Source organism: Veillonella magna, assembly GCF_959600285.1.
Classification (GTDB): domain Bacteria; phylum Bacillota; class Negativicutes; order Veillonellales; family Veillonellaceae; genus Veillonella_A; species Veillonella_A magna.
This window is the reverse complement of sequence record NZ_CAUGKU010000003.1, coordinates 115,344-171,174: the sequence shown is the minus strand read 5'-3', so window position 1 is coordinate 171,174 and position 55,831 is coordinate 115,344. Positions and strand designations below refer to the sequence as shown.

Below are 55,831 nucleotides of genomic sequence, written 5' to 3'. Positions count from 1 at the left end.
ATTTCTTACGAAATGATTACCTTTACATTGTTCAGTTTTCAAAGATCCGCTGTCGTTTCGGTATTACCTTGCGACTTTGTTATTATAACAAGTAATCAACATCTTGTCAACTACTTTTTTAATCTTTTTGTTTTCTGTTTCAGCAGAAAACATACTCAACCTCAGTCACATTTGCGTCTCCGTCAAACGACTTGCTTATTATATGCTATCCCTCCTCACTCTGTCAACACCTTTTTATAATTTATTCTGGTTCTTTTATTTTATCTTCATTTTCCCTATATTACCAACCTTAATCTTCTGCATTCTTTTATTTTTAATTTAAACATTTATATTTACTTCTTATTATTCGTTGTAATTTTTATTTCCTACAAGTTTTGACTTTTTCATGACTATCTTCTGATATAGTATGTTTTAACTTACCTATTGTTTAATGGCATTATTTACGGAGGTGTTTTATGAACATAGCCATTTCTTTACTCGTCATAGCCTGGGTTGGCACCCTTGTGTTTAAACAGTATAAAGCACAAGCAGTTCTCTTTCTGGGCGGAATCACTTTGCTTGTTATTGCACACATAGCCGGCTACGGTACTATCCTGCCACCTAAACAAGCAACCGGTAATTTCTTTTTCGATATTTTTGAACTCATCAGAGATCTCTTTAGCAATCGCGCTGCCAAACTAGGTCTCAACATTATGGCCGTTGCGGGTTTTGCGCGCTACATGGATCACATCGGGGCATCACGCGCACTTGTTCACTTAGCCATTCGTCCGTTACGCGGTCTCAAATCTCCCTACATTGTCCTCAGCGCTTGTTGGGTAGTGGGCATGATTATCGGATTGGCTATTAACAGTGCCTCCGGTCTTGCCATGTTGCTCATGGTTACCATGTATCCGGTACTCATTGCTTTAGGTGTCAGTAAATTATCGGCTACGGCTGCCATCGCCACTACATTGTGTCTTGATTGGAGCCCCAGCGATACCGGCACCATCTTTGCCGCTGAGCTTGCCGGTCTTGACCCCGTTACGTATTGGCATTCATTCCAAGTACCTGTAGCCCTCTGCGTCTTCCCGGTAGTAGCCGTACTTCATTATTTCACGCAAAAGTATTTCGATAAAAGAGACGGACACATTGTTCGCCCCGGCGAAGAGGTTATCGTCAACGAAGACAAGATGACTAACAGCGAATTAAAACATGAAGCCCCGCCTTACTACGCATTACTTCCCTTAATTCCGTTGGCTCTCATTCTTTCCTTCTCTAATTTATGGATTTCCTGGATAAAAATGAACATTATTGTCGCCATGTTCATCGGCACCGTAGTCGGCATGATTTTCCAGTACATTCGTACTCGCGACGGTCGCCAAACATTAGAAGATTTGCAAGTATATTTTGATGGCATGGGACGACAAATGGCAAATGTAGTCACTCTCATCGTAGCAGGCGAAACATTTGCCAAAGGTCTTATGGCCACCGGCACTATTTCCGCCCTCATCGAATGGGCCAAAACGTCCGGATTCGGCGGCATCGGAATTACCCTTGTAATGGTATCTATTATCGGCGTGTCTTCCGTCGTTATGGGGTCCGGCAACGCCCCCTTCTTCGCTTTTGCCCATTTGGTACCGACAATTTCCGTTTCTACCGGCGTTCCCACGGTACTCATGATTCTACCTATGCATTTTATCGCCAGCGCCGCTCGTGCTATCTCGCCGATTACTGCCGTTATCGTCGTATCTGCGGGTATGGCCGGAATTTCACCGTTCGATTTAGTAAAGCGAACGGCGATTCCTATGCTAGGTGCGTGCATCACACTTACCGTGGCTAACTTCATTCTTTTCTTATAGACCATTCGTTTACCATTTGTCTGCTAACTACATACTTCCTATGGACAACATGGTTCTCACAAAATGAATACAATGCAAAAACACCGCAATCTCAATCCCCGAGATTGCGGTGTTTTAAATCAGAATGCAAAGTATACGAGATATAAATAAATATGTGCTATCAACACACTAAAAAGCATTAACGGAAAACCTAATTTCAAGTATTCCATAAAAGTGAATCGCAATCCATGTAAGGATCCGATACTGGCAACTACCAAGTTTGGTGTAGCCCCTATCATGGTACCGTTGCCACCATAGCAGGCGCCCAATGCCAATGCCCACCACACGGCTTCCATCGGCATTCCCGTCAAATGTCCCATTTCCTGTAGCATCGGAATCATTGTAGCTACAAACGGAATGTTATCGACAAAGGCCGAAGCAATCGCCGACAACCACAGAACCCAAAATACCGTAGCTTCTAAATCACCGCCGGTAACGCTAATAACTTTTTCAGCCAAGAATGTCATAACACCGCTGGCTTTCAAACCACCTACGACAACAAAAAGCCCCATGAAGAAAAAGATCGTCGTCCATTCAACCAAATGCAATACTTCGCGAGGTTTAATGTCGGCAATAACCATGAGCAACACGGCTCCGCCGATGGCAATCGTCGCCGTTTCAAGACCCAACCAATGATGTGCAATAAAGCAACCGATAGTCAAAGCCAAAACAAACAATGATTTCTTCAGCAGCACCGGATCTTCGATGGCATCCTGGTAAGAAATACTCATGATCGCATCTTTGGTTTCCGGATGCGGCTCTAAATCGCGGCGATAAAGGAAAATCAAAATAGGAATAATCAGCAATGTTGCTACAGCGCACACAGGAGCCAAATAAATAAAGAAGTCATTAAACGTAAGACCTGTGGCACTACCTATCATAACATTCGGAGGATTCCCTACTAAAAGCCCGGTACCGCCTACATTGGATACCAAAATTTCCGTCATCAAAAACGGAAACGCATTAACCTTCAATTTATCTGCCAACGTCAAAGTTACCGGCGCAATCAAAAGAACGGCGGTTACACAGTCAAACAGCGCCGATCCTATGGCGGTAATTACCGAAAGCAAAAACAATAGTCGCCACGGGCTCCCCTTTGTAACATGTGCTGCCCAAAGTGCACCAGCTTGAAAGAGACCGGACTTACTGGTAATAGCAACGATAAGCATCATCCCTACCAAAAGCCCCAATGTATTAAAATCAATATCTTCTTTGATTGCCGTTGCCTGTGATACAAACCCAAATCCAATCATGATAACGGCACCGCCCAAAGAGACAAGCATGCGCGAATACTTATCCCATACAATCAAGCCATATGTCACCAAGAATATGGCTATGGACGCATAAAAGGCCATACTATGTTCCATTCTACTGCCCCCTTAAATACATACACCTCGTTCTTCTTTGTATTCACCGACATCCATCGTCGGGATGATTTGATTTACTTTTAATTATACTCTTTATTCGCCAAGAAAAAAACTACAGAAAATAAAAAAGCCTACAAGCAATTACTTGTTAGGCAACCGTTGCTTGTAGGTTATATAAAAAAAATCACTAAACCATACGGTTTAGTGTTACCCTCAATGGTGACTCACCCGCGATTCGAACGCGGGACACCCTGATTAAAAGTCAGGTGCTCTGCCAACTGAGCTAGTGAGTCAGATTAATATTGGCAGGGGCGGCTGGGATCGAACCAGCGCATAATGGAGTCAAAGTCCATTGCCTTACCACTTGGCGACGCCCCTAAAGGGGTTGTGGGGTGAGTAGTGGGGATCGAACCCACGCGTAACGGAGCCACAATCCGCCGTGTTAACCGCTTCACCATACCCACCACCGTGGCCGTTACAAGAGCACCGCTCCGTAACGAAGATAAGTATATCATCATTAGAGAGCGGTGTCAACAGATTTTATTAAATTATTTTTTCAGTAAATATTCTTTTACAAAATTCGGCAGTGCAAAGGCAGCTGTCTGAATTTTTTCATTATAGTACTTCGTCGTAAATGTACGTTCACGATTCGGTACAAACGTCAACGGATCATAGGTTTTAGTCCCCATAGTAAAGCAATGCATGCCTGTTGGATAAATTGGAATATACGCTGTGTATAAACGCGCCATAGCAAACTGATCACGCACATACCCAAATACCTTTTCCACCAACGGCTTATGCATAACCGGCGATTCCGTTTGTTGTACAAAAAGACCGTCTGCTTTTAGCGCCTTATGCACATTAGCATAGAATTCCTTCGTAAATAGTCCTTCGCCGGGGCCGATAGGGTCGGAGCAATCGACAATGATAACATCGTATTCATTATCGGCCTGTGCCATAAAGCCGATACCGTCACCGATCTTTACGGTCAACTTCGGATCCTGACGAATCATAGCGTCGGCGATGGTCGGTAAATACTGTTTTGCCAACTCTACTACCTTGCCGTCAATTTCTACCATAGTCACTTTTTCCACACAGTCGTGACGTACACATTCCCGGGCTACGCCACCGTCGCCGCCGCCGATAATCAGCACGTTTTTCGGATTCGGATGAAGGAACAACGGCACGTGGGACATCATTTCATGATATACGAATTCCTCTTTTTCAGATGTTTGAAATACGCCGTCCAACACAAGCATATTGCCGTATTCCAAACTGTGAGCTACCTCAATTTTTTGGAACTGGGACTCACCCGAAAAAAGCACCTTGTCAACTTCGGCGCTTAACCGTAAATGTGCTGACTGATTTTCTGTAATCCACTGTGACATGTAACAATTCCTCCTCATGTACCTAACCGATATGCTGTACGTACGCAAATCCCCCACCGAGCATGGTATCCTTCAGCCATCGCTTCAACGAAAAGATACGCTCGATTTCTTCGTCATACACCATACAACGTATATCATCATTATTCTTCATCAGTTTTACAATCGGCACCCAATGCCACGTAGACAACTCACGCTCTCTACCGCGATGACGGTTCAAAAAAGCAATCGGCGAATCTGCCTGCAGGCCTTGTTCAATAAAATCTACTACTGCTTCCAAGGAAGGTTTGCAGCTAGCAAAGGGATATACGCTAAGCATCGGCACCTTGTATGGTAACTTATGCTCTTCAATATACGCCGTAAGACCATTGGACAACCAATGTGTTTTGTACAAACCGCCGCCGAAGCGCGGACGTACGTAGTTCCAAATTGTTTCCATCCGACGCAACGCTTCCTCACCGTCTTTACTGTTTGTCAAATCCAAATAATGATCCCGAAACTCTGCATAGCTAATAAGCTGAGTTGCCGTCGTAGGACCGCAACCGGCCAACTGTTGCCAATCATCGCGGTACCATTCCTGGTTATATCCGTACGAAAAGCGACCGTCCTTTTTAACTTGCAACCATTCCGGATGTTTAATCGAAAAAACTTCCATTTCTCTCCTTTATTTCGCAGGATTAGTCTTCTACTACCTCCAAGGTGTTCATATGCTCGCCTTGATAGATAGCATCCACTACGTCCATACCCTCAATAACCTGACCAAATACGGTATGAACTCCATCCAAATGCGGCTGTGGTTCATACACGATGAAAAATTGGCTACCGCCTGTATTAGGACCACGGTGAGCCATGGATAACGCACCGCGCACATGTTTGTGCGGATTGCCGATGAGTTCATCCTTAATGGTGTATCCCGGACCACCGGTACCGTTGCCGATAGGACAACCGCCCTGTGCTACAAAGCCAGGAATAACACGATGGAACGTAAGTCCGTCGTAAAAACCTTCTTTGATCAACTTTTCAAAATTAGCTACCGTACCCGGTGCTTCTTTGTCAAATAACTCAATAACGATATCACCTTTATCCATGTGAATAATTGCTTTTTTCATGGTTAATCAACCTCCAAAAATGTTCTGATTACAAAGCTCGCCATCATAAGCCCCGATACGGATGGCACAAAAGCGCAAGATCCGGGGCTGCGCGAGTCATCATCGCGATGTGGCGTCATAGGCGTCTCTTCCGAAAAAATAACCGTTTGCCGCTTAATACCGCGCTTTCTTAATTCTCGCCGCATTACCTTGGCCAACGGACAGGTATGTGTTTTACTGATATCCGTAATGCGCAATAGTTCCGGATGCATCTTGTTGCCCGTCCCCATTGAGGATATGCAGGGAATGCCCAAGCGCTGACACGTTTCGATGATAGATAGCTTTGCCGACACCATATCGATAGCATCAATAACATAATCCACCTTCAGCGAAGCAATAAAATCTTTATGCGCTTCGCCATTATACACCATATCGTAGGTTTCCACGACTATATCGGAACGAATGGATTGGATGCGCTCCTTAGCCACATCAACCTTACGACGACCTATGGTATCCTTTGTAGCAATAAGCTGCCGGTTCAAATTACTGATACTCACCGCATCACCGTCGACGATGACTATACGACCAATGCCGGAACGCACCAACGCTTCCATGGCAAAGCCGCCGACGCCGCCGACGCCAAAGAGAAGCACCGACTTACTTGCCAAGGTTTCTATGTTTTCTTTTCCCACCAGCCATTCCAGCCGCGTTAACATATGTTCCATCTGATGAATGCCCCTTACTTAGCGGGAAGAATTTCTACCCAGTACCCATCCGGGTCAGCTATAAAATAAATGCCCATGGCCGGATTTTCATAAACAATACAACCCATTTCTTCATGCTTTTTATGCGCTGCTTCAAAATCATCTACATAAAAGGCAATGTGAAATTCATTGTCCCCCAAATTGTACGGTTCTTTGCGATCTCGCAGCCATGTCAATTCCAACTGATGCGGGCTGTCCGGTCCGTCGAGATAAATAATTTTAAACGAGCCGTCTTCCGGTTCGATGTGACGACCTTCCGTAAGACCTACCGCTTCTTTATAAAAGGCTAAACTCTTTTCTATATCGAAGACATTAATATTATTATGGGCAAAGACAAATTTCATTGCTCTTCCTCCTTCACTCATCACCATTCTATTGTGCATACGCCCGCCACATCGTGGCGACACATATCCAAATAGGCACGCTCTTATAGTATCATATTTTTCGATATATGACTATACGTACCCTAGTTTTCTATAGTTAGGACGAAGCCTTATCACCGGAAAAATAAGCGCGGCTCCCCTTCGCGGTTCGTTCCACCACCAGATGCCGAGGGATTCTGCTCTGCAATTCTCCCACATGCGAAATAATTCCTACCAAGCGTCCCGAAGACTGCAAGCTAACCAATGCTTCCATAGCAATCTCCAACGTATCTGCATCTAATGTGCCAAAGCCTTCGTCAATAAACATCGTGTCCAAGTGAATGCCGCCGGCATAGGATTGTATGCAATCTGCCAGCCCCATCGCCAATGATAACGATGCCAAGAACGTCTCGCCGCCGGATAGCGTATTGGCCGGTCGAGCAGCCCCGGTGTATGCATCAAACACGGCTAAGTCCAGTCCTTTATGACCGCGACCGCTATTATCGAATGCGGCCCGTTGCAATGTGTAACGCCCGCGACTGAGCTTGCGCAAACGAAGATTGGCCGCGCTGACCACCTCTTCTAAAATCGCCCCCAACACATAACGTTCGAAGGTAACGCCTTTTAATCCTGCGGAAGCACCGCTTGCCATTTGTGATAAACCGTATACAAACTCGCGCTCCTCCGCTCCGGCTTCGTCTTCCTTATGCAACGCAGTTAATCGATCTACCGCCTGTTGTATGCGCTTAGCCTCGGCAGCATAGGTAGCCGCTTCCTGTTCCGCTCGTGTCCAACCGTCTCTGGCCTGCCTCTCTTCTTCAGCCGACACGACTACCGCCGTTTCAGGCAAAGAGTTAAGCGCTGCCAAGGTTTCACTGCGCACGCCTTCATTGCGATGCCACTGTCGATCATACTCATCTATGGCTTGTAAAAGCTCCGTTTTCTTCTCTTTTGCTGCCGCTAAGCGCTCTTCCCACTCCGGCAATGTCGACAACTCCTGAAGATACATTTCTATATCAGCTTTCGCTTGCGCCAAGCGTTGCTGCAAAGATCCCTCACGCCGCTTAGTCTCCGTGCGTTTAACCGTTAATGCACTGTCTTCCCTGCTGAGCCTTACACGTTCATTCGCCAAAGAGCTTTGCCGTCTTTTATATTCATCACAGTACACTTCGTATTCATCGATTTGCCGGTTCCATGCAACTACATCATCAATGGCCAGCTCACGCCAACGCGCTTCATCTTCCTCTTTGGCTTGCGCGAGAGCGTTGCTTTCCCATGTATGTGTTGTCCGCATCGTTTCCAGTCGCTGTTGTTTCGTCGCTTGCGCTTCGCGCAGCGTAAACACTTGATGCTGCAGACGATCCAGCTCAGCGGCGAGCGCATGAATCTCTTGTCGTATCTCCGCTGCACATCCGGCGATGCATTGTGCGTAATCGAGTATCTCCGCCACATCCGTCGTATCATTTGTCGGCGCATCATCGCTTAGCCACGCACCAATACGTTCGCGCACTGCCGTTACTGCCCGATGCTCTTCCGCATCAGGCCGCGCTTTCATATAGCTATCCAGGGTTGTTTGCAAAGAAGTCACTATGCGTATTATCCCTTCATACCGCCGGACTTCTTCCGTTTGCCACGCCTGCTGACGTTCTTCGGCAGAGGATAGCTTGCCTCGCAAAGAAGCCGTTGCTCCGTTAGCGGTCACATAATCCTTACGGGCTCTTGCTTCGTCGTCCGGTCGAACCTCTTCTCCGGGAACGGCAGGATTCGGATGATGACAGGAACCACACACCGGACAGGGGCTACCAGGCGCCAGCCCCACAGCCAAGGCGGCCGCCTGCTGTGCTTGCAAAGCCAACTCCTTCTCATGCCAAATTTGTTTATAATACGCTTCCGCTGTCACCGCTTCATCGTACTGCTGCTGCAGCTGTGTCAACTGCGCCGCACCGTCAGTACTGTGTTCAACAAGTGTTGACCACTCCTCTACTTTATTTCGCAGCTCCTCGGCAGCACCGAGGATATCTATGATTTCCGTAAGATAGGCATGCGTCGCCTTCGTATCCGCTTCTTCCTTGGTTGCCGTCGCCAGCGTTTTCCTATTCGTTTCCAGCTCTGCTGCAAAGGTCCGTATCCGATCCGAATCCTCTTCCAGTTGCGCCGCTTTATCGCAATGCTCCCGGCGCCGCGCTTCCAACGATTTAATTTCTTCCCGTATAGCCTCTGCGCCTACTACGATGCGGTGTGCCTGCTCATACCGTTCCGCCTGCTCGGCTAACCGTTCTTCCTCTGCCGACAAATGCTGTTGCTTCTCGGCCAGCGCAGTCGCCTCCGCTTCCATCTGCGTTATAGATTGCTTAACTTCATCTGCTTCTTGCAAAACAGCATCCCGTTCACGAACGGCCTTGTACCACGCTTCATAGGAAGGCAGCAATTCAATCAGTGCTTTGCGTTGGCGCTGCTCCTCACGGTGCGCCGCCAAACCTTCTCTTAGCTTATCGGCCGTTTCCAGCGCCTGCTGCAACTCATCCCGTTTCACCGTAAGTGCACGGCCTTCGCTTACAGTTTGCCAATACTGCTTAGCTGCCTCTCCGGATGTTAGCGCATCCTTTGCAGCCGACTCTGCTTGCGTTGCTTTTTGTACGGCCTCTTGTAAATTCTTTACTTCCAAACTATCCAAAATGAATTGCTGCGCTTGCACTCGTTCCTTGGCCTGTTCATACAATCTATCGTAGTCTTGCTTGAGCAGTTCCTGCAACCTTGTATATATTTCTGTTCGAAACAGGCTATGCAGCAGCTCTTCGCGCTCAGAAGTAGGTGCCACCAGAAGCCGCCGGAAATCGCCTTGCGGCAATAAGACTACCTGCAAAAATTGATCGGCCCGAAAACCGATAATCGACTGCACCCGTTCTTTTATCTCCTGTGCCCTTGTTGTTACTTCCTGCCAAGCACCATTCTGTTTACTGTACAGAACGGCTTGTGCCGGCAACTCACGCAAACCGCTGCCGCGCTTCTTTTTCACCCATTGCTTGGGACTGCGTTCCAAACGATATTCCTTATCCCCGATGGCAAAGGTAAATTCTACTTGCGTAAGTATATCCGCACCTGCATAATCACTGCGCATATCACTGCCGTCGCGCAAACCGCCGCTGGTCTGACCGAACAACGCATACACCATGGCATCCAATATGGTCGTTTTCCCCGCACCGGTCGGTCCGGTAATCAAAAACAAACTGTCTCCTTGTAAGTCTTCAAAGCATATATTCACCGTATCACAAAACGGGCCGAAGGCTGTCATGCGTAATTGTATCGGTTTCATAGCTCCTCCTTATTGATGCGATCCCACAGCGCATCAATGTATTGTGCTTCCTTTGCCGTCAACGCTTCCCCTCTGGCGGCGACGGCAAACTGTCCGAACAAATCCCGTTCCGACAAATGATAAAAGTTAGGTGTCATGTCTTCATCGGACTCATTCACCGCCATACGTCCCGTAAGCTCTAATGTCATCACCTGAGGAATCACCGATCGCAATCGGGCCAGACCATCAATAACAGGTGCCGTATCCGTTAAGCGCACCATCACATAATCATCGCCGCAACGCTGATGCAATGCTTCATCATTCATAATATCCGTAAAGGCCCCTTCCACAATGCGTACATCACGGCGCGCCTCCACGGGAATTTGTTCTATAGTGGCTCCTCCCTTTTCATCAATATCCACCAAGGTAAAGCTTTTGCGCTGCGCCGCTTCATCAAAAGAATATTTTAACAAGGAGCCGCTGTACCGAATAACCTCGGACCCTGCTCGCTGCGGACGATGTAAATGCCCCAGTGCCGTATAACTAAATCCGGAAAACGCCTGTGCCGCCACTGCGTAGCTACCGCCGATGATAAGCGGACGCTCCGATTCACTTTCCGCACTGCCGCTGACAAATGCATGGGCCATGGCTACCGAACGCATTCCCTTCGGCACCTGTCCTCGCACGTAGTCTCCCCATAATCGATACACTTCATCATAGCTATGCTGTCCGTGAGTTGTCATGTCCGACGAATTCGCTTCATCGGCGAACAAATAATTGGCAATCGACTTGGGTTCACTAAAGGGCATGGGACAAAAGGCAATCTCACCGTATGCGTCATTGACTATAACAGGTCCTTGTAAATGCCGCAGCGTCCCCCATACGTAAAGCCCCGACGGAGCCCACAGCGTATGTCCCACCTCTAGCCGAGCACCGCTGTCATGGTTCCCGCCGATGACAAACATAGGAATCCGTTTATCACTGGCAACGCGTGTCACTACGCTGTCCCACAGCTCCACTGCCTCTACCGGCGGAACGGCGCGATCGTACACATCACCGGCAATCACTACTGCATCCACACGAGCTTCTTTGAGCAGCGGCAAAAATTGATGCTCCAACACATAGGCTTGGTCCTCGGTCAAGTAGTTTGCATAAAATATGCGCCCCAAGTGCCAATCTGCCGTGTGCAAAATACGCATTTATTCCTTCACCTCGTTTGCGTAAATCTCTTTCAGCATGGCAATCTCCTTGGCATACCCGTCAAGCTCATTCGGCGTTTCCAAGTAAAAGGGCAAATGCCGAAGTTTCGGATGCGTAATCACCGCACCTAACGCTTCGATGCCAATATGCCCTTCACCGATTTTCTCGTGACGATCCTTGTGTGCGCCGCGCGGGTTTTTCGAATCATTGAAATGAATGGCATGAATGCGATCGAGTCCGATGATTGAATCAAATTCAGCCAGCACTCCATCCAGATTATCAATGATATCATAGCCGCCTTCGTGAATATGGCAGGTATCCATGCAAACGCCTACGTATTCTTTTAACTTTACGCCATCAATGATGCGGGCAATCTCCTCGAAGGTGCGTCCCACTTCCGTTCCCTTACCGGCCATTGTTTCTAAGAGCACCATCGTTTTCATTCCCGGGAAGAGTACTTCATTTAACATATCCACGATATATGAAATCCCTTGATCCATCCCTTGCTTGACATGGCTGCCGGGATGAAAATTATATAATTGATGCGGCAAATATTCCAATCGTTCCAAATCCTCACGCATGGACTGCCGCGCAAATTCACGCAAGCCTTCATCTTTAGCACAGCCGTTTAACGTATACGGTGCGTGACCTAAAATCTTTCCGAAATGATGTTCCTCCATAAACTTCGCCAACGCCTTCATATCCGCTTCGTCAAAAGCCCGTGCCTTACCGCCTCGGGGATTGCGCGTAAAATATTGAAACGTGTTGGCTCCGATTGAAAGGGCTTCCTTGCCCATGTGCAAATAGCCTTTGCTGATTGATAGATGACATCCTATTGTTAACATATGTTCCTCCTTACTAAAAAAGAGCCTTACGGCTCTTTTTTAATGCGACTCCCGGCGCAAGCAATCGGGACAAATCCCTTCAAATGCTAACTGTTGTCCGGTTACGCGGTATTCACTCAATCGTTCTACATCCGCCTGAATCTTTTCGACATCGATGCCATCCAAATCCTCGACGCGATTACACTGGGTGCAACGCAAATGCGGATGATTATGGGTATCCCAGTCATATCGACTGCAATCGTCCCCCATATCCAACACCTTGACAAGACCGATGCGTTCGAAAATCTCCATCGTTTTATACACTGTTGCCAAGCTCATGGTCGGATATTCCTTGCGCAAATTTTGATAAATCATTTCCGCTGTGGGGTGATCGTTTTGCCCGTATAATACGTTGTAAATGGCAATACGCTGAGGAGTTACTTTAAATCCTTCAGAACGTAGTTTTTGTGCTATATCCATACTTTCATTCCTCTCTCCACTCGGATATCTGTCCCAGCAGCTACTTAGCCGACTGTAATAGCTTACATCGCAAACTATTATTTGTTACTATTCATATTATACTACATCTGTAGCAAATAACAAACAATAACAATTATTATTTGAGTAATTATAGCAAATGAAGGAGGAAAAATCAATTATAGCTAAGCAGTCATGTAGGTCGGGGTATGTTTTTCTTCATCAATCTGTAATCGACAAGGGCATGAGTAAATACGTAATAACCATCGCCTCCTTTCTTTGATGGTTTTCTTTCCTACTGTTTAGTTTAGTTTTGTTTTGTTTAGTTTAAGAATGGTATCGGCGTGCGTATCGGTTTGCGTACCGTTGTGCGTATCGCTGTGCGTCTCTCTCGTGTATCACTGTGGGTCTCTCTCGCGTATCGCTTCTGTATCGCTAGGTACGTCACCAACTACATGACTTAATACAATATCCGATAAATTTCTATCATGACTTTCTTATTTTTACGGTTCCAAAAAAATAAAAAGAGCGCTCTCGCCTCTCAGTCTCCATCCAATGTCATTCATTAACACAATCTGACATTGGATGCAGCTGCCAAGACAAGGAGCGCCCTCGTTTAATTTGTCCTATATGTTCTACACAGAATTGCAGATTTTATGTTGTTAGTTAATCTTTAAAGTACGGCTTGAAAGAACTATTCGCTCTACTTTCCTTACCTTCGCGCTGACCATCACGGCGATCCCGTCCACTGCGTGCATTGCGACTACCTCGACGATCACGACCATCGCGGCGATCCCGTCCGCCTTTATCGAACTTGCGACGATCACCGGATCGATAGGAACGTCCGTCACGACGGCGACCGTCTTTACCGAAACGACGTGGTTTGCGTACGCGAAGCGGTGCTTCTTCGGTAATAGTTACCGGTGTCGTATCCGGCTCCTTCGTCAACAGCTTAATCGCTGCAGACACTAACGTAACCGAATCAATATCGGCCAAAAGCTCTTCCGCACTGCTGCGATACATCTTTAAGGTTTCTTCGTTGTCCGACATGGAAATCAAGCTTTCCACGGCCAAGCGCTGCTGCCCTTCCAATACTTCTCCTAAGGACGGCGCTTTGCGACGAGTAATCTTACGCTTTGTCAATCGCTCGATGGCATGGAGGTGTTCCATTTCACGAGGAATTACAAAGGTTGTTGCCTTACCGGCTTTACCGGCACGGCCCGTACGACCTACGCGGTGAACATAGCTTTCCGGATCCTGTGGCAAGTCATAGTTATATACATGCGTAACACCGCTGATATCAAGACCGCGCGCTGCTACGTCCGTAGCCACCAAAATATCGATAGTCCCTTCGCGGAATTGACGAATTACACTATCGCGCTTCTGCTGCGATAAATCACCGTGAATCCCTTCCGCCATGTAACCGCGCTTCTTTAATCCTTCCGTCACTTCGTCTACACGACGTTTCGTGCGACCGAAGACGATGGCCAAATCCGGTGCATGCATATCAAGCAAGCGGCATAATACATCGAACTTCTGTCGATCCTGCACTTCGATGTAATACTGATCGATCAGATCCATCGTCACCTGCGTCGGCTTCATACGAATCAAACGGGGTTCCTTCAAATAGGTTTCCGCCAAATTCTGAATGGCTTTCGGCATGGTAGCAGAGAACAATAATGTTTGTCGTTCGTCCGGCACGGCACTCAAAATTTTATTAATATCATCGACGAAACCCATGTTGAGCATTTCATCGGCTTCATCAAGTACGACCATCTTCACCGCATCAAAGCTGATAGATCCACGATCCATGTGATCCATCAATCGTCCCGGAGTAGCTACGATAATCTGCGGATTTTTTCTGAGGCTGCGGAACTGGCGGGTAATATCCTGTCCACCATAAATCGGCAACGCTTGGATGTCCGTATGCTGCGCCATTTTATTCAGCTCTTCCGCTACCTGAATGGCCAACTCCCGCGTCGGGGAAAGAACCAATACTTGTACGGCACGCTGTGCCGGATCTACCTTTTCCAGCGCCGGAATCCCGAACGCTGCCGTTTTACCGGTACCGGTCTGCGCTTGCCCAATCATGTCGAGGCCTTCCATAGCTACCGGAATCGCTTCCTGCTGAATCGGCGTCGGTTCTTCAAACCCCATATCATTCAAAGCCCGTAAAATAGGCTCACTAATTTTTAATTCTTCAAAACGTTCTAACATTGACTATATGCATCCTCCTAGCATGTTACGAATATTCTCTGTATTTTTCTCCAGCATATTCGTTAATTATATCACACTTTATCTGCGATAGATACTTTTATTTCTTTTTTGACCGCACGATACGAATATCGTTGTCGCCGAAGACAAAGCCTTTATCACGGTGCTGTCTTCCATCCCGCTGCCGCCTGTTCTTATGTTGTCCGTTGCGGTTTCTTTGTCCTTGCCCTCTGTCCGGACGCTTATTCTTACGTTGTCCGTCGGTACCGGCCATACGAGAATCCTGTTTTTTCTCGCGCCCGCTTCGATTGTCTTCGTCATTCATCTCGCCCCGTCGTTTTTTCAAGGCATTAATAGAAAGTCCGATACGATTGCGCTCGGCTTCCACCGAAATAATCTCCGCTTCGATAATATCGCCTACTGCCAATACATCCGACGGATGTTGATTGCGCCGACAAAATTCACTGCGGTGAAGCAATCCGTTTACCTTAAGTCCAAAATCCACAAAGGCACCGAAATCCACCACATTATGAACCGTCCCCTTCACCACGGTCCCCACTTTGATGTCATCAAGGCTTAATACATGTTTGCGCATAAGCGGCGCCGGTAAATCTTCGCGAGGATCCCGTCCCGGCTTAGCCAACGCCTCTAAAATATCGCGCACCGTAGGCACGCCGGCATCAAGTTCATTCGCCATAGCTGCCGCATCTACCGTAGCCACCTTAGCTTTAATTTGTTCCAGAATCTCTTTATTGTGCATATCCTCCGGCGTAAATCCCAGAAGGTGAATCATCTTTTCCGCCAAGCTATAGGATTCCGGGTGAACCGGCGTATTATCCAGTGCATTTGCGCTGCGCTGAATACGCAAAAAGCCGGCGCACTGCGTAAAGGCTGCCGGGCCCAACCGACTGACTTTCAGTAGCTCCTTACGTGATGTGAAGGGGCCGTTTTCCTTGCGATACGTTACGATGTTATTGGCCACTGTACCGGTAATGCCGGAAATATGTCGCAAAATCGCCGGCGATGCCGTATTAAGCTCCACGCCTACATGATTGACTACGGTTTCCACTACTTGATCCAATGCTTCGCCCAACCGCTTCTGATTGACATCATGCTGATACTGACCGACGCCGATGGACTTCGGATCAATCTTTACCGATTCCGCCAACGGATCCTGCACGCGACGAGCAATCGACACAGCGCCGCGAATGGATACATCAAGATCCGGCAATTCTTCAATGGCCAATTTAGATGCCGAGTACACCGAAGCCCCCGCTTCATTGGTAATGATGTAATGACAATCGTCCAACTGTTCTTCGGCTAACATTTGAGAAACAAATTGTTCCGTTTCATAAGAAGCGGTACCGTTGCCGATGGAAATCAAAGTGACATGCCATTTACGAATCAAATTCGACAAGGCTTGCCGCGCAATATCCCGCTGCTTATCGCTCATTGTCAAATAGTAAACCCCTTGATCCAGCACATTGCCCTGCTCATCGATAATCGCCATTTTACATCCCATGCGGTATCCCGGATCCAGTCCCATAATGACATAGCCGGACAACGGCGGTTGCAATAACAGATTGCGAAGATTCGTACCGAACACTTTAATCGCTTGTTCTTCCGCTTGCTCCGTCAACTGATTGCGAATATCTCGTTCCAGCGCCGGAAGCACCAACCGTTTATACGCATCTTCCGCGACGGCCTGCGTATACACATTATTGGCCTGACCGGCTTCGACCATACAGTTGAGTATATAGGCAATGTAGCGTTCATCGGCCGTCACCATAGTTACCTTTAACGCCCCCAGCGACTCTCCGCGATTGATCGCCAAAATACGATGGGAAGGCAACTGACGGATCGGTTCTTCATAGTCCTCGTATTGTAGGAACACTTTTTTAACCTCTTCATCGTCTCCGACCAAAGCTGTATGCAAGCTGCCTTCGTTCCAAATGGCGTCGCGCAAATGTGATCGTATATCGGCGCGGTTACTTACATCTTCCGCCAAAATATCCATTGCGCCTTGCAGGGCCGCTGCCGCATCGGGTACTTCGTCCGTTATATATTGCGCGGCTTCGGCTACGGCGGACTCTTCCGTTACTGCGGCGCCGACAATATATTCCATCAACGGCTCCAACCCACGATCCCTGGCCATGGAGGCACGGGTCCGTTTTTTCGGGCGATACGCTAGATATAAATCTTCTACCTCTTGCAGCTTCATCGCCGCAGCTAATTGCTGGGCCAACGCTTCGGTCATCTTGCCTTGCTCCGTAATCGAAGCAACAACATCAGCCTTGCGCTGTGCCAGATTTTCCAAATAGCGATGTCTTTCTTCGATATCGCGAAGCTGTTCATCCTTGAGTTCGCCGGTCTTTTCCTTTCGATAGCGCGCGATAAAAGGTACCGTATTACCTTCACTCATCAAATCGATAGCCGCTTGCACCTGCCATGTCTTTACCCCTAATTCATCGGCAATCACACGTGCTGTATCGATGGCCATCGTATTCATTATTGCTTCCTCTGTCATATAGTAAAAACCTCACACTTCTTATTTTTATTTCGCTTCTATTGCATAGGCATATTGATTGTTCCATTCCACGGATATCTTGATTCGTTCTCCCCATGCATGCTTTCACAATTATCGCCGGATGCGATCGTAAGTGACAAACGCAAAGCCGCCATGGTCGGCAGTGGGCTGTCTTTTTTCTTCCGCCGTTTTTTTGAATACCGTCTCGTCAATAACAGGGAAAAACGCATCACCGTCAAAACTGTCTTCCAATTCCGTCACATATAATCGGTCCGCCATGGGCAACATCGCACCGTACAACTCGGCGCCGCCGATACAATACACCGTATCATCTACCTGTTGCGCCGCATCAAGTGCTTCTTCCGGCGAATGAAAAATGCGTACCCCTTCATAAGGCGGTACATAGCCTTCTTGGCGGGTCACTACCCAATGTTCCCGATTAGGTAATTTACAGGGCAAGGATTCCAATGTTTTCCGCCCCATAATAATAATATGTCCCGTGGTCAGTGCTTTGAAATGCTTCAAATCCTCCGGCAAATGCCAAATCAATTGGTTGTCCTTACCGATGACATTGTTTTTCGCTTTTGCCACAATCAACGCTATCATTATACGGCTACCTCCATAGCTAATTTGCCCAAATGTTCATATCCTTCCAGCCATACATCATCAGGTGTAATGGCATAAAAATCATGTACATCGTCCGCCACCTTTAACATCGGCGCTTCTTTTGCCTCATGTCGGCGCTTCAGCTGCGCTTCCAAGGCGTCTACGTGATTTTCGTAAATATGTGCATTATTAATTACATGCGTAAATTGTCCCGGCCTCAATCCGCACACCTTGGCTACCAAATGTACCAGCACCGCATATTGCGTCATGTTAAAGGGCACGCCCAATCCCATATCGCCGCTGCGCTGTACCAACATACAGTTCAACCGATCTCCGGACACATCCCACAATGTTTCATAGGCGCAAGGTTGCAGCGCCATATCCGGCAAATCTTCAATGTTCCACAACGTAACTATCATGCGTCGACTTTGCGGATCGGTTTTCAACATATGAAGCAAGTTATCCAGCTGCTTATATTTTTTTATCTGATAGCCATAGGCTTTACCGATAGTACCGTCTTCACGCATCCACTCATCCCAAACATGTACGCCCATAGCCTGCAGCTCACGCACATCATTGCTTTGCTTCTGCCAAATCCACAACAGCTCCTTCACGGCCGTTTTAAAAGCAACAAATTTTGTCGTCAAAATCGGAAACTCCTTGGCTAAATCAAATTGCATGATCTGATGCGCCAACTTATAGGTAGGCACACCGGTGCGATTATTGGCATAGTAGCCTTCCTTTAAAATTCGTTCCACAATCGCTAAATACTGTGTATCCGCTGCACTCATTTTCGTTCTCCTTCCGCAATTGCTTGTAAAAATGACAGGCCGTATCGTTTTAACTTGGCCTCACCGATTCCTTTTATTTCACATAATTCCGCCAATGTCTTGGGACGTAACGAAGCCATATCGATTAGCACCGTATCGGAAAAAATTAAATACGGCGCAATACCGGCTTCTTCGGCTAATTTTTTGCGATGCTGACGCAAATGTTCAAACAGACCGCCGCCCTTCGATCCGGCACTTGTCTTGGTACGCCGCGGTGCTTCCGGTCGTACGCGCACAATTTCGCGGCGTGCTTCTATGACGCGCTGTGTACCTGCTAGCACCGCTTCGCCGCCGGGCGTAACGGATAACGTAGGATATTTCCCCAAACTGCTTTCCAAATATCCTAGGGCTATGAATTGTTTAATATAGCCTTTTATTTCCTTTTCATCCACGCCTGATAATGCGCCGAATATGGATAAGCGGTCATACCCGGCCCGCCTGATGCGATCCGTACCGACACCGCCTACAATAGCGGCAATCATAGAAGCGCCGTAACGCTCTTCCGTGTCGAGGATGGCCTTAAAAATAATCTGTGCTTCCCGTGTCATATCGCGCCGTGCCTGCTTTCCGTTGCAGCTGCTACAGTTACCGCAATGCTGCCAACCGACGGTCTCTCCAAAATAGGTGAGCATATATCGCCGCAAACATCCGCCGGTAAAGCAATAATCGATCATACTCTGCAGCTTTCCCATTTCAATACGCCGTCGTTGCGGTTCTTCCACCGATTGTTCAATCAGATATTTATGAATGATAACATCCCGCCCGCTATATAAAAGTACACACTCCGCCGGTGCACCATCACGACCGGCCCGTCCTGCTTCTTGGTAATACCCTTCCATGTTGCGCGGCATTTGATAATGTAATACATACCGGATATTACTCTTGTCGATGCCCATACCAAACGCATTGGTAGCCACCATAATTTGAACGCGATCATAGGCATAATTTTCCTGCTGCTGTTTTCGCATCGCATCGGTCAGTCCCGCATGATAATAACCGGCCTTAATCCCTCGGCGCACCAATTCTCCGTATACCTTTTCTACGTCCTTGCGCGTAGCGCAATAGATGACACCGTTCTCCTGGCTATGCGCCTGCACGTATTGCAGTACATAGGCCATCTTATCATCCGGTTGTACCACCTGAAAGCTTAGGTTCGGCCGATCGAAACCTGTCACGTGAACCCGTGCCTTGGTAAGACCCAACAATCGTTTCATATCCTCTTCTACTTCGCGGGTAGCACTGGCAGTAAAAGCACCAACCACCGGACGTTTCGGTAAACTTTCCAAGAAAGGACCGATATCACAATACGCCGGTCTGAAATCATGACCCCATTGTGATACGCAATGAGCTTCATCGATAATCACCTGCGAAATCGGCAGTGATCGTAAGATATTACAAAAGTATGTCGATGCCAGTCGTTCCGGTGCCATATATAACAATTTAATACGACCTTCGCGCACATAGTACATAATCTTATTAAACTCCTCGCGCGTAAGAGTACTGTTCAAATAGGCAGCAGGAATTTTCTGCACCCGCAATCCATCGACTTGGTCTTGCATCAGTGAAATCAACGGAGAAAATACAAGGGTCAATCCCGATTTCATCAGCGCCGGAATTTGAAAGCAAATCGACTTGCCCGCTCCGGTAGGCATGATGGCTAACACATCCTTACCCTCGGCCAGTGTTTGTACCGGCACTTCTTGAGCCGGTCTAAATGCGGGATAGCCAAAATAATTTTTCAGCAGCGCCGTTGCCGTTGCCATAATCTCCGTCATGATCTATCACAGTCCTTTCGTCTTTATCGTGTACCTTTTACTATACTATATATTCGGTATAATTTCTATGTGTATCGGCAATCGCCTTGTTATAAAAGTACATTTCTCCATTCAGCAAAAACATTTTTACTATGCCGACGATTCATTTTATGGTAAAATAAAAAAATACTAATTTATATAAGGAGGCTGTACGCGTATGCACACGCAAACATCTGTCATCGTCGCCTTTGCATTATATTTGGGTTTGATGATGTACATAGGAATTTATTATTACAGAAAATCAAAAAATCTCAGCGACTATATCCTCGGTGGCCGCCAACTAGGTCCCTGGATTACCTCAATGAGTGCCGAGGCTTCGGACATGAGCGGATGGATGCTGATGGGATTACCCGGCTTTGCTTACGCATCGGGTTTATCCGCAATTTGGATTGCCATCGGTCTCGCTGCCGGTACATGGCTGAACTGGGTCTTTGTTTCTAAACGTCTGCGCAACCATACCGAGGTAGCCAGCAATAGTTTGACGATTCCCGATTACCTTCGCAATCGCTTTCATGATACCGGTAAAGCATTGCCAATCATCTCGGCCTTATTCATCGTTATCTTTTTCCTTATTTACACTTCGTCCGGCTTCGTAGCTGGTGGTAAACTGTTTACTACTATCTTCGGTCTTGATTATTTAACTTCTCTGTTTATCACAGCAGGCGTAGTTATTTTCTATACTTTCCTCGGCGGTTTTCTCGCCGTAAGTTGGACCGACTTCATTCAAGGCATGATGATGTTCTTTGCGATTTTATTGGTTCCTACCACAGCTGTTATCGCTATGCATGGTCCCGTTAATACGGCGGCTCTTATCGAAAGCGAATTTCCCCAAGGCTTATCTGTGTTAGGCTCCGCACCTGACACCGTTACCTTGGTCATCGGTATTATTTCTTCCTTAGCTTGGGGTCTCGGTTATTTCGGTCAGCCGCATATCTTGGTCCGCTTCATGGCCATATCCGATTCCAAGGAACTTACCAAAGCAACTCGTATCGCTATGACATGGGTTATCATTTCTTTATCCGCTGCTGTTGCCGTCGGCCTGGTCGGACGTGTGTACCTGCCGGAACTGTTGGAAGGTGCCAAGGCAGAAACGGTGTTCCTCGTTATGAGTGAAAGCTTGTTCTCTCCTTTCATCGCCGGACTTATTTGGTCCGCCGTCCTCGCCGCTATCATGAGCACTTCATCGGCGCAGCTTTTAGTCACTGCCTCATCCGTAGCGCAAGACTTATACAAAAATCTCGTAGGCCATCGTCCCGGTGATCGCGAATTAATTCTCGTCAGCCGTATTACCGTATTAATTGTGGCTGCTATTGCTTTGTCCTTAGCATTAAACCCTGACAGCTATATTCTCACCATGGTTGCCTATGCATGGGCAGGCTTCGGTGCCGCCTTTGGTCCGGCTATTTTGATTTCTCTCTTCTGGCGTCGGATGACGCGCCTCGGCTGCGTAGCCGGCGTTACTGTCGGTGGCTTGACCGTGTTGATTTGGAAACAATTCGGATGGTTCGACCTCTATGAAATCGTTCCCGGCTTCCTCTTTGCGTCTATTGCTATTATCGTTGTCAGCCTCTTAGATGCACCACCGTCTAAAGCGATAACCGATGAGTTCGATGAAGCACAGCGTCGTCACATCCTCTAATACACATGTAGTATTACTCATACAATAACGCGCACGAGATAACCACATGTAACTAACTCACGCAAGTAATAATTACATAATATTCTTTACGTGATGATGTCCATGTTAATAGTGCTCATATAATAGTGATCATATAATAATGTTCATGTAATAGTCTCGCGTAGATACTATTTATGTGACAAGAAAGTCGAACGCAATACAATAAAAGCTGTAACCGAACAGACACTGCTCTCGGTTACAGCTTTTTTATTTTTTATATTCCCTATGTCATTCCTCTTATAGTTTTATATGGAGAACATTAACTCCAGACTCTCACCAAACTACCAAAGACGATACCATATTGGCCGATTTTATTTTTGATAACGAACACTCTTCACCCTTAATAAGATATCGACAAGCTTTGCACTCGATAAACTATCGGCTTCAACACGAATACCAATACTAACAAAAGAGGAGAGACCTCATTGAGGTCTCTCCTCTTACATGTCCTAATGCCTGAATTATTTCTGGCTGTTGATGGACAATACTTTTCTTGTAATCGGTTCTGCGTGTTTTTCGAAGAACTGAAGAGCAACTTCTGGGAACAAAGCGTAAGTCAATACGTCTTCGTCGCTGAAGCCTTCGAAACCGTGATCGGTCAATTCCTGACGGTATTTTTCCAATTCCGGTTTAATGAGGTCTGCCGGACGGCAAGTGATAGGTTCTTCATCGCCGATGATTTTCTTGCGAATATCGTCGGAAATCGGTGCCGGTAAGCGACCATATTTACCGCGAACAAGATCTTTAACTTCGTTAGAGGTCATAGTATAACGTTCCATTCCGTTTGCCATGAAGTTTACGTTCATCATAGCCATAGTACCAACAATCTGGCTGGTCGGAGTTACCAACGGAGGATATCCGAGGTCAGCACGAACTTTCGGCATTTCGTTCATTACATCAAAGAACTTGTCAGCCATGCCCATTTCACGCAACTGGTTCTGCGTATTGGAGAGCATGCCGCCAGGAATCTGGTAATGACGAACTTCCGGCAATACTTCGTGAGCCGGTGTAATACCGAATTCTTCGGAGATTTCTTTGCGAACGCCACGGAAGTATTCAGCTAATTCACGCATAGCGTTGAGGTCCAAACCGGTATCATATTCAGTACCGCGGAACATTTCAACGATGCTTTCCGTTGCCGGCTGAGAAGTAGCATGACCGAACGGACTCAATGCAGTGTCGATGATATCAACACCGGATTCTACTGCTTTCATGTATGTAGCGCTGGCAAGACCGCAAGTGAAATGGCTGTGCAAGTCGATAATCATGTCATCGCCCAATGCTTTCTTAAGATCCTTAATCAAGGAAGCTGCATCGTACGGTGCGAGCAAACCGGACATATCCTTAATGCAGAGGGAGTCGATACCCATTTCTTTTAATTCTTTTGCTACATTAACGAACATTTCGTTAGTGTGTACCGGGCTGATAGTATACACCATGGTGCCCTGTACATGAACGCCACATTTGTTACCGGCTTCGATAGCGGCACGCATATTCCAAGGATCGTTCAATGCGTCGAAAATACGGATGCGGTCGATACCGTTTTCTTTTGCTTTACGAACGAAAGCTTCTACTACGTCATCAGCGTAGTGTTTATAACCAAGAAGGTTCTGACCGCGCAACAACATCTGAAGCGGCGTGTTCTTGATGTGAGCTTTTAAGGTACGAAGACGCTGCCATGGATCTTCATCGAGGAAACGAAGGCAGCTATCAAATGTAGCACCGCCCCAGCATTCCAATGCATCGTAACCGATAGCATCCAATTTTTCCAATACAGGCACCATCTGGCTAGTACGCATACGAGTTGCCAAGACGGACTGATGACCGTCACGAAGGACGGTTTCCATGAGTTTCACTTTTTTCGCCATTATTAATCCTTCTCCTTCACATTTGAGATGAATCGAACACTGCCGACTCTGTAAAATCTTCCACATTTCACAGATGTTTGCGATTCAAATCATTATTCTACAGATTGCGTCTCACAAGTCATTATCTTAAAAATAAAGATAGGCTTGTTTACGCCACAACACTATTAGACTACTTATACATGCCTTTGTCAACACATTTTTTAATACGGAATAATCATCTATGAGCGCTGTTTTTCTTAAATTTAGACTATTTTAATTTTTTCGGCCCTGTTTCCAAAACTATATTTTTGCCTTCTTTTTTTACCTGGACATAAAAATTATTTATACCATCCTTATAATACTCCATTTTTATCTCTAACAGCATCTTGCCGATTTGCGTCTCGATTTTTTCTGTCAGGAACTCACGATAGAAAGCATCTTGTTTATTTTCAACAGCTCTTTTCTTGGCGATTTTCGCTTGTCTAAGCCCTTCGCCGCGAAGCATGGCATTCTCAAATGTTTCCTCTTCCGTAAAGCCTTTAAACATATCTGCGTCACTTAAATTCTTTTGAATTTTGATTTTAGCCATTTTATTGCCTCCTTACTTAGTCGCTTATGAAAAAGACCTGCTAAAGCAGGTCTTTTAGCCTATGCTAATTACGCAACTACAATCTTTAATCAGATTTTAATAATATTATAATTTTTACTAATCATTATTTTTTCTTATCCGATGAATCGCTTGCATCATCCTTCGACGAAGAAGTACCATAGGTACCGTCTTCCATATTTTTCTTAATTGAGGCAACGGTGATCGTGCTCAAAGTTTGCGGCGAATCAAAGGTATGAATTGTTTCAAAGCCTACCCCAAGGCGCCCCTTGCTAAGAGATAATACTTCGTCTTCTTTATTCACCTTGGCAATATAAATATCCTTATTCATATCAACACCGATAAGGCGATATCGTCCCGGCGGATTGATAACACGCCATCCACCCTCGGTGCCGTTGAACATAAAGACATCGCCGGTACGCACATTATCGTAGAAGAAGCGATCTTCATCATAAAAAACTGCAATGCGACCGATATTAGAAGCCTGCATATATACACGTCGCGTGTCATAGTTGGCATCGGTACGGTAAATACGATATGCATTCTCCGCTACCTTAATTTTCATGTATACCACATTGGTTGCCGTGGAAAAAGCCGCTTCCGTAATCCGGCTATCCGATGGTAAATCCTCCATTGTCGTATCCACTTCATGGTCCGGATTTTCCGGATCGATGCGCGCTAACACAACAGCATCCTTAGGTCCGCCGTATAATCCCATGATTGCCAAATCGCGGTCAGGTAGCCACTCGAAGTAGCTTACCATGCGCCCCTTGAGATCAAGCTTGGTTGGTTCTTTCTTGCCGGATGTATAAATTTTAACCGCATCATTGGTAACCACGGCCATGTACTTATGCCCTTCCGAATAATATTTACGACCTTCCGTAACATCAGGAAAATTGCCGTCCTTTTCCTGAGATGCATTGCTTACCGCAAAATCCGTAGTCGGTGCCAAATATACTTGATCCAAATAATAGTACACACCGCCCTGTAATAGAAGGCCTACTACAAAGGCCGTGCAAATCTTGCCGAATGATTTCATAACGCCTCCTATTACTTAACAATGAACGCCGTTGGAATCATACGTTCACCCAATAAATCCGCTGGTTTATTGACTACTTTACCATTATAATACAATGTCGTACTGGAACCGCCATCTAAATTAGCGGCAATATAACAACCTTCGGCATAAAGAACATCCTGTACATCACGCAAGGTCGCTCCGGTAGAATATCCCGGTTGACGTCCATCAATGACTAAGAAGATAACCGTACCATCTTTTTTCTGACCGATGGCTGTACGCGGACCAATCCCCCAACCGCCATCACCTTCGGTAATCATTTTCTTACCATTCACGATCAATGGTGGTCCGAAAGTAATTCCTTCGGAAGCTTCCATATCTGCTAACTCCGTCTTATTATAATTACCGGCAATAAGGTTACCGCTCTTGGTAAAGCCTACGAAATCTACGTTTTCATCAGGGCCTACGTCCTGACCAATAACATATTTGCCATCGCGCAAGATAAAGCCATACGGCAAGCGCCCTGTACCCGTACCATTTGGATCGTGAAACCCACCGCCGTTAATAGCCGCTACCGCATCGTTATCCTTGGCGATATTACTGGTAGTTTCTCCTTTTTCTTGGATATTCTTCGCCGTAGCTACGTGAATACGACGGGGATCCGGAATTTCCAATAAATAGCCTACATAGCGACTGGATTCAATTTTACGCAACTTTAATGTATTATCTTCTCTGGCCTTAAATTTAAACAAGTCCTGACTGCGCACGGTTCCTACCGATCCTAATATGGCATTAAGCTCATCTTGGTCGAAAAGCCACGTAATATAATGCGGATGCCGCGACCGCATGATTGCCCCCACTACGGTGCGCTTAATATTATCAAAAGGACCGAACAAAACAATGAACGGCGCTGATACCCCGGTAAAAATAAACATAACAAGGATAAACTTTACCCATGCTTTTCGAAAGAACGATTTCATAGTTATCTCCCATCCTCAATTATAAGTCTGTATACTGTTCTGTCGTAATGCGCTCTTCGAAATGCGCTAAATCAACGGCATTACCTATCCAAATACGATGCAATGTAAGAGGATTATCACCTTGATGTACCCATCCCGGATTCATCGTTACCGCCAATCGAATACCTGCTCCCTCGGCCGCCGCTTCTGCCTGAGCATCTACCCGTCCGTAAGGATAGCAAAACCATACATTATCAATGTCCAGTTTATCCTTAAGCGCTTGTTGTGCTTTAACAATATTATCTTTCTTTGCCGCCGCTGACAATTCATTCATTCGTACGTGATCATAGCCATGACTGGCAATAGTAACGCCGCCATCTTTCATTTCTTTAATCTGCTCCCACGTCAATCGTTGTCCTACATCACCGGGGTTTACATACACAGTTGCGGCAAATCCATATTTCTTCAGCGCCGGATACACAACGGAATATGTATCTGCATACCCATCATCGAACGTCAGCACTACCGGTTTTACGGGCACTGCTTTACCGCTTGTTACATAGTCATATAACTGCTCCATTGTAATCGGATGGAATCCCTTGTCCTTTAAAAATTTCATTTGTGCTAAGAACAAATCCTCGCGAAGCACCGCATCATTATCCTTATCAGGTCCAATTTTGTGATACATCAATACCGGGATTCCTTTGGGTACTGCTGTCGCTACCTTCTCTTGCACCGGAGCCTTTGCCTCAGGCTTTGACTCTGTCGTCGGCGCCGCTCCAAAGCTACATCCGGCTATGATTACTACAAGACCTATGAGCAACGCGCAGAAAATATATATTTTTTTCATGATAACATGTAACCTCCTACGTATCCGCCATTTATTGTAAGTATCTTTCCATTCAATCATTAGGAACTTATTTTTGTTGCGATACAACGCTAAACTCCCTCAACTATATCTCTTTTTGCTTTTACGATATATTTTACCATTTTTTTAGTATTTTCGCAGTAAATTTCTCTATATTGACAAGCCTTTCTCCCACTCATATACTGAAAGTGTATATCATCTTGGCTATTGAGGGAGGGAATATAATGAAAAAAAATATAGCACTTGTACAATTCGCCGTCACTGTCGGTGACGTTGCGGCTAACTATACACGGGTCGAACAACTTCTTACCGAAGCAGTGGCCAGTCATCCCGATATTATCGTCTTGCCCGAAACTTGGAATACCGGTTTTGCGCCGACTCCGGCGCTCAAGGATATGGCTGATCCCGACGGCGAGCGTACCCGCCACTTTCTATCCGACTTTGCCAAAAAACATGCCGTGAATATCGTCGGCGGATCGGTAGCTACCGTGAAAAAAGGGTATGTATATAATACTACATATGTCCTTGACCGACAGGGTTCGGTAATTTCCGAATATGACAAAATACATGGCTTCAGCCCGGCAAAAGAAGAAAAATTCTTTACCGGAGGTAATCACATTCATCATTTTATGCTGGATGACATTCCTTGCTCTAGCTGCATTTGTTACGATATCCGCTTTCCCGAATTAGTACGTACTGCCGCATTACAAGGGGTAGATCTTTTCTTCGTACCTGCACAATGGCCTACGATTCGTTTGCGCCATTGGGAAATTTTGAATATAGCACGAGCAGTAGAAAATCAGATGTTCTTATGCGCGGTGAATGGTTGCGGCAAACTTGGGAAGGTCACCTGCGCAGGCAATTCTCTCCTATTAGATCCATGGGGCGAAGAAATTCTTCACTTAGACGGTACCGAGCAGGTACGGACAGCTAGTATTGATTTATCCGTATTAAAAGATATTCGTCAACGCATCAATGTATTTCATGATCGTAAACCCGGTCTATATCGTAGTGACTATTAAGCGTCTTTCCTTTCTGACCACATTTCACATACAACATATGCGTTGTATAATACTCTCCCCTATATCAAAAAAGAGAGATGATTTCATATCCGGAAATCATCTCTCTTTTTATTCTACACAATCTATCCTCTCATTTAATATAAATAGCTCGCTGTTCATCAGGTCGATCAAGGAAAATTCTATCTTGTGCAACTCCATTGTCTTCTAAAAAAGCTATCCACTCTTTCATAAAACGATGACCGCCTATAACAATAAAACGTCCTTGTTCTACTAAAACTCTATCCTCCATTAGTTTTTTAACTGCTTGTTCAAAGCTATATCTATTATTCTTATACATATAGCGCACACGCTCATCGTGTACTTCCAGTTCAGTCAACTCTTCCAATGGTTCGGCTACATTTAACGAAAGAATAGGACCATCACCACCGGCTTCCAGTAAATCACGAATAAATGCATGTAAACTGGACAGACCAACGCCCATAGTCAAAGCTACAATAGGACCCTTCGGCGGAACATGAAGATGCGTAGCCGATGTCAAAATAAAAATCCCGTCACCTACTTGATACTCTCCTAGGGTCTTTTTAAATAAGGACGGCTCCGCAGCTATACGCGTAGAAAATACAATCGCATTATCACATTCTCTAGTAGAAATAGAAAATGTTCTCGTAAACGCAGGATCAAAATCGGCTTCCGTTATTCCGGCCAACAATGCGCACCGTATTTCTTTATCAGCTTTCTTTATCTTTTGTGCCAACTCCGGCGACAATCCCTCATAGAGCGCCACGCGCATATGAGCACCACCGGTCCAATGCATGCCTTCTGGCACATATAGTGTATAAGTACGTAACGATGTTCCTTTCTTTTTACAGTCTTTGATATCTGCCAAATAAATAGCCACAAACGTCACTCCTTTCATTCTCACCAGAGAACTCCTTTTATACATATGTGTTGCGGCACCCGCATTACTCCTTCGTCCGTAGTTTTCGCACACTCTTCATCACAATGTACAGATGTCATTTTTATTATTCTTCATTCACATTTAAAATTCCTCTTTTTAGATGTAGATGCAACAAAAAATCCGTTGCGAACATCACATTGTATATCGCGATGTGATTATCGACAACGGATTTTCATTGTATATCCTATTACTTATATGAAAAAGAGCTTATCATACATTCCCGCTTTAGGTAAAAACTTATACATACTCTCGCTTAATCAACGCGATTAATTGGCTGTCCCTTCGCGAAAGCCTTAATGTTCTCTCGCAACAAATCAATTAAACGCCGTCTCGTTTCTAGGCCACGCCATCCCATATGCGGAGTAATAATAACAGAATCCATCGTAAATAACGGACTGTTCTCGTCTAACGGCTCTACTTCTTGTACGTCTAAACCGGCTCCGGCAATAACCCCTCCTTGCAAGGCTCTAATCAATGCTTCCTCATCAATAAGAGCACCTCGCGCAGTATTAATAATATATGCGGAAGATTTCATCTTATCTAATGCCGCTTTATCAATCATATGCCGTGTTGTTTCATTCAATGGACAATTCAATGACAGAAAATCACTTTCTCGTAGCACGGTATCAAAATCTGTGAAGTGTACACCCTCACAATCTTCGCGAGGTGTTCTTGTTGAAACAATGACACGCATCCCCAATGCTTGAGCTACCTTACTCATTTCTTTTGCAATATTACCATAACCGATGAGTCCCAATGTTTTTCCGTTTAACTCTACATGTTTGACCATTAAATGCTTGTGGAAATTATCATGATTCCCCTCTGCCAACATACGTATCTGCTTTTGCATTTCACTGGCTAAATTCATCATCATCATAATTCCCGTGTGAGCTACGCGTTCACTACTATATGCCGGAATATTACAGAGCATAATCCCTTTTTCTCGAACCGCATCAAGATCAATATTGTTGTATCCCGTACCTGCTTCACAAATCATCTTCACGCTATCCGGGAACTGACGAATAATCTCACCCGGCACCTTCATTTCTTTCGTCACTACCACAGTAGCATCTTGAACACGTTCCAAAATCAGATCTTCCGGTGTTTCATCATAAATAATAACATCGGAAGCAATAGATGAATAATCTACATTACCATCATAATTTACCAATCCTGCATTAAGTACTACGGTTTTGTCATTCATAAAAGACTCCTTTTCGTACAACTATATGTGATACTTCAATGATAACAACAAATCAACATCAACGCAACAATATAAAAAAAGAGTACATCGTCATAATTACGATGCACTCTTACATTTGGTGCGGTTGATGGGACTTGAACCCATACGAGCGTACGCTCACCACCCCCTCAAGATGGCGTGTCTGCCATTCCACCACAACCGCATATTCTTTTAATGGTGCCTCAGGACAGAATCGAACTGTCGACACACGGATTTTCAGTCCGTTGCTCTACCGACTGAGCTACCGAGGCGAAAAAATGGCGACCCCGATCAGATTTGAACTGACGATCTTCGCCGTGACAGGGCGACATGTTAACCGCTACACCACGGGGCCGCGTATCTGACGCTCACGTCAGGTACTCGTATAATATATCATGTTTACTTTTAAATTGCAAGTCTTTTTTTAAAAAATATCGCTTTACGTTAACACGTAAAGCGATATTTTAATTAGGGCTTAAGAAACTCTCTCTCGTATATGTTTATAGATGTTATTCAACTTCCAATATCATTATAAAGTTAAATACTTGGTGCCAATGCTTGGTCTTCATCGGTAAGCTTACCTTGCAAATCCTTATCCGTCATAGCACATACTGCCGAATCGGACCATACATTTTCTGCCGTTTCAATCATATCAATAATAGTATAAATCGGCAAAATAACCCCCATAAGACCAATCGGTGCGCCAATAGACGACATCAAGGACAACGTCAAGAAGTAACATCCCATCGGCACGCCTGCATTACCTACGGCTGCCAGTACGGCAATAAAGAGCCAGCCTATCATTTCACCTAACGATAATTCCATCCCTGCATTCTGCATCAAGAAAAGAGATGTTACCAAAATAAATGCCGCACAGCCATTCATATTGATAGTCGTACAAATCGGTAACACAAACCGAGATACTGCTGTATTGGCTTTTAAATTCTGTTCTGCCGAAGCCAACGTTACAGGCAAAGTACCTGCCGAGCTTTTAGTAAAGAGCGCCACCATAACAGCCGGTGACATTTTTTTGAATACTGTTATAGGATTCAACCCACGAGCAATTAGGAACAGCGGAATCACAATAAAGAACTGAATCAAGTTCCCACCGATAACAATGGCCGTATATTTACCAAGCGCGCCGACAATAACACCAGCTTCGATTTGTGCTGCCAACTGAGCCGCAAAAGCCAAAATGCCCACCGGCAAAATCCAAAGCAATGCACGAATTAATGTAAATAATACTTCCTGGAAGCCTAACAAAATTTTTAAGAAGGCATCACGATTTTCTGTTTTAGGCATAAAAGCTAATGCCAAACCTACAGCCGCCGCAATAAGCATTACCGACAATACATTGCCTGACAAGAACGGCTGCAGGAGATTATTAGGTATAATCGACAAGAAGTGATCATAATAGGTAATCTTACCCAACTTTTCAGGTACCTGCGCTACCCCGGCGCCGATAAGATCGGCGGAAATATTGCCCGGCTGAATCCATAAATAAAGTGCTAAACCTACAGCTGCCGCGCAAATTGTAGTAAGAAGCGTATAAGTAACCGCATGAGCAAAAATACGACCTGTGTTTTTATTCGACCCCAATGCTGCCAAAGTGGTGATAACCGCCAATGTAATTGTCGGAACCGCAATAAATTGGAACAGTCTAGTAAACACCGATGCCACAAAATTAAATAATTCATTTAATCCCGGATTATTAATCCAACCCAGAATTCCCCCTATAATAAGGGCCGCAATCCATAGAAGCAATTGTTTCAGCTTGCCTTGTCCTCGGCTACTATCCAATGCTTCCTTGGCCTTGCGATTGACTTGATTTTCATCATGTTCTGCCATAAAAATCCCTCCAAAGCTATACTTTCTTAAACCCTATAATATTTATGGGAATAATTATATTCCTACTTGTAGACAATGTCAATTGACTTTCAGTACTTCACAACTTCACTTTTCATCAACATGATAAGCAAAAAGCAGCCAAGATGAAACCAAATCTCAACTGCCTTTACTTATACAATTTATGCAATACGGAGTATTTCCTCTATTTACATCAATCAAATTATAACTTATCTTAATTTCGCATGTATTACAAGCTATTTTGCTTCCTTAGGTACATCTGCCGGAACAGTAATTCCCAATTTCGTTAGCTGACTATTATTGATAGCCAATTTCATCATATCTTGCATCTGAATTGGCATATCCTGCGGCTTTTTCTTGCCATCCAAAATATCGGCTGCCATATGACCTGCCTGTACACCCAATTTGTAGTAATCTACCGTATAGCCCATTAATCCGCCGCCAGATAATAAATTATCGTCCGCAATAAATACCGGAACTTTTGCTGCATCGGTAACTGCCGTCAAATTAGGCATAGCCGATGCCACCAAATTATCTGTTGGTACAAAAATAGCCTTTACGCCTTGATTAACAAGATTTTGTGCTACCTGTTGGATATCGTTGACACTGGTAATCGTACCCTCCGTCACATTCAACCCCTTCTTAGCCGCATATGCTTTGAAAGCCTCTATTTGAGCCTGCGAATTAACCTCACTAGACGCATAGACAACTCCGATTTCTTTTACACTCGGCATAACTTTCAAAATTAAATCAACTTGCTTTTCCAAAGGATTAAAGTTTGTTACTCCCGTAACATTAGTTCCCGGAGCCTTCATATCTTTAATCAAATCAGCCTTTTTATAATCAAAGATTGCTGCACCTACAATTGGTATATCTTTGGTTTTATTCGCCATAACCTGTGCAGCCGATGTAGCTACCGCAAAAACAAGCTTATCGTTATCCGCTACAAACCGATTGGCAATGCTTTCCATATTAGCATGGTCACCCTGTGCATTTTGACGATCAATAGTAATATTCTGACCTTCTTTATAGCCACGCTCTGCCAAACCATCTACAAAACCTTTTACCGAAGCATCCAACGCAGGATGTTCAACCGGCTGAATTACACCGATTCGAGGGGAATCAGAACCAGCACTCGATCCGGACGACCCACATCCGCCTACCATTACACCGGCCATGATCAACATCGCCACAGCTACTCCCATACTACGCTTAAACATACTAGAAACTCCTTTCTACCTGGCTCTTCACTGAGCCTCTACCATTCTACATATATCTTACTGGCACAATGCTTTTTCACAAGACAATTGTATGCCCGCTCGCAAGATGTATCCATTATACTCCTGAATGCTATTTATTTCAACTGCAGCCAACGTCGCTGTTATATTATATCCATTTATAAAAAGCAAAGAACCCGGCAACCTTTCGGTTACCGGGTTTCAAGGTCATCAGCTTATTCAGCAGTGAACGGCAATAAAGCAATTGCACGAGCACGTTTGATGGCTAAAGTCAATTTGCGCTGATGTTTAGCGCAAGTGCCGGAAATACGGCGCGGAAGAATTTTACCGCGTTCCGTAGTGAAACGGCGAAGCTTAGCAACGTCCTTGTAATCAATTTCTTCAACATGATCAACGCAGAAGTTGCAAACTTTTCTTCTTGGCTTTCTGCCTCTATCTCTTCTCATTGTGAATCCTCCTTTTCGAATTAGTAGGAGTCCTAAACACTAGAACGGAATGTTCTCCTCGTTGTTGCCGCTTCCGAAGCTATCAAAATTAGAGCCGCCTCCGAAGGAATCCGCCGTATGCTGTGCATCAAGCGATTGTCCTACAAAATTGGCAACAACTTCGGTTACGTAACGTTTTTGACCATCCTGCGTTTCATAAGAACGCGTCTGCAGACGGCCTTCTACGAAGCAACGACTACCTTTACGAAGGTTGCCAGCTGCCTCCCCGAGTTTTCCCCAAGCCACACAATTAATAAAAGCGGTCTGTTCTCTCGTTTCATTGGTGGTGGAATCAACATATGTGTTCGTCGCAGCCACAGTAAACGTTGCTACGGCTCTACCAGTTTTGGTAAAGCGAACTTCCGGGTCACGAGCTAAATTACCTAAGATTTGTACAGAATTCATTCTTACCTCCCAGGGCTTTTGCTTATGCTTCGTGTTTAACAATCAGGTGTTTAAGGACTTCATCGTTGATTTTCAACACACGATCGATTTCTTTGATTTCAGCCGGAGCTGCTTCAAAGTTCACCAATACGTAGAAACCATCCGTGAATTTTTTCACCGGATAAGCAAGACGACGCTTGCCCCAACGATCTACCTTTTCTACTGTGCCGCCTACACGAGCAATCAAAGCCTCAATCTTTTCGATTACAGCGTTAGTTGCTTCTTCTTCGGCCGGTTTCACAATAACCATGACTTCGTATTTGTTCATACAAAATCACCTCCTCTTTCGGACTAATGCCCCTATCTTTCATAGGGGTAGGAAGTGCTTGCCATTAACAAGCTCTTTAATTATATAACAAACCTTTTCATCACGCAAGTAGCATTTGATTTTTTAATAAACCTCCATTTATATTTTGTATACATACAGAGAACATATATCCTTAGCAATCTATTTTATAGTATAATCAAAATAAACATCTATACTTAATCCTTAACACAAGAAAGGAGCACCTCTATGGTCACGCAACAACAAAAACCAACTACCGGCGTACTCGCTTTTATCGAGCGCTTGGGCAATCGCGTTCCTGATATTACCATATTATTTATCGGAGCCTTTATTATTGTCTGCATCATCTCTGCCATACTCTCAACTATGACATTTGGCTACGTCAATCCGGCAACAGGCAAACAATTACAAATCATCAACATGCTTAGTCCGCAGTCACTCATCACGTTGATGAGCAAAATGGTAACCAACTATTCCGGATTCCCTCCGTTGGCCATGGTTATCGTAGCTACCCTAGGCGTAGGTATTGCCGAAGGATCCGGTTACTTAAATATTGCATTACGAAAGCTCCTCTCTATTACACCGCAAAAGGCCATTACACCGGTGGTTATCCTTGTAGGCATGCTTAGTCATCTCGGTCCGGATTCTGGGTATGTTATTATTATCCCTATTGCAGCTTACATGTTCTACGCTTCCGGAAAGCACCCGTTGGCTGGAATTGCAGCATCATTTGCCGGAATTGCCGGCGCCTTTGCAGCCAATTACACACCGTCAGCTATCGACCCTGTAATTCAAGGATTTACTCAAAGTGCGGCACAAATTATCGACCCTACGTATTTGGTCAATGTATTATGTAATTTTTATTACGCCTTTATAGCTACCTTCATCGTCATTCCCACCTGTTGGTTTATTACTGAGCGCATCGTTGAACCCTGGCTATGGAAAATGTATCCTCTTGATGAATCCTTGCAGGTAGAGCACAATGCATCCACAGCCATCACCCCGCGCGAAAACAGGGCATTCTTTCTTGCCACCAGCTTCCTGGTGCTCATGGCTATCGGTCTCGTTTGGGGACTTCTACCAGCGGATAGCCCGTGGCGTGCACCGGACGGTACCATCGCCAGTTTTAAAGCCCCTATTATGCAGTCTATCGTCGCATTAATTTTTCTCTTCACTGGTGGTATTGGTATCGTATACGGTATAGCTGCCGGCACCTTTAAAAGTACAAAAGATTTTACAAAATCCATGGAAGATATTACTCACACGTTAGTACAACTTATCGTATTCTATTTCTTTGCAGCACAATTTTTATATGCATTTAACGCTTCACAAATTGGTGCTTTACTTGCCATTTCCGGTGCCGAATTTCTGCAAGGCCTGGCCTTGCCGCCACAGCTCACTATCTTCGGGATTATCTTCTTCGTTGCCCTATTAAATCTGATCATCACCTCTGCATCGGCCAAATGGGCTATCTTGGCACCGATATTCGTACCAATGCTAATGGGTGTAGGCATTGCTCCCGAACTGACGCAAGTGGCCTTTCGTGTATCAGACTCGGCTGTTAACGTAGTAACTCCTATGTTTGCATTTTATCCACTCATCATCACGTATTGTCAAAAATATGTGAAAGAAAGTGGTATCGGTACCTTAAGCTCTATGATGCTTCCTTATACTATAGGGCTACTCATTTCACTGACTATAGTATTGTACTTGATGTGGGCCTTCGATATTCCCTTAGGCTTACAAGCATCATACATCTACCCTAGACCTTAACTTTTATTCTTACTATTGTTAATTTATATTATCATCCCTAACAAACAGCAGTATCTCCAGCATGTTAAGGCATTTAACACATTACGGAAACGTTTTATTTCTTTAACGATTACCACATCTTTTGATAAAACAACAAAAGCCGAAAGGAGTAAACCATGTCTATTAATCTCTATCCCGATGACAACATTTTGCAAGAAGATCTCGTAACGCGTTTCTTCCGTTACACTTCGGTAAGTTCCCAAAGCGATGCCTCCTCTACCATTGTTCCCAGCACACCGGGGCAACGCGAACTAGCCGAATTACTCAAGGAAGAGCTTACTTCTATGGGACTTCATAATCTACACCTTAGTGAATACGGAGTACTCACCGGCTATTTACCTAAAAATTGTAAGAGTTCTATACCGTCTATGGGATTTTGTGCCCATCTTGACACAGTCGATGTCGGTCTACGCCCATCCATTATACCTCAACGGGTTACCTTCACAGGCGCCCCCATCTGTTTAAACAAAGAAGAACAAATCTATCTGGATCCGGCCGAGCACCCCGAACTTCTCCCCTATAAAGGACAGGAGATTCTCGTCACAGATGGGCTCAGTGTTCTTGGTGCCGACAACAAAGCCGCTATCTCTACAATAATGACGGCACTACAAGTGCTCCGTGATACGCCCTCCCTATTACATGGCGATATATACGTTGCCTTTGTGCCCGATGAAGAAATAGGTCTTGTAGGCGCCAAGCATATGGATTTTAATCGCTTCCCTGTACAATTTGCCTATACTATTGATTCTTGCGAAATCGGCGAGGTTGTATACCAAACCTTTAACGCGGGGCAAGGAACATTGACAATCGAAGGGGTCAGTGCACATCCTATGTCAGCCAAGGGCGTATTACTTAACCCTACCTTGATAGCCGTAGACTTTGCCAATTATTTCAATCGTTTGGAAACGCCGGAAAATACGGATGGCACCGATGGTTATATTTGGGTGCAAGCCATCAACTCCAACCAACGAACAGCCACGGTAAGCCTAAACATTCGCGATCATCACAAAGATCGTTACGAAGCAAAAAAAGCCTATATTCGAGAAGCAGTAAACTTTTTACAAAAGCGGTATCCGCGTGCCAAATTAACACTTACCATCGACGATGTTTATGGTAATATCGAAGATGCAATTACCCCGGACAACCATTATGCTATCGATTACGTATATCAAGCAATGGATCGCCTAGGCATCACACCTAAAACTATCGCCATGCGCGGTGGTACGGATGGATCTTATATTTCTACCCAAGGTATACCTACGCCTAATTTCTTTACCGGCGCTCATAATTTCCATTCTCGTAATGAGTTTCTTCCGTTACCCTCTTTTGTGGCCTCCTGCAAAATGGCTCTTACACTTATTACTCTTACTGCCGAGCAAGGAAACGCCTAATACAAATTTAGCATTTCTATTAATAAAATAATTTTAGAAAAGAGTACTAACCACCATATGCTAGTTCCTCTTTCTAGATACTACTCAAAATTATTTCTAAACTATTTCACTTTATGAAAAGACCCGTACATATTTTATACAGAAGTCTTGGCCTGTCCATGATTACTGGTAAAAATATATACGGGTCTATTCATTTAGTGATAATTTATTTTACTGTCCACGAAATCCATGCAACTTTGTCTTCCGTTACATTATGTACCCTACCGTCTTTCTTAACATACGGCTGTAAAGCATCCTTCATAGCTGCCTTCATGGCATCCTTTGTTCCCCACTCTTCACTATATAACCGAAGCATAAAATACTCAATAGCCGCTTCCATATCGAATGCTTCTTCTTCCGGTGTTGTAATATAGTCTACATTTACATCTTTTCCTACCTGACGTGCCACTGAAATACAACCATCTACCTGAGACTGCCAATCAAACGTATCCTGTGTGCCATAAAAATGCTGTGTCAACGCTTCTACTATAGTATCATGACGATCCGCAAAGACAACTAACAAGCATTTATCTTTAGATGTTTGAGACATAGCCGCTACATTTGCCTTATCAAACATAACTGGACAAAAGAAGCTGTACGTCAAATCAAATTTACGATTCCACTCCAATGACTGCCTTGTTTCTTCCGACCACGGCCCAACAAAAAGCTTTAGCGCCGTGCCTTCTCGCTTGGCTAGTTCTTGTCCTCCTTTGATCATACCATCAGACAAATCAATACCATGCGCTTCATAGCCTTTCTTTGCCAAGCCCAACGCATAATCACCTACACCACAGCCAATGTCCAATGTAGCCGCTCCCTCTTTAGGTAACAGCCCCTTCTTTTCTAAATAATTCAAAAAATAAACTACCTGTGCTTTTCGGTCATCACGTTCATGGAGCTCTACAAAAAAATCTGAACGATCATTCCAAGCCTTTTGTTCTTCACGCCATGCATCTAAAGATACATTTACTGTATTTACAACGGTTTCCATACGACTTTCCTTTCTAATTTATATCCTTTATTTTATTTGAGATTTATTCTTATATTTATATTTTTCTATATAAGAGTACTCCTATTTTTATAATTGCGCAAGGGATTTCCTCAATTTAGTTATATCGTTTTTTTATATCGCAGTTTTATTTTTCAATAACTTTTATAAATTCGACCGTATTTATCACCCCCTTAATGAAAATATATGTTACAATACAGGTGTTATCACATTTATATATACTATTGTAACGTTAGCGAGGGAACCTTTTTATGAATTCATTCTGTCGTTCATTATGTCTGACAACTGTATTTAGTCTAGCCCTGGCTGCCGGGGGATTTTCCGTTCCTGTACAAGCAGCCTTTCCTTGGGCCTCCGATGTTTCGACTGCTACCGGCGAAACCCCAGCTTGGCAAATAGCCTATCACCAAGATTTAACTAATGATAGTATCGCCACAAAGGTCCTTCCCGAACTGGATCGCAACACCCCGACGGGAATGGTCCTAACACAATTAGCCAAAAGCAATACTATCCTTATCGGCCATAGTCCCACTACCGATTATCGTTTGACTATTCCCGAACCTCCATACCGTGTAGACGTGCGCGGTAATCATGCATCCAAAATATTACTAACTACTGAACCGGATCATGTATGGGCTCTGGAAGCTACGCCTACTACTGCTGCAGAAAAATCCGCTATCCGAACCGGCTCTCCTACGGTAAAAGGAATTCCGTACCGAGTTCTTACCGATACCACCTTAACCGACATTTTAAAGGAAGGCTATGATTATCCGGAACGCATACGCGGAGGCCTACTACCGAAGGATAATGCGATTGCCCCTTACTGGGATGCCATGCCTTACAATGAAGATAGTTACTCTTTCTATGCCTACACAGGTAATTTTATTCTTCGCGACAATATCAACTTTCATTATACCGTCGGCACTATAACACCGCAAAAAAATGATGCTGCATCCAATGTAAAGGATTGGGCTACTATCCTTCTTCCATCAATGCGTACTTCTTCTGAAGCACTGCGTACTGCACAGCCTATCACCAGTGATGATACTACATTTTATATTCCAAAAGGGTTTAAACTGGATACTAAAAAATCAACAACATCGGATAAATCACGCAACCCATCTATTCGCGTATATCGACACAACGATACGGTAATCACCTTAACCGAAAATGTTAGCTATCTTCAGCTACCTACAATAAAAAAATTAGGCGCTAACAAAAAATTCCTTAGCTTTATCGCCAATGATTTAGGTACTGCGCAAGAATTATCAATGGTAACCAACTCCTCTTTTATCTATAACAATGGTATACCAGCTTTTTACTTTGAAGGAGTGCGTAGCCAAAATGATGCTTCTGTTAACTACATGACTGTCCTTTATATAGATGGACAACGAGCCTATCGCTTGATGGCGCTGTACGACCCACAAACAGCACCTGACGATTTACAACATCTAAAGGATATTATCCAAACTATCGATACAGATAAAGCAGATCGAGCTTTACTCGGTGTAGACATCAATACGATGCTATCCAATCGCGGACTTCCTCCACAAAAATAATACATAGTTAAATTAATAAAATAGCGCCAAGCCATGAATGCTTGGCGCTATTTTATTAATTTAACCACGAGAAAATTTATATTGACAAATCTTTTATTCGTGAATATAATTATTAAAGACATGCCGGTATAGCTCAGTTGGTAGAGCGGCTCATTCGTAATGAGTAGGTCGTAGGTTCGAGTCCTATTATCGGCTCCAACAAAAAAGAAGAATCCAAGTTTTGTATAAAACTTGGATTTTTCTTTTTATTAGTGCACAAATCAAAAAAATATTTCACCCTATAATATTCTTTTGTATAATAAAATAAGTAATTATTTTAAGCCTTTCTTATATCATATACACATCCGATGATATGGATAAAATAATTACTATCTTCCAAAGCACCTGTGTCTTATCCAACACACATTCATCCCCACAGCACAGGTGCTTTCCTTCATAAAACGGGACTGTAACAACTAGTTGCTACAGTCCCGTTTTTTAATTAAAATGCACCGGTTCTTTTACCAAAATGACGCGAATCACCATTTTGCTTCCAACCAACACGATCTCCGATAGACATAACACGGCGAGTCAAGCAATCCTTGCACTTATCTGCATTATCGTCTACACAAGGCTTATTATCATACAATAAATATTTTGCTCTGTGTTCCGGAATCGTAATGATCGGCATCAAAATATTGGCTCCTGCCGACAAACCTTTCTCGCGCCCTAACGGATCTAGAGCCTGTAGTGCCGTTGTTGCCGCAATATTAACATCCTTTAAGAAAAGTCGTGTTAACGCAATCATCTTAAGCCCCAGTTGTATGCGACGTAATTTACCTTCTTCACTATCGATACCCATAGCCAGCGCCTGCTGTCCCAACGGCGTATCATGATGTACTACGTAGGGTCCCATACCGATCATATCAATATCCATATCTCGATAGAAGAGAATATCATTGACCAAATCATCTTCCGTCTGCCCCGGTAATCCAATCATAACACCCGTCCCCACCTGGAAACCAACGCGTCTCAATGCCTTCAAACACGCAATGCGCGTATCAAAGGAGTGCATCGCATCCTTAGGGTGGATTGTTTCATACAAATCACGATTCGTCGTTTCTATACGCAACAAATACCGACTGGCACCGGCTTCTACCATACGACGATAAGCGTCCTCAGACTGTTCACCTACACACATAGTAATTCCTAACGAGCCATCGCCAATTCGTTTGATATCTCGAATGAGCTCTACTACATAATCAACGAACGCATCATCGGTACGTTCTCCGGATTGCAAAGTAATAGATCCATATTCGTGATCATAAGCCCACTGCGCCATACGAATAATGTCATCCCGCTTCATGTCAAAACGTTCTGTCTTATCATTTTCACGGCGAATCCCACAGTATTTGCAATTTTTGATACAACGGTTAGAGAATTCAATGAGTCCCCTATAGTATGCTACTGTATCCACGTTACGCGCTTTAACTTCATAGGCCTTTTTATAAATCGCATCTAAATCGGCCTGGTCAGTACAATTCATAAGGAAGCGTAATTCCTCCACCGTAAGCATATCCGCCCCGGCTAAATCTTTGCGCAATATTTCTGAAACTGTCATAGTTACCTCATCATACATGTTACACTTTTTTGTGCTGTCGACGATACGTAATAAGGCTCGACTCATTTGATTTTATACCAGCCAAAACAAAATCATCCAGCACCTCCGGAAGATCGCTGGGTTGTGCTACACGTTTTTCCAATACGTATCGCGCCAATCGCCCACGCATCTGCTTAGACGATGTGCTCAGCTGCTTCCAAACTCCATTCTTTTCCTCTAAAAATTCTACCGTTACCATACGCGGGTGGTTCACTAACTTGGCATACTCTTTTGATGCTAAATTTAAAATCCAATCTTCATTGGCAAAGTAGCTCGTTACGGAAGGACACCACCAATCATACAGTGTCTCCTTGCGATCTTTCAGCACACCGTCTACCAAATCTAATCGATAGTCCTTAACAGGACTTTCCGGAGTAAGTACACCATACAGCGCAGACAAAACAATCAGCACGTCTTTTCCGTACGTTTTAGATTCTTCGTCCAATGTTTCCCAACTTAAATTTTTAAAAGCCAATCCATTATAGCTTTCAGCAGCACACCCCGTGGGAGCCTCATCATAATGAGTAAAAAATTCCTGTACTCCAATCGCTTTTTCCTGGGTAAGCTTCAAGGCCTTCCCTATGGCCTCTAAGGACAAACTCTGCATATGCTCTACAATACGTTCCGTCATAGCCGCATCAAACAATGGAGCCGTCGGTATCCCTTTTATTTTTTTAGTCTTACTAGGAGAGACGATGACCTTCATTGCTTTTGCCTTGTCCCTCATTATCGGACGGTTCTTCTAATTCCGGGTTCCATAACATCATCGGCACCGCTACTACGTGAGATGCCTTATTTTCATGACATAGACTAATTATTTCATTCAGATAATCAGAACCCTTGCGCATGATATCACAGAGAATGACAACGTGACGATTTTTTACATCTGCACCTTCGTACATCATTTCCTGACTGTTATATACCACTCGACCTGTTTCCAAACGATCATTCATAAAATCATCAATGCGCTCAATACTAAGATGCTTTAACAACGTGCTGATTGGCGTAACCGGTGGCACATGCGTAGCCAATCCTTCCGGCGGTACCTGAATATACACGGTTTTGCAACGCTTATCCGTACGGTACTGAAGCAATGCTTTTTCTACCGCCCCGAAGAATAAAAATAACTGCCACGGATCATAGTTGCCTGCTTCAAACATTTCAATAACTGAACCGTCATCACTGAACGCCAACTGTGCTAACAATTCTTCTGCAACTTCATTAACCACTTCTTCATAATCGGATACTTTTTTACTCGTTTGTTTCTCAGTTTCTTTTTCTGCCATTATATCCTCCTCATATTACCCTCACTGGAGTTACGTTTTATCATTATAGCACGACAAGCCATATTTGTGATATATCTGACATCACATATCTATAAGACTTCTGCCTAGGCTACACACAGCAAATAAATATTCATCACTGTCACGATGATCCCGATACTCCACAGCATAATGCTCGTCGACTTTCTGTTCTTATATATTCCCATTACGGAATAAGACCCCGTCAGATAAAGTTGTAAAAAAATTGTAATCGGTAACTGCAAACTCAAAAACATTTGAGATACTAACAGCGCTTTAAACGAGTCCTGTATAAACATGATAAGAACCAGTGCGGGAACATAGGTTAATGCCAACCCTACACGACTGTGAAAATCTTTCATGTCATAGGACTCGCCAAACATACCAGCAAAAATGCTAGCACCGGCCATCCCCGCCGTAGCTGATGATGCAAAACCGGCAAAGAGCAAAGCTATCGCAAAAATAACACCCGCCGATGGGCCAATAAGTGGTACTAACAATTCCTGCGCCTGTTCCAATTCCGTAACTTCAATACCCTCAACAAAAAAGGTAGCCGCCGCCAACAAAATCATAGCCGAATTAATCGCCCAACCAATTCCCATGGAAAAAATAGTGTCCATAAACTCATAGCGCAACTGCTTTCGCATAATAGCCGGATCCTGCTTGTTGAACTGCCGACTCTGAATAATCTCCGAATGTAAAAACAAGTTATGCGGCATAATAACGGCCCCCAGTATGCTGAGTACTACCAGCATCGATTCATTCGGTAATGTCGGAGACACCCACGAGCGTCCCGCCAAAGGCCAATCAATATGCACCATAGAAAGCTCTGCCAAGTAAGCCAGCGCAATGAGCGATACAAAACCGGCAATAATTTTTTCTAATTTACTATAAGAGTTCGTGACCAGCATGCCTGTACAAACCAAGGCCGTCAGTATCGATCCCCACAAAAGAGGAATATGAAACAGCATTTTTAACGCTATAGCCGCGCCGATAAATTCTGCTAAAGCCGTCGCTGCGGCCGCAATACCGGCTGTACTAAGCAATATGCGAGATAACCATCGCGGTAAAAACTGGTATGTACACTCTGACAAGCATCGTCCCGTAACAATTCCTAGATGCGCCACATTATGTTGCAACAAGATCAACATAATCGTCGACAATGTAACCACCCAAAGTAAATTATATCCAAAGCTGGCACCGGCAGCTAAATTAGCGGCCCAGTTACCGGGATCAATAAAACCTACCGTCACGATAATTCCCGGCCCAATATAGCGAAATACCTCTGATACCTGCATATTCTTCTGATGCATGGTCGTCAACTGTTCCTTCAATTTTTTTATCATCTATAACTACCTCCCCACCACAGCTACTATGGCTGTATTACGTTTTCATTCGAAGGGGTATTACCGGAATCATTAGAATGCTTCGTTTCGTTCTTAACATCCTGTGCGGCTTCTTCAGCCGGTGTAAATGTAACAGCTTCACCGGCAGATACGACTACACCTCTTTGAATAGGCTGTAATTCATCCGGTGCCGATTTTCCAGATCCACCGATAGTAAACTCTAACAAAGCCCTCGCATCATTTTTACTGTGGCGACCGGCCCCGTTCGTATATCGAATACGCACTTCACCGCCCACCTTTACGCGGTTCGTGTCGATATGAAAGTTATCCATCTTATGTGCGATTTCTTCATCGGACAATACCCGTCTATTTTCTCGTTTTTCTAATTCTGCTTCATAATCCATCAAATCATCGCGATATTCCTTATATAGACGAATAGCAAGTTGCTTGTCACTATCATTCATTACTTCTCGCTTTTCTACAACTTCTGCTATTAACGGCGTCAATTCATAACGAGTATAGGACTGTGTTCCCAGTACTAAACCACGGGTGTCCGTAATGGCACCATGCTTAACTAACGTTACCAACGCTTTGTATGCCCAATCATTAGGACGTACTTCTTGCATACCATGACTTGCGGCTCCGGCTGATGCCGACACACTTACACAAACCAATGTTGTCATCATTACCTGTTTCCAGTTCATATACCCTCCGTCTGTACCAAGCAGCAAATAACCGTCAACCATCGTACGGCATCTCCGCTTCTACATATTACTTACGACTATTCGGGATACGACCTTCGATGGCCGTACAGCCCTATTATACCATGTTTTCTACAAAAGCCTAGACAGGCCTATATATGGTAAGTATAGGCTAGATAAATGAAAATAAAATAAAATACTTTTTTATCCTTTACATAATGCTATAATAAACATAACAGTTATTTGATTCTAATAGAAAGGAAGCGATGTGCGGTTCTGCCGTGCATACAGTATAAGCTTATGATTAACAAGGAACGTATTACCACACACTTCAATGTCATCAGGACTGTCAGCGTCATCCCCGGTATTCCAGGTATCAATCGTCTGGCATTTACCGATCCAGACTGGCAAGCCCGCGCATTTTTAATTGCTCGCTTAGAGTCCTTAGGTATGAAAGTTCGCGAAGACTCCTTCGGCAATGTTATTGCTCGCTTAGAAGGCAAAAATCCTAATGCTCCGGCTATTATGGTCGGCTCCCATACCGACAGTGTCCCCATGGGCGGTCACTATGACGGGCTCTCGGGCATCGTAGCTGCCATCGAAGCCTTGCAAAGCATTCAAGAAGATGGTATTGAATTGGATTGTCCAATCGAAATTGTCCTCTTCATGTGCGAAGAATCCAGCCGTTTCGGAGTGGCCACATTAGGCAGCCAAGCTATGCGCGGCGAATTAACGCCGGAATTTTTAAAGGAGCGTACCGATAAAGACGGTAACACCTTATACGATGTACTAAAATCCCGTGGTCTTTCACCGGATTTAGTAGGCAGTGATCCTTACACATCCCCTTTAAAGGCATTCTTCGAATTACACATCGAACAGGGTAGTGTTCTGGAAGAAGCCGGCTGCCCTCTAGGTATCGTTACCGGTATTTCCGCTCCGACTCGATACAAAGTAAGTATTCACGGCACGGCCAACCACAGCGGTGCCACCCCGATGCCTCTTCGCCGGGATGGCTTATGCGCAGCTGCTGAAATCATTTTAGACGTAGAAGCCACGGCCAAGGCAACCAATCATCCTGCGGTAGTTGCTACCGTCGGAGTTATTGATGCAGTGCCCGGCGTAATGAATGTTATCCCCGGCGAAGTTACCTTAGGCATAGATATCCGCAGTATTTCCGCTGAAGCTAAAAAGCAAGTTGTGGATCACATCTTAAATAATATCCAACACGTAGCTCAGAAACGAGATATCGTCATTGATACTTACGAAATGTCTAAACAAACACCGCTTCCTATTGCCCCGGAAATGCTGACATTCATGGAAAAAGTAGCCGTCGACAACGGTTATCCATATATGTTACTCCCCAGTGGTGCCGGTCATGATGCCATGAACTGGGGTGACTACACCAAGGTTGGCATGGTATTCATTCCTTGTAAAAACGGTATTAGCCACAATCCGGCCGAACACATTGATCTTGACGACATCGTACTTGGTGCACGCTACTTAGAAAGCCTTTTAAAAGCTGCCTCCAGCGATAGTTTTCAATGGTAAATAAAATACATTTGAAATAAATTTACAACCTATTAAGAGATAAATATTTCCGCCAACCGATGAGACGACAATAAAAAGAGACCTCCTTGCCATAATGCAAAGAGGTCTCTTTTCTACATTCATACTCGGACTAACTATTTTCACAGCCACGACGAAAACATAATCACACAAGGTAATGTTACTGCAGACAATACGGTAGTCGCAACTACCAGCTGAGTCGCATAATCCGCATGACTGTGGAGAATTGCCGCGATAAGTGCTGTCGTAACTCCACTGGGAACAGCCGCCGAAATAATAAGCACTTGGCTTACCAATGATCCTACCGGTTCTATCCACAAACTATAGCCTACAATGGTAAGCCACATGAGAAGCGGCCCCATAATAAGTCGTCCCGCACTCCCCCAAAGCACGGGGCCACTCCAAAAATTAAAAGGCGTCCGCGATAATTGCACGCCCAAGGTAAAAAGGGCAATCATTACCAACGCATTACTGATATTAGAAATAATAGGCCAAATCGGCGTGTCCTTAATCGGCACACCACCTACATTGAGAGCTAACGCCAAAGCAATAGAATAAATAATTGGCATCTTAAATACAATAGCCAATGCATCGCGTGCGCTCATTTTACCCGAACCGGCAAAATAAAAACCAAAGCTATTAGTTACAATATTTTGAAAAGCAAACACTACAATTTGAATGCCAATTGCCGCTTGTAACCAAATCGCTTCACCGCCTTGCAAAAAAGGTTCGTTGGAATAAATAAAAACAATTAGTGGAACTCCGATATTACCACAGTTATTAAACAAAATCGCATTACGCATAATGCCGGCTCGCGCCGTATCCATACGTGATGCGCGTTCTAGCAACCAACTTCCCAACCAAGTCACCGCAAAGCCAATAACAGTCAACCAAATAACTTGGCTGCTTTCCGGCGTAAATACATATGTGTAAGTGTTGGTAAACAAAAAGGCCGGCGATACAACGTAAAAATTAATTTTACTCAAAGTATCCAAGTCCATAGAAAATTTACGATCCATAGCAAAACCAATTGCTACCATCGCCAAAATAGGAACTATTGTTGTAAGGAAGATATGCGTTATCAAATTGTCACGCCCCTTTATAGAAAATTCGCATGGTCCAATCGCTATGCGTTACGCTCGTATAATGCTATCATATATACAATAGTCTGTTATGGTCTTATTATAGGCAGTTTTTCCCGATAATGCACTAATCTTTCTACCATAACAAGCAAATCAAAGGAGATACTTATGACAAAGCGCGATTACTTAACGGCCGGTGGCTTAGCCGTTTTTACCTTTTTATTCTATTCTCTCTTTACATGGCATATGCCCGTCACCGATCCGGTAGAATCCAATTACGTGCTTACCGCTACTGAAATGATGCAGACTCACGATTATTTAACACCGCGTATCTATGGTGCACCATGGTTTGATAAACCTATCCTGGTATATTGGGGGCTGTTAGCGTCTATGTCACTTTTCGGCAACAGCGACTTTGCGCTCCGCTTGCCGTCACTTTGTACCGCTGCACTTACTATCGGTACTACATTTTTAGTGTGGCGTAAATTAACTCACCGGTATCTGCCCGGTCTTATAGCCGCTGCTGTCTTAGGCACCTCGCTTCAATTTTGGTATATCTCTCATGCCATCGTCACCGATGGTTATTTGTATTTGTTCACCTTAGGAATTTTCTATCATGCCTATCAAGGACTCAACACGTATACCACACACGCTAACCTAACTACCGATACTGCTAAAGCAACTTCGCCATTAGCTACGAAACATATTATCATTGCCTATGCTTGTGCCGGTCTTTCTATTCTTACCAAAGGTCCTGTAGGTCTTGTATTGCCGGGACTGATTCTCCTCATCTATTGTCTCTTTACCCGTCGCTATAAAGATTGTTTACGTCTTTTTTCTCCATGGGGGCTTTTCATATGCGCTCTTATAGCCGTGCCATGGTATGGCTACATGTATTACCTACACGGGGCCGACTATGTAATGGAATTTCTCGGACTTCATAATGTAGTACGTGCTACTGTATCCGAACATCCCGAAATGGACGTTTGGTATTATTACTTACTCCTTTTGGTAGTACAAATTCTACCTTGGACCGGCCTTATCATTTATGAAATGCGTCAACTGTTACGACTGCGCCGCCACTTATCGCCGCTTATCGTTTATACTCTTGTTTGGCTTATGGGTACGTTATTATTTTACTCACTTATGTCAACCAAGTATATAACCTATACCTTCATTGCCCTAATTCCACTGACCTACCTTATCGCCGATGGTGCTCTTCGCCTATCCGCACGTCTGTCTTCCAAACGCTTGACGCTACCGGTTATGGTTCTTCCCTTTTTTCTTCTGCTGTTAGGTCTATCCATCGCAGCACCGCTGTTCTTTCCCGAAGCTCGTCTGGCCATTTGGAGTATGGCTATAGTCGACGCCCTTCTCATCCTTCAACATTACCGTCATCGTTTACGCCTTCTCGGATCCGTCATTATAGCTATGATTGTTTTCTACGGCACCTTATCCTATGCGCTGTTACCTGTTATCGAAGACGCTTCCGCTCGCGAAGCTTCGACCGCTATACCAAAGGACTATACAGGCGATATCTATATCTATTACACCTTTGCCACTTCCTTTAATTTCTACAGCGGTCGCGAAGCCTATTTATTATTGCCGGACGATATACCCAACACAAGTCGGTGGCAATCGTTTAGAGAAGGTATGCCTAAAAAATTCCCTAACGATGTTGCCCAAGAAATGCGTATCAAACCTTCTACCCCTGTAATTGTCTTAGTGCCAACATCCAAGGAAAAGTACTTTACTGCATTGCCCATCAGCCAGTACGTAACACCGCAAAGGGTAGTGGGAAAATATCTTCTGTATAGCAATAACTCCTTGTAGGAAGTGGACCAAGCTCCATCGACTCTTAGACTAACACGTTTTGTCCCATAACTCCCATTAGTATTCTCATCCCGGCATAAAAAACACCCTTATATTCTACGTGCCTTGTTTTTCCAAGCACCTAAATATAAGAGTATTTTTATTGTTAATTACTTTATAGTCACAGTGAACCTATATACTAATCATCCAGGTCTTCTAATAAAGAACGACCTCTCGGATTGGCCACAACAATGTCGTGACCCATTTCGGCATAGCGCTTTACTACCTCTTTATCTAGTTTACTATCGGAAATAATAAAACTTACTTGATCCAAACCACAAATATGAAGTAGTGATGCCGAATTAATTTTATTCGAGCTGGACAATACAATAACTTTGGACGAAATGGCAACCATTTTTTTCTCCAAGCTTGCTTCTTCATCTTTATAATCGGTACAGCCTTTGAAAAGATCTACACCGGATACAGCGAGGAACAAAAGATCGACGGAGAAGTTATCCAAGAACTGTGTAGCCAACGCGCCGAAGAACGCATTTTCTTCACGATCAAAACGGCCACCGCAAAGAATTACTTGAATCTTCGGATCTTCTCGCAGAATATCTACGATGGTCAACGAATTGGTCAATACAGTCAAACGCTTTCCGCAAAAAGCGAGCTCCCGCGCTACGGCTTCATTGGTTGTTCCCGAATTGAGAGCCACGCTGGTACCATCTTCCACAAAAGATACGGCCGTCAAAGCAATTTCCGATTTTTCTAATTTTTCCGATTGTTTCCGTCGACCGTAATCCATCTCCGGATACTTACCGGTATAGAACTTATTAGACACCACACCACCGTGTACCTTGCGAACCAATTGATTGCTGGTCAACACTTCTAAATCGCGGCGAATCGTTTCTACCGACACATTTAATAACTTAGCTAACTCTTTTTTTGTTACTGTACCTTGTTCCCGTACCAAATCAACAATAAACTTATGACGCTCTTCTGCTAACATCGAAAACACTCCTTTTCTATCTGACATACTCATACCATATGCTATGCTTTATCGGGACAACCCGCTTCCGCGCTCCGCAATTCCCTCAGTACATCACCTCTGAGCCATAGCAAGGCCAACAGGTTAGGAATTATCATAATACCTAATATAACATCCTGCAAGATCCAAACCATTTTTATGGAAGCAATGGTTCCCAAAAAGATAATAGTCATAAAAATATATTTAAAATTATCGGCTAAACGCGTGCATCCCAAATAGGCCAATGCTACGTTACCAAAATACCATTGCGATATAATCGTGGAATAGGCAAAAAGAATGACTGCAAAAAATACGATATATCGCAAATAATAATTTACGTTTTCAAAAGCGGTTAAAATAAATACTGCCGGTGATAGGTCTTCCGTAAACACGCCGGACGCAATGATAGTAAAAGCAGATACGCTACAAATAATAATGGTATCTACAAACACTTCAACAATTCCCATGAGGCCTTGCGTATGTGCTCTTTTCACTCGTGCCGCCGAGTGGAGCACCGGTGCCGATCCCTCCCCGGCTTCATTACTGTAAAGGCCGCGAGCCACACCGAAGCGCATCGCTTCCTTGACACCGTAACCGGCTACGCCGCCGAGCGCACTTTCAGGATAAAACACCGAGCCTATAATCATTTGCCATACAAATAAGGCCCTGTCCCAATGGACGATTACCACAAGCAACGAGCCTATGATATACAAAACGGCCATCAAAGGTACGAGTCGTTCCGTCACTCGCCCTAGCCGAGTGACTCCGCCGACAACAACAAGAAAGACCATAATACATAAAAAGATACCGATAAGATAGCCGGGAATATCAAAGGTATGCATAAGCACACCGGACAAAGCATTGGCCTGAATAAGTCCGCCACCGCAAATCTGCATAAACATAAGTATGGCAAACAGCGCACCCAACCAAGGAAGCTTCATGCCCTTTTTGATGTAATACATAGGTCCTCCTACGTATTCCCCTTTTTTATTCTTCTCGCGGTATAAAATACCCAACACAATTTCCGCATATTTCGTAGCCATACCGACAATTCCCGTAAGCCACATCCAAAAGACAGCTCCGGGACCTCCGCTGGCGACTGCCGTTGCTACACCGACAATATTGCCGTTGCCTACGCAACTGGCTAACGCATTGGTCAACGCCTGAAATGAAGATAATGTCCCCTCGCCACTGCCCTGGCCGCTGCCGCGCATGCCTGCTACGGCTTGTGCAATAGCACGTGTAAAATATCTAATTTGTACAAATCGTGTCGCTACCGTATAGTACACGCCTACACCGATTAATGCCACCATCAAGTACTTATCCCAAATCAGTCCTGAAAGTGTGAGTAAATAGTCTTCTACCATACCCATATTACCACCTTACTGCTTCTATCCGTAAGCCACTGTGATCGAGTCATAAATTACTGTAAGTTCTACGCCTTCTTGCATCTTATTTAGTGCTGTCTTAAACCATCACCTTGTCAATTGTTTCATTGCAAATAAGAGACAGACGACGTTACCGTCATCCATCTCTTTTATCTTACACTACGCTATCGTAAAAATACAATAATTATATATTTATTTTGCAATTTTTCCCAACTAAATACAGTTCGTTTGTGTTATTCGCTTTTTCCTCTTGACCGTATTGCGTGACAACAGCTTATAAACCATTAGCCATATACACGCATTGTAATCGTATCTCTACTCATACTGTGCCAACATCCGTTTTATATAGCTTACACTTTTTTCCACACCGTGCATCTGATCAACCAACAATTGTTCAAGCATAGCCTCAGATACTTCATGTGGATAGTAATACTGTGATGGCTTAATAGGATATAGAGGATTCCGAATAGCAAACGCGCCTTCGCCACAGCCATATACACCACCGGTACCAACCGAGCGCTTAAACTCGGCACAGTAGGGATAGCACATTTCAATATTCAAACGCTCTACCGGTGAGTTTTCATACAATACATCAAATAGAGCCGGCACATCTAAATTGCCTTCACCGATGGGCACACCGCATACAACATAGCCAAACTCCGATGATTCATCGGGAATAATTACATGATCCTTACAGTGTGTCATCTTTACATAAGGAGCCATCTTTCGCACTGCTGCCATCGGATCCTCCCAGGCCATCATAGAATTTCCGAAATCAAAAAGCAACTGCACCCAGGGGCTCGCGATTTTCTGTACCAGTGCTACTAATTCGTCTGCTGTTTCATATTCATGATTTTCCAAACATAGTGTAATGCGATACTTTTTAAGCAATGGCTCGATACGACGAATGGCCTCCACTGCATCCCGCAAGTTTTTGGGATCAAAGTCCTGCTTTACTTTTACAATGTCATACGCACCCTCTGCTGCTGTTGCGAGCGCCGATCGATTAATCGTAATGGGTACGTAAGAACGGACAAAGCGCGCTCCTAATATATGTGCTACGCGCAATACTTCTGTCAACCGTTCATACTCAAGATTACGCATATCAAGTTCCACGTACATATCATACGCCTTGAGCTTATCTTTAATTTTTTTCAAATGAGTTTCATCGGCACTGCCCAATGTTCCCCATTGTTCATCAAGATTATAATCCTTGATTACATTAATCTGAACACCGTCCAGTCCCAACTCATGAGCCTTATCGATAAAACCAAAAATATCCATCCGCTTATGCTGAAACCATAAGTGCAGACTTTCGGTTTCCAGTCCTAATTTCATTACTGCACCATTGCCTTTCTGCGTTTAACCATGCGCAACAACACTATAGAAATGATAACGCCCAAGATAGAAAATCCAATCATGCAACTGAATACGAATTGATAACCCGTAAATCCCGGATACGAGTCCAATAAATATCCATAAAGCGCAAAGCAAAACAGTTGCGGTGCGTATCCCAGAATGCAGGCAATACTCATAGCTGCCCCGGAAATATCTCGCGGCACATCAATTTCATCGACATTAGCAAAAAATACGGCTCTCATAGTAAATATAATGGCACCATATCCCAATGTCAAAACCATCCCTAGGTACACATTAAAATTCTTATGCGGTAACATCATGAAGATAACCATATATATAATAGCAATAATCAACGCTACACGAGTATAGCGAATAGGCGAATGGAATTTTTTATCTACCAAGAAGCCTCCTACAGGACCGCCTACCATCTTAAGACCGTACTGGTTAATAATACCGTATGCACCGACCAATGCCACCGGTAATCCATAAATATCTTTCAAGAACGGAATAAAATATGTAAGACCGCAATATACAGAGTACACGGAGAAAATCATGAAGGAGACTACCCAAATTTCAGGCATTTTAATTGCTTTCAGCATGCCATCAAACGCTACCTTAGACTGAGACACTTTACCTTCCAAAACTTCTTGCGACACTTTGTCATCCTCTACTAAAAAGTAGGATACGATCCCTACGGCAATAACAATGCCGGAGTAGAATAAAATAGATCCGCGCAAAGCAAATGCAGTTTCGCCCAGTCCAACGAAAATAGCTAACGCAGTAAAGGCAACTATGGTATCGACAATACCGCGCCCGGCTTCCAGAAAACCAAACAAACGGCCCTGCTCTTCACTCGTACCCAACAAGCGCACCGCTTTGAGCAGTACCGGCCAATACACAATTTCTCCCCAGAACGAAAGTAAGGCCCAAGAGATTAAAATACCCATATATCCCGGGAACGTAGAAATATAAATACCGGTTAAACCAATGCCCACCAAAGAGATAGAAATCATCTTTCGTTTTGAAAATCTGTCCGCCAAGTAGATGGAGGCAAAGTTACCGATAGTTTGTACTAAACCATATACGGATAACGCCATACCTATCTGCGTGTTTGATAAACCCATAAACTCTTGCATCGGTACATAGAAAGCATCCTTTAACGAAGAAAGCTTAAATATAGTACCTCCGCCTAATACGAGTACTACAAATGTAAACCATTTGTAAGCTACTGCGCTCATTCTGTCCTTTAACATACGGCCACCCCGTTTCCATAACTAAAACATTATAGTTTAGTTGCAACTTTGTGATTACAATATATCATTATTTGTTAATTATGTAAATTATTTTATGTTGTTTTGTGTTTTTATATTACATTTTTATATATATTGCTATTTTTATTTACCACAGATTGCACTTTATGCATGGCCATATGCAATAAATCAATATTTCTTCTCAATTATTTATTGCATTCCTTATAAATTCTATAGTAAAATAATTTTCGAAACGGACTATATTCTATATACTATGAATACAGTCATACATGAATCGATTGCATGCTGCAATGGCAATTTTTCCGATAAACTTATCGGCATGCATCACCACTACTGAATGAGAATTGAGGGGGATTTATCCTATGGCAACCGTAAATGAAAACTATTTTAACCTGCAAGGC

The 55,831-nt window shown here is 44.2% G+C and carries 47 protein-coding genes and 7 tRNA genes (1 of these 54 running past the window's edge); 10 read left to right on the top strand and 44 right to left on the bottom strand.

Going from position 1 to position 55,831, the window contains the following annotated elements; all coding sequences use genetic code 11:
* Positions 1-455: 455 nt before the first annotated feature.
* Positions 456-1,838 (top strand): C4-dicarboxylate transporter DcuC, encoded by a 1,383-nt coding sequence (dcuC, locus tag Q5873_RS03255; RefSeq protein WP_303059188.1) that lies wholly within the window; start codon positions 456-458, stop codon positions 1,836-1,838.
* 119 nt (positions 1,839-1,957) lie between these two features.
* Here the strand turns inward: dcuC and Q5873_RS03250 are convergent, their stop codons facing one another.
* The 18 genes from Q5873_RS03250 to recQ all read right to left on the bottom strand — a co-directional run bounded on the left by Q5873_RS03250 (position 1,958) and on the right by recQ (position 20,588).
* Entirely contained in the window at positions 1,958-3,244 is a 1,287-nt protein-coding gene (locus tag Q5873_RS03250; RefSeq protein ID WP_288190785.1) for an ArsB/NhaD family transporter, read from the bottom strand.
* Between the two features lie 217 nt (positions 3,245-3,461).
* A tRNA-Lys gene (locus Q5873_RS03245) sits at positions 3,462-3,537 on the bottom strand.
* A gap of 10 nt (positions 3,538-3,547) precedes the next feature.
* Positions 3,548-3,622: transfer RNA gene (locus Q5873_RS03240), tRNA-Gln, on the bottom strand.
* Between the two features lie 10 nt (positions 3,623-3,632).
* Positions 3,633-3,708: transfer RNA gene (locus Q5873_RS03235), tRNA-His, on the bottom strand.
* An 84-nt stretch (positions 3,709-3,792) separates the two neighbouring features.
* A complete protein-coding gene (gene speE / locus Q5873_RS03230; protein WP_028255509.1) occupies positions 3,793-4,632 on the bottom strand; it encodes a polyamine aminopropyltransferase in 840 nt (279 codons plus the stop codon).
* Positions 4,633-4,654: 22 nt separating this feature from the next.
* Positions 4,655-5,284 carry a hypothetical protein gene (locus tag Q5873_RS03225; RefSeq protein WP_303059187.1) on the bottom strand — a complete coding sequence of 210 codons (630 nt, stop codon included), beginning with the start codon at positions 5,282-5,284 and terminating at the stop codon, positions 4,655-4,657.
* Between the two features lie 22 nt (positions 5,285-5,306).
* Positions 5,307-5,738, bottom strand: coding sequence for a peptidylprolyl isomerase (locus tag Q5873_RS03220; protein ID WP_205088496.1), 432 nt, complete (start codon positions 5,736-5,738; stop codon positions 5,307-5,309).
* Between the two features lie 2 nt (positions 5,739-5,740).
* A complete protein-coding gene (locus Q5873_RS03215) occupies positions 5,741-6,442 on the bottom strand; it encodes a tRNA threonylcarbamoyladenosine dehydratase (protein WP_288190777.1) in 702 nt (233 codons plus the stop codon).
* Positions 6,443-6,456: 14 nt separating this feature from the next.
* A complete protein-coding gene (locus tag Q5873_RS03210) occupies positions 6,457-6,825 on the bottom strand; it encodes a VOC family protein (protein ID WP_288190776.1) in 369 nt (122 codons plus the stop codon).
* 136 nt (positions 6,826-6,961) lie between these two features.
* A complete protein-coding gene (locus Q5873_RS03205; protein ID WP_303059186.1) occupies positions 6,962-10,156 on the bottom strand; it encodes an AAA family ATPase in 3,195 nt (1,064 codons plus the stop codon).
* The gene (locus Q5873_RS03200) at positions 10,153-11,334 is read right to left on the bottom strand and encodes an exonuclease SbcCD subunit D (RefSeq protein WP_289087639.1); all 1,182 of its coding nucleotides are present in this window, start codon (positions 11,332-11,334) and stop codon (positions 10,153-10,155) included. Before Q5873_RS03200 ends, Q5873_RS03205 begins: the two co-directional genes overlap by 4 nt.
* The gene (locus tag Q5873_RS03195; protein WP_303059185.1) at positions 11,335-12,180 is read right to left on the bottom strand and encodes a deoxyribonuclease IV; all 846 of its coding nucleotides are present in this window, start codon (positions 12,178-12,180) and stop codon (positions 11,335-11,337) included.
* A gap of 39 nt (positions 12,181-12,219) precedes the next feature.
* Positions 12,220-12,639, bottom strand: coding sequence for a Fur family transcriptional regulator (locus Q5873_RS03190; RefSeq protein WP_028255501.1), 420 nt, complete (start codon positions 12,637-12,639; stop codon positions 12,220-12,222).
* A gap of 663 nt (positions 12,640-13,302) precedes the next feature.
* A complete protein-coding gene (locus tag Q5873_RS03185) occupies positions 13,303-14,853 on the bottom strand; it encodes a degradosome RNA helicase CshA (protein WP_028255500.1) in 1,551 nt (516 codons plus the stop codon).
* A 97-nt stretch (positions 14,854-14,950) separates the two neighbouring features.
* Positions 14,951-17,377 carry a Tex family protein gene (locus tag Q5873_RS03180; protein WP_303059184.1) on the bottom strand — a complete coding sequence of 809 codons (2,427 nt, stop codon included), beginning with the start codon at positions 17,375-17,377 and terminating at the stop codon, positions 14,951-14,953.
* Between the two features lie 111 nt (positions 17,378-17,488).
* Positions 17,489-17,983, bottom strand: coding sequence for a dihydrofolate reductase (locus tag Q5873_RS03175; RefSeq protein ID WP_303059183.1), 495 nt, complete (start codon positions 17,981-17,983; stop codon positions 17,489-17,491).
* On the bottom strand, positions 17,983-18,774 hold the full coding sequence (locus tag Q5873_RS03170; protein WP_303059182.1) for a thymidylate synthase: 792 nt from the start codon (positions 18,772-18,774) through the stop codon (positions 17,983-17,985). The genes Q5873_RS03175 and Q5873_RS03170 overlap by 1 nt, the downstream gene beginning before the upstream one ends.
* Positions 18,771-20,588, bottom strand: a complete 1,818-nt coding sequence (recQ, locus tag Q5873_RS03165) for a DNA helicase RecQ (RefSeq protein ID WP_303059181.1) — start codon at positions 20,586-20,588, stop codon at positions 18,771-18,773. Before recQ ends, Q5873_RS03170 begins: the two co-directional genes overlap by 4 nt.
* Before the next feature lie 196 nt (positions 20,589-20,784).
* Between recQ and putP the strand changes: the two genes are divergently transcribed.
* A complete protein-coding gene (gene putP / locus Q5873_RS03160) occupies positions 20,785-22,266 on the top strand; it encodes a sodium/proline symporter PutP (RefSeq protein ID WP_303059180.1) in 1,482 nt (493 codons plus the stop codon).
* Positions 22,267-22,766: 500 nt separating this feature from the next.
* Here the strand turns inward: putP and Q5873_RS03155 are convergent, their stop codons facing one another.
* From Q5873_RS03155 to Q5873_RS03135, 5 genes are all read right to left on the bottom strand, one after another.
* A complete protein-coding gene (locus Q5873_RS03155; RefSeq protein ID WP_051245627.1) occupies positions 22,767-24,173 on the bottom strand; it encodes a pyruvate carboxylase subunit B in 1,407 nt (468 codons plus the stop codon).
* A gap of 247 nt (positions 24,174-24,420) precedes the next feature.
* Positions 24,421-24,741, bottom strand: a complete 321-nt coding sequence (locus Q5873_RS03150) for a hypothetical protein (RefSeq protein WP_288190663.1) — start codon at positions 24,739-24,741, stop codon at positions 24,421-24,423.
* Between the two features lie 124 nt (positions 24,742-24,865).
* Positions 24,866-25,798 carry a hypothetical protein gene (locus Q5873_RS03145; protein WP_028254525.1) on the bottom strand — a complete coding sequence of 311 codons (933 nt, stop codon included), beginning with the start codon at positions 25,796-25,798 and terminating at the stop codon, positions 24,866-24,868.
* Between the two features lie 11 nt (positions 25,799-25,809).
* Positions 25,810-26,757, bottom strand: coding sequence for a phosphodiester glycosidase family protein (locus Q5873_RS03140; protein WP_303059179.1), 948 nt, complete (start codon positions 26,755-26,757; stop codon positions 25,810-25,812).
* Positions 26,758-26,776: 19 nt separating this feature from the next.
* A complete protein-coding gene (locus Q5873_RS03135) occupies positions 26,777-27,586 on the bottom strand; it encodes a polysaccharide deacetylase family protein (RefSeq protein WP_303059178.1) in 810 nt (269 codons plus the stop codon).
* Between the two features lie 242 nt (positions 27,587-27,828).
* Between Q5873_RS03135 and Q5873_RS03130 the strand changes: the two genes are divergently transcribed.
* The gene (locus Q5873_RS03130) at positions 27,829-28,626 is read left to right on the top strand and encodes a carbon-nitrogen family hydrolase (RefSeq protein WP_303059177.1); all 798 of its coding nucleotides are present in this window, start codon (positions 27,829-27,831) and stop codon (positions 28,624-28,626) included.
* 130 nt (positions 28,627-28,756) lie between these two features.
* Here Q5873_RS03130 and Q5873_RS03125 read toward each other — a convergent pair whose 3' ends face one another.
* The 10 genes from Q5873_RS03125 to rpsF all read right to left on the bottom strand — a co-directional run bounded on the left by Q5873_RS03125 (position 28,757) and on the right by rpsF (position 35,107).
* Entirely contained in the window at positions 28,757-29,548 is a 792-nt protein-coding gene (locus tag Q5873_RS03125; protein ID WP_303059176.1) for a ferredoxin reductase domain-containing protein, read from the bottom strand.
* A 289-nt stretch (positions 29,549-29,837) separates the two neighbouring features.
* Positions 29,838-30,788 carry a 2-hydroxyacid dehydrogenase gene (locus Q5873_RS03120; protein WP_303059175.1) on the bottom strand — a complete coding sequence of 317 codons (951 nt, stop codon included), beginning with the start codon at positions 30,786-30,788 and terminating at the stop codon, positions 29,838-29,840.
* A 116-nt stretch (positions 30,789-30,904) separates the two neighbouring features.
* Positions 30,905-30,990 (bottom strand) — tRNA-Leu (locus tag Q5873_RS03115).
* Positions 30,991-31,002: 12 nt separating this feature from the next.
* Positions 31,003-31,078 (bottom strand) — tRNA-Phe (locus Q5873_RS03110).
* A gap of 7 nt (positions 31,079-31,085) precedes the next feature.
* Positions 31,086-31,161, bottom strand: a tRNA-Asp gene (locus Q5873_RS03105).
* Between the two features lie 182 nt (positions 31,162-31,343).
* Positions 31,344-32,654 (bottom strand): dicarboxylate/amino acid:cation symporter, encoded by a 1,311-nt coding sequence (locus Q5873_RS03100; RefSeq protein WP_288190330.1) that lies wholly within the window; start codon positions 32,652-32,654, stop codon positions 31,344-31,346.
* A 254-nt stretch (positions 32,655-32,908) separates the two neighbouring features.
* Positions 32,909-33,892, bottom strand: coding sequence for an ABC transporter substrate-binding protein (locus tag Q5873_RS03095; protein WP_028254518.1), 984 nt, complete (start codon positions 33,890-33,892; stop codon positions 32,909-32,911).
* Between the two features lie 233 nt (positions 33,893-34,125).
* Positions 34,126-34,356 (bottom strand): 30S ribosomal protein S18, encoded by a 231-nt coding sequence (rpsR, locus tag Q5873_RS03090; protein ID WP_028254517.1) that lies wholly within the window; start codon positions 34,354-34,356, stop codon positions 34,126-34,128.
* 39 nt (positions 34,357-34,395) lie between these two features.
* Positions 34,396-34,800, bottom strand: a complete 405-nt coding sequence (locus Q5873_RS03085; RefSeq protein WP_303059174.1) for a single-stranded DNA-binding protein — start codon at positions 34,798-34,800, stop codon at positions 34,396-34,398.
* Between the two features lie 22 nt (positions 34,801-34,822).
* Entirely contained in the window at positions 34,823-35,107 is a 285-nt protein-coding gene (gene rpsF / locus Q5873_RS03080) for a 30S ribosomal protein S6 (protein WP_028254515.1), read from the bottom strand.
* 246 nt (positions 35,108-35,353) lie between these two features.
* On the opposite strand from rpsF, the gene Q5873_RS03075 reads away from it, so the two are divergent.
* Complete coding sequence (locus Q5873_RS03075; RefSeq protein ID WP_288190328.1) at positions 35,354-36,898, top strand: AbgT family transporter; 1,545 nt, start codon at positions 35,354-35,356, stop codon at positions 36,896-36,898.
* 155 nt (positions 36,899-37,053) lie between these two features.
* Complete coding sequence (pepT, locus tag Q5873_RS03070; RefSeq protein ID WP_303059173.1) at positions 37,054-38,328, top strand: peptidase T; 1,275 nt, start codon at positions 37,054-37,056, stop codon at positions 38,326-38,328.
* A gap of 205 nt (positions 38,329-38,533) precedes the next feature.
* Here the strand turns inward: pepT and Q5873_RS03065 are convergent, their stop codons facing one another.
* On the bottom strand, positions 38,534-39,358 hold the full coding sequence (locus tag Q5873_RS03065; RefSeq protein WP_303059172.1) for a class I SAM-dependent methyltransferase: 825 nt from the start codon (positions 39,356-39,358) through the stop codon (positions 38,534-38,536).
* 269 nt (positions 39,359-39,627) lie between these two features.
* Between Q5873_RS03065 and Q5873_RS03060 the strand changes: the two genes are divergently transcribed.
* Both Q5873_RS03060 and Q5873_RS03055 read left to right on the top strand, forming a co-directional pair.
* A complete protein-coding gene (locus Q5873_RS03060; RefSeq protein WP_303059171.1) occupies positions 39,628-40,935 on the top strand; it encodes a hypothetical protein in 1,308 nt (435 codons plus the stop codon).
* Positions 40,936-41,057: 122 nt separating this feature from the next.
* Positions 41,058-41,133, top strand: a tRNA-Thr gene (locus Q5873_RS03055).
* Between the two features lie 283 nt (positions 41,134-41,416).
* Here Q5873_RS03055 and hydE read toward each other — a convergent pair.
* The 5 genes from hydE to Q5873_RS03030 all read right to left on the bottom strand — a co-directional run bounded on the left by hydE (position 41,417) and on the right by Q5873_RS03030 (position 45,925).
* Positions 41,417-42,535, bottom strand: coding sequence for a [FeFe] hydrogenase H-cluster radical SAM maturase HydE (gene hydE / locus Q5873_RS03050; protein ID WP_288190324.1), 1,119 nt, complete (start codon positions 42,533-42,535; stop codon positions 41,417-41,419).
* A gap of 19 nt (positions 42,536-42,554) precedes the next feature.
* Positions 42,555-43,301, bottom strand: a complete 747-nt coding sequence (locus Q5873_RS03045) for a YaaA family protein (protein ID WP_303059170.1) — start codon at positions 43,299-43,301, stop codon at positions 42,555-42,557.
* Positions 43,258-43,860, bottom strand: coding sequence for a hypothetical protein (locus Q5873_RS03040; RefSeq protein ID WP_288190323.1), 603 nt, complete (start codon positions 43,858-43,860; stop codon positions 43,258-43,260). Before Q5873_RS03040 ends, Q5873_RS03045 begins: the two co-directional genes overlap by 44 nt.
* A gap of 104 nt (positions 43,861-43,964) precedes the next feature.
* A complete protein-coding gene (locus Q5873_RS03035; RefSeq protein ID WP_288302040.1) occupies positions 43,965-45,221 on the bottom strand; it encodes an Nramp family divalent metal transporter in 1,257 nt (418 codons plus the stop codon).
* A gap of 26 nt (positions 45,222-45,247) precedes the next feature.
* Complete coding sequence (locus tag Q5873_RS03030; RefSeq protein ID WP_303059169.1) at positions 45,248-45,925, bottom strand: hypothetical protein; 678 nt, start codon at positions 45,923-45,925, stop codon at positions 45,248-45,250.
* A gap of 297 nt (positions 45,926-46,222) precedes the next feature.
* Here Q5873_RS03030 and Q5873_RS03025 point away from each other — a divergent pair, with 297 nt between their 5' ends.
* A complete protein-coding gene (locus Q5873_RS03025; RefSeq protein WP_276626444.1) occupies positions 46,223-47,470 on the top strand; it encodes a M20 family metallo-hydrolase in 1,248 nt (415 codons plus the stop codon).
* 140 nt (positions 47,471-47,610) lie between these two features.
* Here the strand turns inward: Q5873_RS03025 and Q5873_RS03020 are convergent, their stop codons facing one another.
* Positions 47,611-48,573: an AEC family transporter gene (locus Q5873_RS03020; protein ID WP_288759946.1), complete on the bottom strand. Its 963-nt coding sequence runs from the start codon at positions 48,571-48,573 to the stop codon at positions 47,611-47,613.
* Positions 48,574-48,738: 165 nt separating this feature from the next.
* Here Q5873_RS03020 and Q5873_RS03015 point away from each other — a divergent pair, with 165 nt between their 5' ends.
* Positions 48,739-50,403, top strand: coding sequence for an ArnT family glycosyltransferase (locus Q5873_RS03015; RefSeq protein ID WP_303059168.1), 1,665 nt, complete (start codon positions 48,739-48,741; stop codon positions 50,401-50,403).
* 178 nt (positions 50,404-50,581) lie between these two features.
* Here the strand turns inward: Q5873_RS03015 and Q5873_RS03010 are convergent, their stop codons facing one another.
* From Q5873_RS03010 to Q5873_RS02995, 4 genes are all read right to left on the bottom strand, one after another.
* A complete protein-coding gene (locus Q5873_RS03010) occupies positions 50,582-51,394 on the bottom strand; it encodes a DeoR/GlpR family DNA-binding transcription regulator (protein WP_276626438.1) in 813 nt (270 codons plus the stop codon).
* Positions 51,395-51,435: 41 nt separating this feature from the next.
* Entirely contained in the window at positions 51,436-52,785 is a 1,350-nt protein-coding gene (locus Q5873_RS03005; RefSeq protein WP_288302036.1) for an alanine/glycine:cation symporter family protein, read from the bottom strand.
* Positions 52,786-53,115: 330 nt separating this feature from the next.
* Complete coding sequence (locus tag Q5873_RS03000; protein WP_303059167.1) at positions 53,116-54,138, bottom strand: sugar phosphate isomerase/epimerase family protein; 1,023 nt, start codon at positions 54,136-54,138, stop codon at positions 53,116-53,118.
* Positions 54,138-55,412: an MFS transporter gene (locus Q5873_RS02995; RefSeq protein WP_303059166.1), complete on the bottom strand. Its 1,275-nt coding sequence runs from the start codon at positions 55,410-55,412 to the stop codon at positions 54,138-54,140. The genes Q5873_RS03000 and Q5873_RS02995 overlap by 1 nt, the downstream gene beginning before the upstream one ends.
* Positions 55,413-55,792: 380 nt before the next feature.
* Between Q5873_RS02995 and Q5873_RS02990 the strand changes: the two genes are divergently transcribed.
* Positions 55,793-55,831 carry the start of an LL-diaminopimelate aminotransferase gene (locus Q5873_RS02990; protein ID WP_303059165.1) on the top strand. The gene runs 1,194 nt beyond the window's last position, so only the first 39 of its 1,233 coding nucleotides appear in the window; the start codon lies at positions 55,793-55,795; its stop codon lies beyond the right edge, outside the window.

Excerpts from the sequence above, each read along its gene's own strand:
- dcuC (WP_303059188.1), top strand. The coding sequence starts at position 456 with ATGAACATAGCCATTTCTTTACTCGTCATAGCCTGGGTTGGCACCCTT.
- Q5873_RS03250 (WP_288190785.1), bottom strand. The coding sequence starts at position 3,244 with ATGGAACATAGTATGGCCTTTTATGCGTCCATAGCCATATTCTTGGTG.
- speE (WP_028255509.1), bottom strand. The coding sequence starts at position 4,632 with ATGTCACAGTGGATTACAGAAAATCAGTCAGCACATTTACGGTTAAGC.
- Q5873_RS03225 (WP_303059187.1), bottom strand. The coding sequence starts at position 5,284 with ATGGAAGTTTTTTCGATTAAACATCCGGAATGGTTGCAAGTTAAAAAG.
- Q5873_RS03220 (WP_205088496.1), bottom strand. The coding sequence starts at position 5,738 with ATGAAAAAAGCAATTATTCACATGGATAAAGGTGATATCGTTATTGAG.
- Q5873_RS03215 (WP_288190777.1), bottom strand. The coding sequence starts at position 6,442 with ATGGAACATATGTTAACGCGGCTGGAATGGCTGGTGGGAAAAGAAAAC.
- Q5873_RS03210 (WP_288190776.1), bottom strand. The coding sequence starts at position 6,825 with ATGAAATTTGTCTTTGCCCATAATAATATTAATGTCTTCGATATAGAA.
- Q5873_RS03205 (WP_303059186.1), bottom strand. The coding sequence starts at position 10,156 with ATGAAACCGATACAATTACGCATGACAGCCTTCGGCCCGTTTTGTGAT.
- Q5873_RS03200 (WP_289087639.1), bottom strand. The coding sequence starts at position 11,334 with ATGCGTATTTTGCACACGGCAGATTGGCACTTGGGGCGCATATTTTAT.
- Q5873_RS03195 (WP_303059185.1), bottom strand. The coding sequence starts at position 12,180 with ATGTTAACAATAGGATGTCATCTATCAATCAGCAAAGGCTATTTGCAC.
- Q5873_RS03190 (WP_028255501.1), bottom strand. The coding sequence starts at position 12,639 with ATGGATATAGCACAAAAACTACGTTCTGAAGGATTTAAAGTAACTCCT.
- Q5873_RS03185 (WP_028255500.1), bottom strand. The coding sequence starts at position 14,853 with ATGTTAGAACGTTTTGAAGAATTAAAAATTAGTGAGCCTATTTTACGG.
- Q5873_RS03180 (WP_303059184.1), bottom strand. The coding sequence starts at position 17,377 with ATGACAGAGGAAGCAATAATGAATACGATGGCCATCGATACAGCACGT.
- Q5873_RS03175 (WP_303059183.1), bottom strand. The coding sequence starts at position 17,983 with ATGATAGCGTTGATTGTGGCAAAAGCGAAAAACAATGTCATCGGTAAG.
- Q5873_RS03170 (WP_303059182.1), bottom strand. The coding sequence starts at position 18,774 with ATGAGTGCAGCGGATACACAGTATTTAGCGATTGTGGAACGAATTTTA.
- recQ (WP_303059181.1), bottom strand. The coding sequence starts at position 20,588 with ATGACGGAGATTATGGCAACGGCAACGGCGCTGCTGAAAAATTATTTT.
- putP (WP_303059180.1), top strand. The coding sequence starts at position 20,785 with ATGCACACGCAAACATCTGTCATCGTCGCCTTTGCATTATATTTGGGT.
- Q5873_RS03155 (WP_051245627.1), bottom strand. The coding sequence starts at position 24,173 with ATGGCGAAAAAAGTGAAACTCATGGAAACCGTCCTTCGTGACGGTCAT.
- Q5873_RS03150 (WP_288190663.1), bottom strand. The coding sequence starts at position 24,741 with ATGGCTAAAATCAAAATTCAAAAGAATTTAAGTGACGCAGATATGTTT.
- Q5873_RS03145 (WP_028254525.1), bottom strand. The coding sequence starts at position 25,798 with ATGAAATCATTCGGCAAGATTTGCACGGCCTTTGTAGTAGGCCTTCTA.
- Q5873_RS03140 (WP_303059179.1), bottom strand. The coding sequence starts at position 26,757 with ATGAAATCGTTCTTTCGAAAAGCATGGGTAAAGTTTATCCTTGTTATG.
- Q5873_RS03135 (WP_303059178.1), bottom strand. The coding sequence starts at position 27,586 with ATGAAAAAAATATATATTTTCTGCGCGTTGCTCATAGGTCTTGTAGTA.
- Q5873_RS03130 (WP_303059177.1), top strand. The coding sequence starts at position 27,829 with ATGAAAAAAAATATAGCACTTGTACAATTCGCCGTCACTGTCGGTGAC.
- Q5873_RS03120 (WP_303059175.1), bottom strand. The coding sequence starts at position 30,788 with ATGAATGACAAAACCGTAGTACTTAATGCAGGATTGGTAAATTATGAT.
- Q5873_RS03100 (WP_288190330.1), bottom strand. The coding sequence starts at position 32,654 with ATGGCAGAACATGATGAAAATCAAGTCAATCGCAAGGCCAAGGAAGCA.
- Q5873_RS03095 (WP_028254518.1), bottom strand. The coding sequence starts at position 33,892 with ATGTTTAAGCGTAGTATGGGAGTAGCTGTGGCGATGTTGATCATGGCC.
- rpsR (WP_028254517.1), bottom strand. The coding sequence starts at position 34,356 with ATGAGAAGAGATAGAGGCAGAAAGCCAAGAAGAAAAGTTTGCAACTTC.
- Q5873_RS03085 (WP_303059174.1), bottom strand. The coding sequence starts at position 34,800 with ATGAATTCTGTACAAATCTTAGGTAATTTAGCTCGTGACCCGGAAGTT.
- rpsF (WP_028254515.1), bottom strand. The coding sequence starts at position 35,107 with ATGAACAAATACGAAGTCATGGTTATTGTGAAACCGGCCGAAGAAGAA.
- Q5873_RS03075 (WP_288190328.1), top strand. The coding sequence starts at position 35,354 with ATGGTCACGCAACAACAAAAACCAACTACCGGCGTACTCGCTTTTATC.
- pepT (WP_303059173.1), top strand. The coding sequence starts at position 37,054 with ATGTCTATTAATCTCTATCCCGATGACAACATTTTGCAAGAAGATCTC.
- Q5873_RS03065 (WP_303059172.1), bottom strand. The coding sequence starts at position 39,358 with ATGGAAACCGTTGTAAATACAGTAAATGTATCTTTAGATGCATGGCGT.
- Q5873_RS03060 (WP_303059171.1), top strand. The coding sequence starts at position 39,628 with ATGAATTCATTCTGTCGTTCATTATGTCTGACAACTGTATTTAGTCTA.
- hydE (WP_288190324.1), bottom strand. The coding sequence starts at position 42,535 with ATGACAGTTTCAGAAATATTGCGCAAAGATTTAGCCGGGGCGGATATG.
- Q5873_RS03045 (WP_303059170.1), bottom strand. The coding sequence starts at position 43,301 with ATGAGGGACAAGGCAAAAGCAATGAAGGTCATCGTCTCTCCTAGTAAG.
- Q5873_RS03040 (WP_288190323.1), bottom strand. The coding sequence starts at position 43,860 with ATGGCAGAAAAAGAAACTGAGAAACAAACGAGTAAAAAAGTATCCGAT.
- Q5873_RS03035 (WP_288302040.1), bottom strand. The coding sequence starts at position 45,221 with ATGATAAAAAAATTGAAGGAACAGTTGACGACCATGCATCAGAAGAAT.
- Q5873_RS03030 (WP_303059169.1), bottom strand. The coding sequence starts at position 45,925 with ATGAACTGGAAACAGGTAATGATGACAACATTGGTTTGTGTAAGTGTG.
- Q5873_RS03025 (WP_276626444.1), top strand. The coding sequence starts at position 46,223 with ATGATTAACAAGGAACGTATTACCACACACTTCAATGTCATCAGGACT.
- Q5873_RS03015 (WP_303059168.1), top strand. The coding sequence starts at position 48,739 with ATGACAAAGCGCGATTACTTAACGGCCGGTGGCTTAGCCGTTTTTACC.
- Q5873_RS03010 (WP_276626438.1), bottom strand. The coding sequence starts at position 51,394 with ATGTTAGCAGAAGAGCGTCATAAGTTTATTGTTGATTTGGTACGGGAA.
- Q5873_RS03005 (WP_288302036.1), bottom strand. The coding sequence starts at position 52,785 with ATGGGTATGGTAGAAGACTATTTACTCACACTTTCAGGACTGATTTGG.
- Q5873_RS03000 (WP_303059167.1), bottom strand. The coding sequence starts at position 54,138 with ATGAAATTAGGACTGGAAACCGAAAGTCTGCACTTATGGTTTCAGCAT.
- Q5873_RS02995 (WP_303059166.1), bottom strand. The coding sequence starts at position 55,412 with ATGTTAAAGGACAGAATGAGCGCAGTAGCTTACAAATGGTTTACATTT.